Here is a 48,912-nt window from a genome sequence, read left to right on the forward strand (position 1 = left end):
ACAAGTGCGGCGCTGTCGAGATCGAGCTGATCGAGGAGCTGGACCCAGCGGCCCGAGACAGGGTTTTAGGAGGCGCCCAGGCCAAGATCGATCACCTCGCACTGACAGTCGACAGCCTGGCCGACACGATGGCCGTCCTCCAGGCGCGAGGTGTCAGCTTCAGCCGCGGGCCGGTTGAGATCGGCGGCCGCCAGAACGCCTGGACCGGGGAAGGCACCTCCGGCGGCGTGACCTACCAGCTCGTACAGAAGCCTTGAGCGGCAAGACGCGCAAGATAGCCGTGATGCCGGGCGACCTTGCCGGCCAGGAGGTGACTCCTGAGGCTGTCAAGGTACTCCTGGCAGCGGGGCTGCCGTACGAGTTCCAAGAGTTCGAAGTCGGCGCCGGTCCCCTTCTCCGCGGCGAGCCCGCGATGTCGGAACAGACATTCCGGGAGGCTGCCAGTGCCGACGCCATCCTCTTCGGGGCCATCGGCGACCCGCGCGTTCCCGACGTCGGCTATCCGGCTCAGGTGCTGCTGCGCATTCGCTTCGAGCTGGACCTCTACGTCAACCTGCGCCCGGCCCGCCTCTTCCACGATCGGTTGAGCCCCATCCGGGATGAGTCGAAGCGGGCGGTTGATCTGATGGTCGTGCGCGAGAACACCGAGGGGCTCTATGTGGGCGCCGGCGGCCGGATCCGGCGCGGGAGCCAGGACGAGGTGGCGATCCAGGAGGACGTCAACACCTACCGCGGGGTTACGCGCATCCTGGAGCATGCCTTCACCCTCGGCCGGCAGAAGGTCTGCATGGTGGACAAGTCGAACGCTATGAACCACGCCGGCGGACTCTGGCAGGACTGCTGGGCATCGCTGCAGGCCCGGCATCCGGACGTGGAGACGCGCCACCTGTACGTGGACGCCGCGGCGATGGAGCTGGTCAGGGATCCCAGCCAGTTCCAGGTCATCGTCACGAACAACCTCTTCGGTGACATCCTGAGCGACCTCACAGCCGCCCTGATCGGCGGCATGGGCGTGGCGCCGAGCGCGAACATCAACCCGGAGACCGGCAGCGGGCTGTTCGAACCCATCCACGGCAGCGCTCCCACCATCGCTGGCAAGGGCCTGGTCAATCCGGTGGGGGCCATCATGACCGCGTCTATGATGGTTGCTCACCTGGGTGAGGTTGAACAGGCGCAGAGGATCGCAGACGCGGTGGAGGCCGCGGTGATAGCGGGTGACTGCACGCGCGATCTCGGCGGGTCTCTCAGCACCAGCGAAGCCGGCGACGCCATCGTGAAGCGGCTCTAGAAAAGAGCCGGGAGGTGCTTAGCTGATGCCGATGACCATGACCGAGAAGATCCTGGCCCGAGCCAGCGCTCGGGAGGAGGTGAGGCCGGGCGATCTCGTTCTGGCCAAGGTCGACTTCGCCATGGGTCACGACCTCACCATCCCGCATGCCGGCCGCATCATGCGCGAGCAGATGGGCGCCACCCGGATCTGGGATCAGGAACGGGTGGCGGTGGTTCAGGACCACTTTCAGCCTGCCAAGGACATCGCCAGCGCGGGGCTGGGCCGGCTCACCCGGGAGTTCGCCCGCGAGATGGGCGTCAAGTGGTACTTCGAGGTTGGCCAGGGCGGCATCTGCCACACAGTCCTGCCCGAGCGCGGCCTGGTCCTGCCCGGCGAGCTTGTCGTCGGCGCCGACTCCCACTCCTGCACCTACGGCGCCTTGAACAACTTCGCTGCCGGCGTCGGCAGCACGGATCTGGCCTGCGTGCTCTCCCTGGGTGAGCTCTGGTTCCGTGTGCCGGAGACGCTCCGCTTCGTCTACCACAACCAGCTTTCCGAGTGGGTCGAGGCCAAGGATCTCATCCTCCACGTCATCGGCCAGATCACGGTCGACGGGGCGCGCTCCAAGGCGATGGAGCACTCAGGTGAGGCGATCTCTCAAATCGACATGGAGGGCCGGCTGACGATGACCAACATGGCCATCGAGGCCGGTGCCAAGAACGGCATCATCGGTTACGACGAGGTGACCGAGGCGTATCTGCGCGGCCGGGCCAAGCGGTCCTTTGCGCCGGTTGCGGCCGACCCCGACGCGGTCTACGAGCGGACCTTCGAGTTCGATGCGGAACAGGTTCCGATCACGCTGGCTAAGCCGATGTCCCCCGACCACGCCGCCTCGATCGATGAGGTCGCCGGCACCAAGCTGGACCAGGTCTTCATAGGTTCCTGCACCAATTCCCGCATCGGTGACCTGCGCCGGGCGGCCGCGGTGCTTCGCGGTCGCAAGGTGGCGCCCTGGACGCGGCTCATCGTCACTCCCTCCTCGCACCAGGTCGCGCAGGCGGCCGAGCGCGAGGGGCTGATCGGCGTCTTTCTTGAGGCGGGCGCGGCCTGGACGGCGTCCACCTGCGGCGCCTGTCTGGGCGGCCACCAAGGTGTGCTCGGCGCAGGTGAGGTCTGCCTCTCCACCAGCAACCGCAACTTCCCCGGCCGGATGGGCGACCCGAAGGCGCTCGTCTACCTTTCCAATCCGGTGGTGGCCGCAGCCAGCGCGGTCACGGGAGAGATCACCCACCCCAAAGAGGTGGTTGGCAAGGAGCTGGTCCTGGCATGACGAGCGTGCAGCCGGTGATGCGAGGCAGGTCATGGAAGTTCGGCGACAACGTGGACACCGATCAGATCATCCCTGCCAAGTACGCCATCTATTCGCTGGACGAAAAGAAGCTGGGGGAGCACGCGATGGAGGGTGTGCCCGGCAATGAGGATGGCTGGGCCCAGCAGGTCAGCCCGGGTGACATCGTAGTCGCCGGTTCCAACTTCGGCTGCGGCTCCTCCCGCGAGATAGCGCCCGTTGCGATCCGCGGCGCCGGCATCTCCTGCGTGATCGCCGACTCCTTTGCGCGCATCTTCTTCCGCAACGCGATCAACATGGGCTATCCGATCCTGCAGTCGCCTCAGGCTGCGGAGGCGATTCATCCGGGCGATGAGCTCGAGGTCGACCTGGAAGCGGGAATCATTCGCAATTTCACCCAGGGCGACGAGTACCAGGCCGATCGCTTTCCTCCCTTCATGACCGAGCTTCTCTTTCACGGCGGCCTGGTTCCCTGGGTCCGGAAGCGGCTGCAAGAGCGCACCCTCGCCTGACCATGCACATCGGGGAGTTGAAACCTGTCCAATTGCAGGAGTCCCTCGCAGAACTGGTCAGGCCGCCCTCACTCTTCGAGCATGACCTCCAGTTCGCCGACGCCTCTCACATCCGCATCTACGACGACACGCTGCGGGATGGCGAGCAGATGCCAGGCGTCGCCTTTTCGCCGGCTGTCAAGTATGAACTGGCCTGCGCACTGTCGGATATCGGCGTGCACATCATGGATGTGGGCTTTCCGGCAGTGTCCCCAAGTGAGCGCGAGACACTGAGCAGGATCTTGCAAGGGCGCCGCGCGGGAGAGCTGCGGTCAGACCTCGAGGTGCTCTGCATGATGCGCAGCAACCGCAGCGACATCGATGCCACCATGAATGTGATCGACCACCTCGGCTTCCGGCGCGACGACGTCAGCTACTTCATCTTCACCTCAGCTTCTGATCTGCACCTCAAGTACAAACTTGGGCGCACGCTGCTGAGCCGTGAGGGCATCCCGGCCAGTGAATGGCTGGAGCTTCCCCTCTCTTTCTATCGGGACGCGAACCTGCGTCTTTTGACCGACGCCATCACCTATGCGCGAGAACGAGGAGCAGAGCTGGTCGAGTTCGGTGGAGAGGACGGCTCGCGGGCCGACCCTGAGTACATAAAGCGCCTCCACCATGTGGGTTTCCAAGCCGGAGGCGCCCGCGCGGCGACGCCGGACACTGTGGGTTGCTACTCGCCCTACGCGGTCCGCACCTATATATCCCAGTTGAAGGCGGCGGAGCCCAACCATCCTCTCGTGGTGCATTTTCACAACGACCTGGGTCTGGGCGCCTGGAACACAGTGGTCGCTCTGGGCAGCGGTGCCGACATCTTCACCACCAGCGTGAACGGCATCGGCGAGCGGGCGGGCAACGCGCCCATGCACCAGGTGGTGCTGCAGCTCCGCTACCTCTTCGACCTGGAGCTGCCGGGCTTCAAGTACCACAAGCTCCGCGAACTGGCGCTGACCATGGAGCGGTTGAGCGGAATTCCCGTGCAGCCCACCGAGCCGGGCATCGGCCAGAACGTCTTCAGCCACGAGTCAGGCATCCACACCGCCGGCATGCTCATCCATCCCGCCATCTACCAATTCATGCCGCCGGAGGAACTGGGCGCGGAGATCGACTATGTGTACGGCAAGCATTCAGGCAATCTCGTCATCGAGCATGCCCTCCGCCAGGCGCAGATCCAGCCCGAACCCGAGCTCGTGACCGCTGTCATGGCGGAGGTGAAACGCATTCGCGAGGAGCGGGCGGAAGAGCAGCAGTTCGAGCGCTTCCAGCGGATGTATCACGATCATCTGGCTCGAATGGGAGTCAGCCAGGCCGAGGTGGCCGACATCGCTCGCGGTCTTCTCGCCGCTAGTGGCGCGGGACACTAGATGAGCGAAGCGCAGGCCGGCGTCCCCCCGGCCCTGCCGCCGCCTGCGCCCGAGGAGTATCTGCGCATCCATCGTTGGATGTGCCTGACTAAGGCGCTGGACGACCGAATGCACATGCTGGTGAAGCAGGGTCGCGCTCCTTTCGTCGGCTCCTGCCGCGGTCACGAGGGGATCCAAGTGGCTGCCGCGGCGGCGCTATCGGAACGGGATTGGCTCGTACCCCATTACCGCGGTCTGGGCAGCGCCGTGACGCGCGGCCTGACAGCTCGGGAATGGATGCTGGCGGTCTTCGCCAAAGCCGCTGATCCGCTCTCGGCAGGACGTAATATCCCCGGCGGTTGCTTCGCGCACGCCCGCCTCAACATCGCGCCCGTCTCCCAGGTAGTAGCGACCTGGATCCCCAAAGCTGTAGGTCTCGCGTACGCGACGAAGCTGCGGGGTAAGGACGCCGTGACTCTCTGCACTTTCGGGGACGGTGCAACGTCCCAGGGCGATTTCCACGAGGGCCTTAACTTCGCTGGCGTGCACCGAGTTCCAGCGGTGTTCGTCTGCGAGAACAACGCCTACGCCATCTCAGTGCCGCTGTCGCTCCAGGCCGGCAATTCGCAACTCTGGCGCCGCGCGGCCGGTTACGGCCTGGCCGGTTTACAGGTTGACGGCGGAGACGTGCCGGCCTGTTTTGAGGCGGCCCGCCAAGCGATCGCACTAGCACGAAGTGGAGGCGGGGCAACCCTCATCGAGGCGCTCGTGAAGCGCATCAACCCGCATACTTCGGAGGACAATCAGGCGAAGTACCGGCCAGCCGACGAAGTCGGCGAGGCTGGTCAGGCCGATCCTCTGCTCCGGTTCGAGAGCTGGCTGGAGGACCGGCGCTGGCTCACGTCGGCTCACGCCGAGCATGTTCACCAAGAGGCTGCGCTAGAGGCCGCGCAGGCGGCCGACTGGGCCGAGGCCCAGCCCGATCCCGATCCCGCCCAAGTCTTGAGCCACGTTTTTCTCGGCTAACGAGCAGCCAGCCCTCGGTCGATGGAGGAATTTGTCTGCTTGGCTTTGTCAGTGGGGCGATCGGCGGATCGCCTGAATTAGGAAAATACAGCGCGAACTCCTTCGGAACTCCCCAGGTAAAGGATCGGAACCCCCAACGAAGCTGGTGGTCTGACGATTGCTCGCAGCCATCGATTTGGCCGGGCCCGTGTGGAAACCCCCTGATTATCGCGCATAATTTGATTAGCGGCGCAATCCCGTGCCGCAGTACAGCAGAGGAAAGGAGAAATTCATGACGACGAACATCACGGACGGCGATTGGGTCAACGGACGCACCGATTGGGTCAACGCCGGCCAGGATTGGGTCAACGGACGCACCGATTGGGTCAACGGTCACGGCGATTGGGTGAACGGTGTCTTCTAGAATCGTCTGAGTGCGGCTTCACCTCCGGCCCAGCGGCTGGGGTGAAGCCGCCGCCCCGATTCCTACGGCACAATGAACAACGTGGTGTCTCGGTGCCGTGCTAGCAGCGGAAGCGCCTAGCGGGGACGCGCCTTCGGAGCGCGTCCTACAAGAGGCCCAGAGTGGTCTCTCGAAAGCGTTGCGCACTTGTGCGACGGAGGCGGACCTGGTGCAGGTGCTGAATGCCCACCTTCGCCCGCTTCTCGGTTACGACGTGTTCAACCTGCAGGTCCTGGAGCGAGAGGGCTGGTACCACAACGTTGTCATGGACTCCGGAGTCCTCCAGGACGTAGGGAGATATCGCCTCGTCGACTCGTACTTCCTGTCCCATTATCGATCCGGCAGGCCCTCTGCTGGGCATTTCGCGGATGCGCACTTCGAGCACGGGCGGGGCGCCGGGGCGCCGAGGCGGCCCCAGACATACATCTGGATGCCCATCCTCCACCACCAAGACCTGGTCGGCGCTGTCATCTATCAGCTGTTCGCGCGCCGGAGCGTTCCTCCCGAGGAGATGCGCTTCCTAGGCGAGGTGCACGCCCAGCTCGGCGTGCTTGTCAGCAACGCCTATCTAAACGAGTTGACGCGCAATCAGGCCCTAAGCCTGAGCGCTCTCAACGAGATCGGCCGCGCTTTGGCTGTCACGCGCGACGAACTGGGGATCGTGGGCGCTTTGCGCGAAACGTTGGGCCCTCGGGTCCCCCTGGATCAGCTCGAACTTGTCTTACCCGAAGGATCTCGAGCCCGGGTGCTGACGGTCTCGCCGCAGACTCGCGCGGCAGAGAGGGTGATGTCCTTGCGGTCGTCCGGCCTGGCCACGGCTAGGGCGGTCCTGAGCAGTGGACAGTCGCTGTTGGAGCCGGAGGCAACAACTGGCAATGGCTATCCTTCGGCCGCGCTCGTGCCGGTGAAGGGTTCGACGGAGATCGAGGCTGTGCTGACCGTAAAAAGCCGTGAGCCTGATGTCTATGAGCACTCCACCCTCGCCTTCCTGGGCCAGGTCGCGGACCAAGTGGCCCTGGCTCTGAACAATGCCCGGTCCTATGCCGCTCTGGAAGCCAACCGCCATCACCTGGAGGTGGTCGAGGCGGTGGGTCGCGAGCTTGCCACCCGGCTTGATCCCTGGATGATAGTGCGAACGCTGCAGGCCGAGCTGAGCCGCCACGTCGCGTTCGACTCGGTCGTGCTGGCGGTGCTCGAGGCCGGTCAGGAAGGCCCGGTGGCGCTCGAGGCCGGTCTCGAAGTCCCTGTGGCGCATTCTTACGCAATCGATCTGGGCCGACCGCAGGCGCCGGCCACGATCCCACTCGCCGGCGCTGGGCCTGCCCGCGAAGCTTTCCGTTCCGGCCGGCCCGTGCTGGCGGACTACCCGCCCTGGAAGAGCGGCGCCAATAAGGCAGGCAAGGCACTGGACGGTGCCCCTCAGGTGGCCCTCCAGGAAACGACTGGGAGCCGCCGAGCCCGGCCCGCCCGGTCAGTCCTCTGGGTACCCGTCAGGCAGGAGGGCCGAATCCGCGCTCTACTCTCTATCCAGTCTTACCGTCAGGGCGCTTTCGGCAGCTGGCACACACATGTGCTGCAGGATGTGGCGACCCACGTGGGCCTTGCGCTCAGCAATGCGCAACTGGTGGAAGCCTTGGACCGCCAGGCGACCACCCTGGGAACCATACTGGCCAATACGCCGATCGGGGTCATGCTGGAAGGCGCCGATGGCCGCATCACCTTTGCCAACCCGGCCCTGGAGCGACTCTACGGAGTCGAGGCCAAGAGCTTGGAGGGAGCGAGGTCCGAGCGGCTGTTGGACCTGGCAGGCGGGGCCGGCGGCAGCGACGTCGACCCCGAGACGGGCGCCACGAGCCTCGTCCTGAAACGCAACGGGCTCAACCTCCGGATTCAGCGCCTGATGGTTCCCGCGTCGCGCGACCATCCGGCCGGCGTCCTCACCCTGCACGAGGACGTGACCAGGCAGCGCGCCGCCGAGGAGGAGAGAGACCTCATGCTGCGCGCCATCGGCCATGAGCTGCGCAGTCCGGCGGCGGCCATCCGAGGCCTCATGGCGTCCCTGTTGCAGTGGGATGAGCGCTTGCCCGCCGATGAGCGGCGCGCGGCTCTGATCGCGGCCAACGATCAGTCAGAGCGGCTGCTTCGCGTGGTGGAGGCGCAGCTCCTCATCGCAAGGCTGGAGAGGGACGGTCCCGCCGACGCGGCCGATGAGGACGTCGACTTCTGCCCGGCTGTTCGAAGGGTAGTGCAGCTGCTGTCGCACGCCTACGAGAAGGCAGCCAGCGTCGTCGTTTGCGACGAGAAGTCAGGCTCGATGGTCCTGCGCTGTGAGCCGGCGCATCTGCAGCAGGTGCTGACGAATCTGATCGGCAATGCGCTCGAGCACGCCGCCTGCAGCCGAGTTGAAGTGCGAGCCAACCGGGCCGCCGGCTGGCCTGACTGGTGTGAGGTCACAGTCAGCGACGACGGCACCGGGTTGCCGGAGGACTTGCTGGCCGCCACCTTCAACCAGAGCCGGGCGGGCCGGCATCGGGCAATGGGCGGTCTGGGCATTGGTCTGCACCTGAGCCGACTGGTGGTTGAGCGCTCGTTCGGCGGGCAGATCTGGCTGGCCGAGCACGGTCCTCGGGGAACCGCTATCAGCTTCACCGTGCCCTGCAAGAGCCCAAGCAAGGCTGAGAAGCGAGCGGTCCGGCACCGGGCGGAAAGCCGGTCCTAGCCGCTGGCGGCGGTCAGCTCGGCAGCCTCGGGCAGCGAGCGGCGCAGCACCCGGAGGTAGGTGATCCCTAGCAGCCCCATGCCAGCGGCAGTCGCGGCGAAGGTCCAGCGTGGGCCGGCCAGGGTGACAGCAACTGCGCCCACAGCCACGCCCACCAAGAGCGCCGCTTGAGCGATGACAAAGCGGGCCGTCAGCAGCGTGCCGCGGTTGAGGGGGTCTGCGGCACGCATGACCGAGCTTGCGTTGGCGACGGCATAGACGGCGTTGGCCACGCCGGTCACGCCCACTGCCAGCAGGGCCGGCACCAAACCGGGTAAGCGCAGAGAGCCAAGACCGGCCAGCCCCAGGCAGCCGATGGCGAAGAACAGGAAGGAGACCGCCATTGCCGGCCGCAGCCGGGCTGGAGAAAGGCGGCCAGCACTCAGACTACCCACCACGATGCCGGCGACCAGCGCGATCTGGAGCAGCGCATAAGTCGACGGACCATTGCCGGCGAACTCATATGCCAGCGGCAGCAGCGCAGGCGTGGCCGAGCCGATGAGAACGCTGGCGGTTGCCGCCACGATCAGCAAGGCTCGAGCAGGGCGGACCGCGAGCGCTACGCGCAATCCGCTCCCCAGTCCCGCAAGGTTGATGCCCCCACCCAGGCCGGGGATGGTGGCGACCAGCAGGCCGCTGAGTGCGAAAGTGGCGGCGTCGAGCCAGAAGAGCCAGAGTGCCTGTGGCCAGCGCGCGAGCAGGGCCCCGGCGAGGCCGAAGCCGAGGGCCTGCGCGGTGGAGAACGCCAGCAGGAGGACCGAGTTGGCGGTCTCGATCTGGTTGTCCTTGACCAGCTCGGGCACGGCCGCCTGGCGGGCCGACTGCACGATGGCTTCGGCGGCGCCCAAGACCACCAGACACGGAAAGATGGTGAGCGTCGAGAGCGGCACGGCGAAGGGCAGCAACAGTAGGGCCAGGCAGCGCAGCGCTTCCAGGCTGACCACCAGGCGGCGGCGATCCCAGCGGTCGGCGGCACGACCCAGCAACCCTCCTACCGCCAGCGTGGCTCCCACCCGGCAGACGTAGGCCAGGCCGATCCCAATGGCGCCGAGCGATCGCCAGGCGATGACTAGCGTCAGCGTCAGCGTCATCGGGTCTCCGACCGAAGAGACCAGAATTGCGGCGGTGAGACGGCTGAAGCGGGGCGTCTGCAACAGCAAGCGGTGAGCGCCCACGCGCTGGTCGGCGGTTCCTGCCTGACCCAGCTCTCCGGGAACCCTCAACTACTGCTCACCCTTGCCACTCCCAGCTTAATTGCGGACGGTCCGATCGCTCTCGGCACAAAGTCCGACAGCGGCTCAGCAGGCACGATACTCCGCTGGCGTTTCGTGGGGGGTGTTTTCAGGCCTTCCAGGAGGCTGATCGTGCCGAAGGCGGCAGCAGCCGTTCCTGCGGCCGGGGCGAGGCTGCCAACCGGCTGGCTCCGGCTGAGACGACCGCCGAGGCCAGTTGCACAGTTGCGACGGCCACCAACGACCCTTCGATCGCATACCCTCGTGAGCGCACAGCCAGCGCCGCACCGCCCCCGAGCAGCCCGACCAGCAACTGCGGCAGCTGGTTTCGGGGCAGGTTCAGCCGATCGCCCAGAAGCAACGCTAGGCCAAACCAGAGCGGTCCGCTGGCCAGCTGATAGCTAGGCGCCCAGTGGAAAAGGAGTGTCACAGCCGTAGCTGCAATCACGCAGCCCAAGACCGTGAGCAAGCTCAGCCGGCGCGCATACCAGAGCCAGGCCGCGCCCACGACCTGGGCCAGTAGCGAAGTGACGAAGACGGGGCCCGCGACGTTGCCCAGATAGAGTCGAGTGATATCGATGGGCATCCTGCTGCCACCGTAGAAATCGAGCCAGAGGCGGATCGGCTCAGGCGTTGGCGTGGCGGCGTTCGGCCTTAGATAGGCGGCCGGGGCGCCCTGCGTGGCGATCACCACAGCGGCGTAAGCAGCCAGGCCCACCTGGAACCTGACCGAGGGCAGAAAGCGCGCTCGTAAGAGTTCAGCGGCAGCCGCCGCGCCGGCCAGGCCGATCACCACCAGCAGCGGAGTGTTGGGCCCCACGAGAGCGATCGCCACGACCGCGGAAAGCAGGGGCGCGCCCCCCGCAAAGCGTTTTAGAAAAAGGGCCGGAAGCTGAGCTACGCAGCCGATCACCACTGCCAGCACCAACAGCGTGGCTGCGGATTCTCTGAAAAGCAGGAGACCCGCAACGAGGGACGGCAGCATGGCCAACGCGAAAACGTAGGTTGACGAAGCGCTGTGCGGGCTGAGGATCAGCTCGCCAAGGCGGTGCCGCAGGCTATCCAGCACAAGCGGATTCTAGTTGCACCGAATTACCGCGACAGAGGATGGCGAACGTCTTGGTGCATAATCGAATCCGCGTGTCGCCGTCTTCTCTACGTCTTGGAGCGACAATCGTTCTGGCGCTGCTGGCCCTGTTTGGGGGCGCTGCACCGGCTGCTGGCGCGCCGCCAGCCAACGACACCTGGCAGCGCCTGGCCCAGCTGCCTGAGGCAGTTACTGAACCACTGCTAGCCTTTGCGGTCAGCCCGTCGGAGCCGGCGACACTCTTGGCCGGGACTCCTGCCGGGAACCTCTACCGCTCATCCGACGGAGGCCAGAGTTGGAAGCTGGTGAAGCGGCAGCTGGGCGGCCCCGTGACCAGCGTTGTCTTCGATCCATACCAGTCCGGCAGCGTTGTCGTGGGGACGCATAGCGCAGGCGCCTGGCGCAGCAGTGACGGCGGCCAGACCTGGGATCGGGAAGCGGGCAGCGAGGGCCGCAGTGTGCGGGCCATCGCGTTCGGCCCCGGCTTGACCCTGGTCGGCAGCGACCAGGGGGCGCTGCTCAGCCATGGCGGCGCGCCTCTAACGCCATCCGGGCCGCAGACCGTTGGTGTCAGCGCCGTGGCGGTGGTGCAAGGGGGACAGCCCACCCGGCTGGTCATCGGGGCCGACACCAGCAGGGCCGAGGAGGCGCTGCCGCTCTTTGCCAGCGGGGACGGGGGCCAGAGCTGGGCAGTCGCTGCCAAGGACGTGGGTGCCAGCAGCATGGTGTCCGCGCTGGCGGCGGGACCGGCTCCTGACGGATCGCCCCGGCCGCTTCTCCTCGGCACGAACGCCGGCCTGTACAGCTCTCACGACGGAGCTGATAGCTGGCAGCAGCTGACGGGCGACCCTGCCCTGCCGGCAGTCGATTTCTCAGCTCTCGCCTGGTCGGACAGGACCGATCAGTTCTATGTGGCCAGCGATGGCGGTGGTTCCGATGCGGGCGGCATCTGGCAGACGGCCGACGGTGGCAGCCACTTTCGCTCGCTGGAACCGCCGGTCCACGCGGTGACTGCCCTGGCGGTATCTCGCGGATTGGAGCCTGTGCTCTACGCCGCCAGCTTCCGACCGGTCGACCACGCCGTGTTTCTCTGGTCGTATCGCGATGCGGGTGGCAGTCCCCAAACGGCCATCGGAGCCGTGCCGGCGCCGAAGCCGATAGCTCAGGCAGGTGCCTCGGCACCCGGTCCGGCCCTGAATCCAGCAGTGGAGGCGCGGCAGCTGCTGCACGGTCCGGAAACGCCTTTCCTAGCTCTCGGCCTGGTGTCACTGCTGGTGCTCCTGCTGGCCTTGGGCGCCTACGCCGGCCGAGCTCGCAAACTCTAGCCACGGCCACCGCCGTGAGCTGACGAAGGCTGCCGGCTGACCCCGTTTGGGCCGAAGCTGCTAGCTGTCGGCGCCCGGCGGCAGTCCGGGCGGCTCCAGGCGGCGGGCGGTTGCTTCAGGGATGGGCGGCCGCTCAGGCCGGCGATGGCGGTCGCCCCGCAGCCCTGTGCTCCGCAGCATCTCGTCGGCGAGCGCCTCGTAGCGGTGCTCCAGCAGGTCCGAGACCGGATCGCGGCTCACGCGCAGGAGACGGGTGAAGGAGAGCGTGCTGACGGCGCGGAAGGCGAGGAGCGCGCTGGCCTGTTCGGAGAGACCGCCGGCCGCCGCGCGTTCCAGGTAGGCGAGAGCGGCGCCACGCTCGCGGGCGTCCCGCCAGCGCCAGACTGCGTACGGGCCCGTGATGAGGAAAATCGGGATGGCCGCCACCAAGACTCCCACCACGAGCGCCGTCTGATCCACAACCGTGTTCAGCTGGCCTGCTGCGGCGATCAGCTGATCTCCTCTGCGAGCCAACGTGGGCAGGGCAGATGGGTTGTGGAGGTTCAGGAGCTGGCTGAGCGGGCTGGCCTTGATGGCCTTCAGCACCTCGTTGAGCTGGCCAAATCCGGTGTTCAGCTGGCCGATGCCCGAGTTGATCTCATCCCCCGTGCCGCGCAGCGCGTCCCCCACCTGGCGCAGGCGCTCGATCTGGTCGTGGAGCCACCGGCCGAGAAGCAGGCAGAGCACCGTCCAGGCGCCCGCGGCCACGTCCCCGATGACTCTGAAGGCAGCCGGCCGGGGACGTTCGGGATAGAACTTGAGCACCAGTCTCCTCCGCCTGGAAACGATATACGCACAATCGTCCGCCGGCGCACTTCCCTAGACTCCCAGGCGATGAGCTCGGCCGCAGATCGCCTCCGGGAGTTGGGCCTCCAGCTGCCGGCGGCCCCCGCCGCCATGGCCTCCTACGTGCCCACCGTGCAGGTCCCCATCGCCGACGGCCGCTCCCTGCTGTACATCTCCGGTCAGGTTGCCAGTCAGGACGGCAGACTGCTCACCGGGCGCGTGCCGGATGAGGTCGATTTGGCGCATGCCCAGGAGGCGGCGCGCTGCTGTGCCCTGACCATCCTGGCCCAGCTCGACAGTACTGTCGGACTGGACAAGGTGGAAAGGCTTGTCAACTTGACTGTGTGGGTGAACTGCACGTCTGACTTCACAGAGCAACCGACTGTCGCCAACGGAGCCTCCGACCTCCTGGTCCAGGTGCTCGGCGAATCGGGTAAGCACACCCGGGCCGCCGTCGGCGCGTGCGGTCTGCCCAAGGACGTCACTGTCGAGATTGGCGCCATCGCGCTGGTTCGCAGGTAAATGCTGCCCTGCATCGCTGTCAACAGATTTGCCCAATCCACACTCAGCTCCCACAGCTGACCGGTTCGATGCCTCGTCGCTGAGGCGCCACCCGCGGCTGCTGCTCGGCGGCAGCGTCGTCTACTTGGGGCTCATCTTCGGTGTGATGCTCTGGCGGGGCATCGACATCGAGCCGCAGTGGGTGGTGCTGGCGCTGCTCGTCATCGCAGCCGCGATGGGCCGGGGCAAGCAGTTCATCTTCGACTTCGTCCCTTTCCTGCTGCTCTTCCTGCTCTACGAGGTGATGCGTGGCTTCGCCGCCAAGACAGGCTTCGCACCGCACGATCTTTCAGGGCCTGAGCGCCTGCTCTTCGGCGGGGCCCTCCCGAGCGAGTGGCTGCAGCAGGTGCTCTACAGACCCAAGAGCGTGGGCTGGGTGGATCTGGTCAGCATGGGCCTCTACTTCCTGCATTTCCCGCTGCCGGTGGCTGTCGGCTTCATCTTCTGGCTTCGAGATCGCCATCATTACTGGCACTTCGTGGGGGCGCTGCTGCTGATGTCTGCCCTGGCCTTCGTGACTTACTTGTTCTTCCCCAGCACACCGCCCTGGCTGCAGTACCCAGGCGAGGTGCACAAGGTGGCCAACGAGACTGTCACGAAGCTGGACATTGACTACTTCATCTCTCCCCTCTATGACCACATAAATCCCAACCAGTACGCCGCCTTTCCTTCGCTGCACGCCTCCTATCCTGTCCTGGCGGCCGTCTACGCGTGGTCGCGGTACCGGCTGCTGGCCGTGGCACTAGTGTTCTGGAGCGTGGGAGTGTGGTTCGCCATCGTGTACCTGGGCGAGCACTACGTGGTGGATGCGCTGTTCGGCCTGCTCTACGTCGCGGTGGCCACCGCAGCGGTGGAGCTGGGTTCGCGCCAGCTGCGTCGGCGGGAGGAGGACAAGGCTGCCCGAGGGGAGGCGGCGGCCTAGCATCGGCCTGCTAGACGCTAGCTCTCCCAGACGCGCTTCATGATCAGCCTGGCCAGTTTGTCGGGGTCATGGTGAGAGGGGATGGCGACGTTGACAACGTCTCCACCGATGAACTTGGAGCCCTCCGCCAGTCGAACGGCCTGCTCGTGGTCGAAGACGACCAGGTTCTGGCCTCCGGTCGGCATGTGGTTTGAATTCGAATTCACCACCACGAAATCAAAGAGGTTCTCGCCCACGTGATCGTGCAGCGTTTTCAGGTAGTGGCTTACGTGGTAGCCGTCGGTCTCGCCAGGCTGGGAGGCCAGGTTGCAAACGAAGACCTTGAGCGCCGGTGACTCGCGGATGCAGCGGATCATCCCCGGCACCATCAGGTTGGGCAGGATCGACGTGTACAGAGAGCCTGGGCCGACCACGATGAGCTCGGCTTGGGCGATGGCTAGCGCCGCCTCCGGGTTGAGCAGGATGTCATCGGGCTTGAGAAAGACGCGGCTGATGGGCGCGTTCTGTCTCGGGATCTGCGACTCACCTTCCACGAAGGCCCCGTTGACGCTGGCGACCAGCGTCACGTCATGCAGCGTGGAGGGAATGATGGTGCCGCGGACGGCGAGCACGCGGCCGGACTCGCGAAGGGCTGTCTCGAAGTTGCCGGTGACTTCCGCCATGGCCATGATGAACAGGTTTCCGAAGGAGTGGCCGTCGAGCGAGCCCTCCTTGAAGCGAAGGTTGAACAGCTCTTTCACCAACGGCTCGGCATCCGCCAAGGCGACGAGGCACTGCCTGAAGTCGCCGGGGGGCAGGATGCGATACTCGTCTCGGAGCCGGCCGCTGGAGCCGCCGTCGTCGGCCACAGTGACCACTGCGGCAAGGTTGCTGGTGTACTGCTTCAGGCCCCGGAGCAGGGTCGACATGCCAGTGCCCCCGCCGACGGCGACGAGCCGCGGGCCCCGGCGGCGGGTGCGGAACGTGTAGATCATCTCCATCGTGCTGGGTCCGTTCTCCGCTCCGGGCAGGAAGGGGCCCAGAACCGAGCGCTGCAGCATGTAGATGGAAAAGATGAGGACGCTGAGCCCGCCAACAGTGAAGATGGCCGCCCTGACCGGCTTGGGCCAGAACTGGAGGGTCAGCGTCGCCACCCAGCCGGGGAAGGTGACCTCGCTGTAGACAGCCTTCAGGGCGTAGCTGGCGCCGAGGTCGATCACCAGAATGGCAGCCATCAGGAGCAGAAGCCAGCGCTTGACCTCGAGGCCGGGGAGCAGCCAGCGCAGCCAGCGCCGATAGGCGTTGTTTCGATTCATAGCGGGGTAAAGGGTTTCCTTGGTCTTGTGAAGAACGCGATCTCAGCGGCGGCCGTTACGCCTCACCTGCCGGTCCCGGCGCACCGCTGTGAGCCCCGGGGCGGATAATCAGTGCATGAGAACTGCTCGGCGCCTGCGGCGCCTCACAACTGTCGCCGGCTTTGGCCTCATGGTAGCCGCCATCTCACAAGAGATGGCCAAGCCGGAGGCTCAGCGCACCTGGACCGGCAAGGTCTTCGGCCTCGTGCCCTACGACTTCCGGCCGCCGACGTGGGACCGTATCCGGGCCGCCTACTGGAACCCGAACTCGAGCAGCCTGCTCTCCACACGAGTGCTGGGCGTCGGCTGGTCGGTCAACTTCCATCGGGCCAGCATCCTGCTTGAGAACGGCTTCCGCATGCTGATGGGCACAGGTGTAGCGACGCCTGTCCTGCGCCAGGCCCAGAAAGCGGCGACCCAGGCCACGAGTAAGGCGCAAGATGTCGCCTCCAGCGCGAGCGGTGGTCGGGTCGGCAACCGGGCGGCACCTGGTTCCCCGTCGCGGTCGGATGCTGAACCTTTGGTAGAAACACTCAACCAGCAGCGCTGAATCACCCTGGCGTGCCTGTGCGCCGCGGCTACAATTGGTGCCCGGCACTGGGGAGTGGCCAAGCTGGTAAGGCGCCTGACTCTGGATCAGGAGATCGAGGGTTCGAATCCTTCCTCCCCAGCCAATCTGACAGCACTTGCCTGACGGGCTCATGCCGCTGACGCCTGACGCCGCGAACGCCGCCGGTCGCGCGGCGACGCCGGCCCAGCCTTCCCCCTTGGAGCAGCCTTACGACGTTCTGCTCCAGACCATCCGCCGGCGGCGGAGCGTGCGCAAGTTCCAGCCCGGCCGACCGGTTTCGCGGGAGACCCTGCTCCGCATCATGGAAGCCGGCCGCTGGGCGCCCAGCGGGGCCAACGCCCAGCCCTGGGACTTCATCTGCGTTGACGAGCCGGACGTGCGGGAGCAGGTGCTGCACGTCTTCCTCCGTCAGGGCCAGCGCCTGCTCGAGCACGTGACGCGCTTTCCGGCCGTGAACAAGAGCTTTCTCGCGCACACGAGTGCGATCATCCTGGTCCTCGGCGATCACCGCTGGAAGGCTGCCTTCCCCCAGGGCAACCAAGCCGCCTGGCAGGACGAGTACGCCGCCAACAATGACAACATCTTCTACTGCTCACTCGGCGCGGCCATCCAGAACCTGCAGCTGGCGACCACCGCCTGCGGGCTGACGTCAGCCTGGCTCTCGGGCGGCGGCGAAACGCGGACTGCGGCAGAGCTGCGAGAGATCCTGGGCTACCCGGCGAGCGCCCGGCCCTACGGCACGATCCCGATCGGCTATCCGGCCAAGGAGGTGGGCGCCAAGTGGCGCCGCCCGCTGGAGCAGATGGTCCACTGGAACCGCTTTGAGCCTGAGCAGTACAGGCCGCAGCCGCTGATCGACTTCTACGTAAGTCAGCTTCGCCCTTTCGCTATGTACAGGCCGTTCGAGACGATCCAGGAGTGGGAGGACGCCGCCGACCGCGTCGGCGGCTGGGGGCTCGCGTTCTCCAGCCGGGTCTCCAACCCGGGCGGCAAGCTGCCGTAGTAGCCGCCCCGAGTGTCTGAACAGCAGGCCCGCCCCCGGCGCCAGCCATCGTGAGCGGCGGCAAGGTGCTCTTGGCCGGCTGCCGGCCGGAGATCGCGGCGGGGGCGGACGGCCGCATCCTGGCCACGGGAGCTCGCGCCCGCGCGGTCGCCGGCCGGGACGCTCTGGTGCTTCAGCTCCGAGGCCAGGCCTGGCCGGGGCTGGGGGACTCCCATCTGCATCTGGAGGCGCTGGCACTGAGCCGCCTCGGCGTGGATCTGAGCGGAGCGCGCTCCCGCGAAGAAGCGCTTGAACGCGTCCACCGGCGCGCCCGACGCCTGCTGCCGGACGGCTGGCTGCTGGGCCGAGGTTGGTACAACGACGAGTGGCGCGACCCCCGCTTCCCTGACAGACACGGCTTGGACCGCGCGGCGGCCGGGCGGCCGGTGCTCCTGCACCGCGCGGACGGCCACTCAGCCTGGCTGAGCACCGCCGCCCTCGGCGCTGCGGGCATCACCGCCGGGACGCCGGACCCGGAGGGCGGGGTGATCGATCGCGGGCCTGACGGCGGGCCGACTGGCATCCTCCGGGAGTCCGCCATCGCCCTCGCCGTGGGGTCGGTGCCTGAGATCCCGGCAGCCGTGTACGACAAGGCTTTGATTGCCGCCCTACGGGACCTTGCTCGGCTCGGTCTCACCTCCGTGCAGTCGTTCGACGGCAGCCGCAGCTTCACCGCGCTGCAGCGCCTGCACGCTGCCCGCCGGCTGCCTCTTCGAGTGACATATCACCTGCCCGTGGCGCAGCTGGGCGAGGCCGAGCGGATGGGCGTCCGCTCGGGGCTGGGCGACGACATGCTGCGTGTCTGGGGCGTCAAGGGCTTCCTGGACGGGTCGGTGGGCTCGCGCACAGCCCAGATGCTGGACGGGAGCGGGGTGGAGGTGATGCCGCAGGACGAGTTGGAAGACGCCGTCCGGCGCTGCGCTGGAGCCGGCCTCAACATCTGCCTGCACGCGATCGGCGATCGGGCAGTCCGCCGAGCGCTCGACGCCCTCCTGCCGCACGCGAGGGCGCGTCCCGACTGGCGACCACGCTTGGAGCACGCCCAGTTCGTCCATGCTGACGACGTGCCCCGCTTCCGCGCCGGCGGCGTCATCGCGTCCATGCAGCCGATCCATGCCGTTACCGACCGGCCACTGACCGACAGCGAGTGGCCCCACCAGGCCGCTCACGCCCACGCTTGGGGAGCGCTTCAGCGGGCGGGGGCGGTCCTTGCTTTCGGCACTGATGCGCCGGTCGAAACTGCTGATCCGCTGGCGTGCCTGCACGCCGCCACGAGCTGGCGCCGAGAGGTTGGCTGGCATCCCGAGCAGGCCCTGAGCGAGAGGCAGGCGCTGGCGGCCTACACGATCGGAGCCGCCTTCGCGGCCGGCCTGGAGAGGAAGGTCGGCCGCCTCGCCGCTGGCTATCTGTGCGACGTGACTGTGGTCGACTCGGGCCGCGTGACCGCGACTATAGTCGGTGGTCGGCTGGTCTGCGGCGGCTAGCGTGGCGAAACGCCGCTGCTTCGGCCCCCGAGAGTTGTCAAGCAGCTGGAGAAGCTGGAGAGGGGTCGTGCGGCCGGACGGGACGCCAGTAGCGGTAGGAGGATCGCTCGAAACCGAGCGCCTCGTAGAAGGCGTGGGCGGCTTCTCGTTCGGGGCGGAGGCCACTGGTCAGCTCCAGCCCCTCACAGCCGCGTCGCTCGGCGAGCTCCAAGACAGTAGTGACAAGCAAGCGAGCGACGCCCTGGCGGCGGTGGGCAGCGCTGACGACGAGCGCGGTGAGGCGGCCAATCGGCCCAGCGTGGGTCAGCGTGCGCGAGATCGCCAGCGCGGCGAGTCCGATCACTCGACCTTCGTCCACCGCGACGAGCACAAGTTCTTCCGAGCCGCGTAGACGCTGCACGGTCGTCGACTCGTCGGTCGGGTAGCCAAGCTCGAAGAGCAGCTCGGCGATGTGTCCGGCGTCGCGCTCACACGCGGAGCGAACCCGCATGTTGCTGGAACGCACTTCACACGGCGTTGGTAACACCGGAGAGATTGACTCAATGATTGACGGCCTCCTGTCCGCCCTTCGACCGCCGCCGGCATGGCGGACAGAGTCCGGACGTGACACAATACGAACATGGGTTCGATGGCAGCGAGCACCTGGTCCTCTCCTGTCGATGATGTGACCCGGTCGATCGCTGCTCTCGTGGGTGAGGACACGCGGCACGTGCCAGGAGTCGTGCAGGCGGAGAGGATGAAGCAGATCCGACAGGGCATCAACCGTTTGGAGGCGCAGTTCAATGCCGAGCTCCGCGTCTTCGATAAGCAGCAGGGCTGGGTGGTGAGCGGTCATCAGGGCCGGCATGGCTGGCTCCGCCGGAACTGCCAGTTCAGCTCCGGCGCCGGGGCTGACCGCATCCGCCTGGGCCGGCAGCTGGAAGAGCTGCCCCAGACAGCTGCAGCTTTCCACGAGCTCGGCTCAGCGTCCAGCATCTCCCCAGCCGAAGAACGGCTGGCGAGGGCCGTGACCTCAACGGCCAGAGCTCGGCTGGGACCGAGGCTCTCTATTCCGGCTCGTAGCCCAGGTTCGGTCGCAGCCAGCGTTCCACCTCGCTGACCTCCATGCTCTTGCGGCGGGCGTAGTCCAGGACCTGGTCGCGGCCGATCTTCCCCACAGTGATGTAGCGCGCCTTCGGGTGTGCGAAGTAAAGACCTGAGACCGAGGCGGGCGGCAGCATGGCATAGGACTCGGTCAGCGTCATGCCCACGCGGTCGGCCTCGAGAAGTTGGAAGAGCGTTCGCTTCTCGGTGTGGTCGGGGCAGGCGGGATAACCGAACGCGGGTCGGATGCCGCGATACTTCTCAGCCGTCAGCTCCTCGGCCGAGAGCTGCGGCCCGCTCTCGTACCACTCCCGCCGGGCCTGCTCGTGCAGGTACTCGGCAAACGCCTCCGCCAGCCTGTCCGCGAGTGCCTTGACCATGATGGCGCGGTAGTCGTCGCCCTCCGCTTGAAACCGCGCCGAGAGCTCCTCGGCGCCGAGCCCCGCCGTGCAGGCGAAGGCGCCCAGGTGGTCGCCGGCCGGCGCGACGTAATCGGCCAGCGATGGATTTGGGCGGTCGTCGCCATGGTCCAGCTGCTGGCGAAGCATGGGAAACCGCACCTCGCTGCCATCAGCCTGCAGGACCAGGTCGTCGCCTTCCGCTCGGGCCGGCCAGAAGCCGTAGACGCCGCACGCGCGCAGGCTGCGCTCGCGTTCGATCTGATCGAGCAGCTCCTGGGCCTGCTCATAGAGCTCGTGAGCGGCGGCCCCCATCTCGGGATGGGAGAGGATGCCCGGGAAGCGGCCGCGCAGCTCCCAAGCGTGAAAGAAGAAAGTCCAGTCGATGTAGCGGCGCAGCGTTCCTAGCTCCGGCTCGACCAGCCGCCTGCCCAAGCGGACCGGCACCGGCAGATCGTCGAAATCGACCAGTTCGCGGTTGGCGCGCGCCTGCTGATAGGTCAAGAGCGGTCGCATCTGCTTGGCGCTGTGCTGCTCCCGCAGAGCGACCTGCAGGTCCCGGTTCTCCTCGTCAAACGCATTCAGCTGGTTGGGATCGAGCAGCTTCGAGACGACGCCTGCCACGCGAGACGCGTCCAGCACATGCACAGTCGGCCGGCTGTATTCAGGCGCTATGCGGACGGCTGTGTGCTGCTTGGAGGTGGTGGCGCCCCCGATGAGCAGCGGCACCTTGAATTCCCGCCGCTCCATCTCCTTCGCCACATTGACCATCTCGTCCAGCGAGGGTGTGATCAGCCCGGACACCCCCACCACGTCGGCGCCCTCGGCGACAGCCGTATCCAGGATGCGGTCGGCCGGCACCATCACGCCGAGGTCAATGACGTCGTAGTTGTTGCAGCCCAGCACCACGCCCACTATGTTCTTGCCGATGTCGTGCACGTCGCCCTTGACTGTGGCCAGGACCAGCTTGCCGCGCGCCTGGCTCTCCGTCGAGTCGGCCTTCTCAGCCTCCATGTAGGGCTGCAGATAGGCGACCGCTCGCTTCATAGCCCTGGCGCTCTTGACCACCTGGGGCAGGAACATCTTGCCGGCGCCGAAGAGATCGCCCACCACCTGCATCCCCGCCATCAGGGGACCCTGGATGACCTCGAGCGGGCGGGCATATTGCTGCCGCGCTTCCTCCGTGTCCTCCTCGATGAAGTCGACGATGCCGTGCACCAGCGCGTGCTCCAGCCGCTTTTGGACCGGCGTCTCCCGCCAGAGGAGGTCACGCTCGCGCTGGGTGCCTCCGCCGGAGACCGTGCGTGCGAACTCGATCAGCCTGTCGGTGGCGTCAGGCCGGCGGTCGAAGATGACGTCCTCGACCAGCTCGAGCAGATCCGGCGGGATGTCCTCGTACACCGCGAGCTGACCGGCGTTGACAATGCCCATGTCGAGCCCCGCCTGAATCGCGTAGTAGAGGAAGGCCGAGTGGATGGCCTCCCGAACCCGATCGTTGCCCCGGAAGGCGAAGGAGAGGTTGGAGATGCCGCCGGAGATCTTGACACCCGGGCAGCGCCGCTTGATCTCGCCGGCCGCCTCGATGAACGCCTTCGCGTACTGGCTGTGCTCCTCCATGCCCGTCGCTATGGCCAGTACGTTGGGATCGAAGATGATGTCCTCCGCCGGGAAGCCGACCTGCTCGGTGAGCAGCCGGTAGGCCCGCTGGCAAATCTCCACCTTGCGGGCCGCCGTATCGGCCTGACCCTTCTCGTCGAAGGCCATGACCACTACTGCGGCGCCCAGGCGCCGGACAGAGCGGGCCTGGGCCAGAAACGGTTCCTCACCCTCCTTGAGGCTGATCGAATTGGCCACACCCTTCCCCTGTAGACACTTGAGCCCGGCCTCTATCACCGACCAGCGGGAGGAGTCGACCATGATCGGCAGCCGGGCCACCTCCGGCTCGGTGGCTATCAGGTTGAGAAAGCCGACCATGGCCTCCTTCGAATCGAGCAGATCGGCGTCCATGTTGATATCGATCAGGTTGGCGCCGCCGCGAACCTGCTCCAGCGCCACCTCCAGCGCGCCGCCCAAATCTCCCGCCTCGATCAGGCGCCGGAAGCGGCTGGAGCCGGTGACGTTCGTGCGCTCGCCGATCATCACGAACCTCGAGTCAGGCCCGATCTCGAACGTCTCCAGGCCAGCGAAGCGAGTCCGCTGAGGGATCGCCGGCAGAGCTCGCGGCTTCACCCCGCTGACTGCCGCCGCGATGGCCCGGATGTGTTCAGGTGTGGTGCCGCAACAGCCGCCGGCGGCGTTGACTAGCCCATCCCGGGCGAACTCCCCCAGCAGCCGGCTCGTCTCGGGCGGCTGCTCGTCGTAACCGCCGAAGGCGTTGGGCAGCCCCGCGTTGGGGTAGCAGCTGACGTAGGCGCTGGCCACCTGCGCCAGCGCCGCCAGATGGGGCCGTATCTCATGCGCCCCCAGCGAACAGTTGATGCCTGTCAAGAGCGGGCGGGCGTACTCGATCGACGTCCAGAAGGCCTCGACGGTCTGGCCCGCCAGCGTGCGCCCGCTGCGATCGACGATGGTAACCGAGATCATCAGTGGCAGCTCCGGCGCCACCGCCTGAGCGGCCGCGATGGCCGCCTTGCCGTTGAGGGTGTCGAAGATCGTCTCGATCAGGAGCAGGTCCGCGCCACCGTCGCGGAGGCCGCGAGCCGCTTCGGCGTAAGCGGAGTAGAGCTGATCGAAGCTCACTGGCCGGTAGCTGGGGTCGTCTACCCGGGGCGACATTGAGAGCGTGACGTTGGTGGGTCCCAGCGAGCCGGCCACAAAACGGTTCTCGTACTCGGCCGCCGCCTGCTTCGCCAGCTGGGCGCCCGCCCGGTTCATCTCGTAGACGACCGACTCCAGACCGTAGTCGCGCTGAGAGATGGAGGTCGCTGTGAAGGTGTTGGTCGAGGTGATGTCGGCGCCGGCCTGCAGATACTCACGGTGGACGTCGACCACGACGTCCGGGCGGGTCAGGCAGAGCAGGTCGTTGTCCCCCTGCAGGGGCTGAGGATGGTCCCGGAAGCGCTCGCCCCGAAAGGCAGTCTCATCCAGCTGCCGGCGCTGCAGCATGGTGCCCCAGGCGCCGTCCAACAGCACAATTCGCTGATCCAGGAGTCCCTTCAGTCGCGCCGCAGTACTCAATGCGGCTTCACCGGGTGCCGAAGCGGATGAGAAGGTCTTCAGTCTCCCGCGTGCTGGGCGGCCACGTGCCGCAGCGAAGGCTGACCGGCAGTTTCCGCGCAGATATTCTCGACCACTTCCTTCAGGCTACCGGTCTCCCGGTAGATGCGAAGTTGGCGGTCCGCGCTGGTGCCCTCCCTAAGGATCGTCTCCACGTACCTGACCGCCTCGCGTGACTCCAGCTCGTCCACCACCTCGTCGATGAACTCCAGCAGTTCCTCGGCCAGCTGAGCTGTGGGGATCTCACTCTGACGGCCGAAGTCGATCAGCTTGCCGGCGGTGCCGTGGCGCATCGCGCGCCACTTGTTCTCGGCGATCAGGGCAGGCATGTACTTGCGGAAGCCCAGGTTCCGCTCACGCAGGCGCAGCAGTTTGGCGCAGATCGCCTGGCACAGGCCGGCAATGGCCACTGTCTCTTCAATCCGGGTTGTCTGGTCGCAGCAGCGCCACTCCAGCGTGGGGTGGTGGGGATGCGAGCGAAGGTCCCACCAGATCCGCTTGCCGTCGTCTATGCAGCCCGTCCTGACCAGCATGTCGATGTAGTTCTCGTACTCGTCGTAGGAGCTGAAGTCCGGCGGGATGCCGGTGCGCGGAAAGCGCGACCAGATGACGCTGCGATAGGACTTGAGACCAGTCTCGCGCCCGTCCCAGAAAGGTGAGGAGGTGGAGAGAGCCAGCAGGTGCGGGAGGAAGTAACGGGCCTCGTTCATGATCTCCATCCGCCGGTCGGGGTCAGGGAGCGCGACATGGACATGAAGGCCGAAGATGAGGATCTCGCGGACCACGTCCTGCATCTCGTCTTCCAGCATCTTGTAGCGCTCTTTCTCAGTGATCTGCTGGTCCTGCCAGCGGGAGAAGGGGTGCGTGCCGGCACAGGCGATCCGCATCCCGGCAGGCTCCAGGACGCGATTCAGCATCGCGCGGAATCGGCTGAGCTGCTCTTTCGCCTCGCCCACCGTCTGGCAGATGGTGGTGCCGACTTCGACCACCGATTGGATCATCTCCGGCCGCACCTGGTCGGCGCCGACCTCCTGGGCGATGGATGTCATGAGTGCGTCGATAAAGGGCTGGAGGTGACCATCGCTGTCGAGGATCTGGTATTCCTCCTCGACTCCGATGGTCAGCCAGTCGGTACTCATCGCCTCTCCTCCACCAAAAAAGTGGGAACGATGCTACCGGTGCCCGCAGTCACATTCAGCAGTTCGGAGGAGGAGAGCCTGGTCAGCATGCCGCCCGGCCGGCCGTGGAAGAGGTAGGGGTCCATGTCGACTGCCAGAGAAAGCAACTGCACCGAGTCGTCGAGCACCACGGGAAAGGGCTCCCGCGGCACAGGCACCGCCTCCTGCACCACCGAGGGCTGTTCCAGCCCTTCTTTGACAGCGCTTTCCCACTGCCCGTCAGTGACTGTCCAGCCGAGCACCACACCCTTGCCGCCGTATTCGTCGTTGGGCTTCAAGACGAGTTTGTGGCGGTTCTTGAGGACGTGCTGGACCAGGTCCTTGACGGGTTTTTGGGCAACACTTGAGCTGCCTTCGCGAAGCCGGCGCGTCCATGGGATGTGCCGTGCCACTGCCTTCCTCTGCGCGCTGCTGTACAGCTGCTGGTAGCGCTCGTCCGAAAGCAGCGCCAGCGAGACCTTTTTGTGCAGCAGCTTGCCCCGGAAGGTGTTGACCACACAGACAGCTCCGGCGAGATGCGCTTCGACCAGGCCCCGGGCGGCCTCCGGCTGGGCCAGCAACTCCGAGGTGAGCACGCGCTTGTAGACGAGGTTCACCGGTATGGAACCGGCGTGGAGGCGGCCGCGCCTGAACTCCAAGTCCGCGGGCTCGCAGATGATAGTTTGCAGGCCCCGGCGCTCGAAGTATTCCTTGAACAGCGTGAACTCGTTGGCGGTCGGGAGCCCCGGCCAGTCAACGATTGCCAGCACCGGCCGCTGCCCCTGGCCCCATTCCCTGAAGCAGCGCAGCAGGCAGCTCTGCATCTGCGTCCGCACTGGCAGTGAGCGGGCATGGTAGCGGCGGCGGAAAGCTCGCATCACCGGCAGTTCCCGGAAAACCGCCGCCAGCATGTCCTCGTAAGCCATGCCGGCCGGCGACTCGGCGTTGCATTCGACGTAGCGAACCTCAGCGCCGAAGAAGCTGTCCAGGCGCATCGACGGGGACGAGTGGGAGTGCCCTGTCTCCGCCAGCGCCAGCCGCTCCTCCTCCGGCTCAAGCTCAAGCTCCCGGCGCAGCTCGGCATCGCTGAGAAGCGTTCGCTCCAGCGTGATCAGGGCCGAGTGCACGCCCCGAGCGGCCTGGATCGCGCGCTGATAGCGTTCCGCAGTCAGCAGGTTGGGCCGCAGGGTGCGGCAGATCCGGCGCTCGCCAAAGGTCAGGCTTCGCTGGGGCTGAAGCTCGTGCAGACGACCTGCGCTCTCTGCCTGGAGCGCAGCGTCGCCCAGCAGGTCGTGCCAGGCGCGAACGGGATCGGAGCCTGCCTCCCGGTCAGCCAGAGCTCTGCGCGCCACGGTCCACGTACTTCCACCAGCGATGGTCGCGCCGCCAGGGCGGCTCCATCTGGCGCAGCGCGTATCTGAGCGCCAGGTCGCTCATCCGATCCAGCACCCATTGGAACGCCTCCTGCTTGATTGAGAAGTCGTCAAAGTCGGGCGCCGGATTGAGGAAATCGATGGCGTACAGCGTGCTGTCCCGAACGGCGAACTCGACTGTATTCATGTCGTAGCCGAGCGCCTGGGTCAGCGTCAGCGCATCGGCGATGGCCCGCTGGCGCAGCTGGCCTTGGGGCGGGTTGTCCACCACATAGCGCCGCTCAAAGGGCGCCGCCGGATCGTACCGGAGAGGCCAGACATGCTCCCGGCCTATGCAGATGCAGCGCAGATAGTCATCCCATTTGATGTACTCCTGCAGGATCATCGTCTTCTGACCAGTGCCGTTGTAGGTGGCCCACAGGTCCTCCAGCGAGTGCACCACCGAGACGTGCTTCCAGCCGCCGCCTGTGTTGGGCTTCAGCACCGCCGGCAGGCCCACGTAGCTGATGATGCGCTCCCAGTCCAGAGGAAACTGCAGATTCCGCAGCGACAGCTCGTGGTCGATGTCGGCTATGTACTCCTTGTTCGGCAGCACCACCGAGCGGGGCACTGCCACGCCCAACTTGCGGGCCAGCGTGCATTCGAAGAACTTTTCGTCAGCCTCCCACCAGAAGGGATCGTTGATGACAGCGGCCCCCATCAGCACAGCGCTCTTCAGGTGGGCTCGGTAGTAGGGCACCTCGTGCGAGATGCGATCAATGATGACCGCATAGTCAGGCTCGTCCTGCTCGCCGGGACCGCCGAGCCGGGCCAGCTCGGCCGTGACACCGTTGTCGGCACCCTTGTGGTTGAGCAGGCGGAGGAACGGGTCAGGAAAGGTCTGTTCGCGGCCGACCAGCAGGCCCACCCGGCGGGAGGTCTCCTGTCTCGTCTCAGGCATAGATTCGCAGCATCTCCTTCCAGTACTGCCAATCGTGTGCCCAGCCGGGCCAGAGATCAAGCTTGACACCGACTCCGCGCTGACGCAGCGCGTCCGCCAGCGCCAGCGAGTCCCGCACGTTCGGATCGGTCTCTCCGGTGACGATGACCTTGCAGGGCAGGTCGCGCAGCGGAGTCAGGTAGCGCTCGTCGGTCAGATTGGGAACGAAGGCGAGCGGATTGGTCAGATAGGTCGACTCGTCGCTGTAGCCGTCGAGCCAGCGGCTGGGATCGTACACGCCGGAGAGAGAGATGAATCCCAGCACCCGATCAGGGTGACGGAGGGCGAGCAGCGCTGCATGGAAGGCCCCGAACGACGGTCCTGCGCACACAGGACGCTGGCCGATCTCTTTGAACAGCTCTTGGACCAGGTAGCGCTCATATTCCAGGTGCCGGGCGACGCGCTCCGCCGGCGGTCGCGTCGGCGCGTACCAGGACTCGGAGTCAACCGTGTCGACGCACCAGAGGTTGAGCTCGCCGCTGTCGATCCTGGCCGCCACTGACTCGACCAGGCCGAAGTCCTCCCACTGATAGAAGCGCCCCTGGGAGGTGGGAAAGGCCACGAGAGGGCGGCCCTTGGTGCCAAAGCGAAGGATCTCCATGTCCCTGCCGAGCGCTGAGCTCCAGGTCCGCCGGTAATCCCTCTCCACGACGTCGGAAGTCTAGCGAGAGGCCAAACGACCGGCGTGTCGGCCCGCGCGAGGTCCGAAACGGGCTCCGGCTGAGGCGAACGTCCCGCAGCCGGGGCTTATCCCAGGGCTGAGTGATCAGGGGATCTGGGCAGTGAGCAGCGTGCGCACAATTCCCTGCGTGTAGGCGTCGATGTCTACGTCCAGGCCCGGAGGCCGCTCCTGGTGGGCTGTGCCGATCAGCAGGCTGGCGAAGGCGCGATGCTGGCAGGCACCGAGGAGCACGGCGGCAAGGAACGGGGGCTGGGCATCGGGGGCCAGCCGCCCGGCTAGCTGCTCGGCCTCCAGATAGCGGACGAGCGCCGCCTGCCCCTGGCTGAGGCCTTCAGCGCGGCCGGAGTGCTGCAGCCAGCCCAGCACCTCGGGGTCAGCGAGCACCGAACCCATCATGGGCAGCAGCTCGCCATAGAAGCGGATGGCCGCGGAGGCGAAGCGGGTCAGATTGGCTTCGACCGTGGCCTGGCCGACGGCCGCGAAGAGGTCCTGCATCGCGGCCCGGATCCCGCTCGCCACCAAGCCGAAGGCGGCGCCGAAGAGGGCCGTCTTGTTCTCGAAGTGGTTGTAGAGGCTGCCTTCGGAGACCCCTGCCTCGCGGGCGATCTCCTTGGTCGTCGCGTTGGTCACTCCGCGATCCCGGATCACGCTGACCGCGGCAGCGGCGATCCGCTCCTTGGTCGACTGCGACATTGGCCACCTCCGATAGAACAGGGTCTTGACAACTGAGTGTGCGCTCACTCATCATGGGTGAGTACTCACTCAGGATACCTAAGGAGGTGGTCGTGGAACCGACGATCGTGAACCCGAGCCCCAGGTGGCCTCCAGCCAGGCTTCGTGATCCGCTGCCGTTCGGATACATCCACATCGCGGCGGCGGTGCAGCCTCCCGCCCAGCCGGGACCTCCGTTCCCCCGCCCAAGCGCACGCAGGAAAGCGCTTCTCGGTCGCTTGAAAGGGCTGGCCGCGGACTTGATGCGGCTCGACGAGGTGGAGAGAGCCTCCATCTATCGGGCGGCCCTTGTCCCACCCACCGGCGGCGGGGAGCCGGCGAGCCACCCGGCCCGCTTCGACGTCGCCGCACTGATCGAGACCAGCTCACCCTCTGAGATCGCCAAGGTCCAGGCCGCCGAGCCGTACCAGCAGCTCCTCGAGGCTGTTCAGGAGGTCGCCCAGGACGTGCACCTCATGGCGGCTCGCTGCGCGCGCCTGCTGGGCGACGTGGACAAGTCGCGGCCCGGCCTCTTCCTGTTCAACCACTTCACCACTGAGGAACCCCAGGTGGCGCTGGAGCTCTGGGAACGTTTGGCCGGCTGGTATGCGGTCGAGACCGGGCTTGACAACTCGACGCTGCTGCAGCCGATCGGCGAGGCCGACTACGTCTTCGTGAACCACGCCCGCTGGGATCACAGCCTGCCTCGACTGATGCTGGAGCAGTTCGCCAGGCCCAGCTTCCGGTCCTATGTGCTGGCGAACCTCCGCGCCAATCGGACCGTGTCCATGCCAGTCCTGTACCGGCTGGCCTGAGGCGGTGTCGCCATGTCATTCCAAGCAAAGGAGGCCAGACCCATGACCGAGGCAACCCTCATCAGCTTTGCCGAACTGGGCCGGGAGGGTTCGTTCACCTTCGGAGGCGCTGATCACGGAGACGTGCCGACATCCTTCATCCTGGATCGCTCCAAGCCCGGTGCTGGTCCCGCCCTGCACCGGCCTCCCTATGACGAGGTCTGGATCCTCGAAGAGGGCGAGGCCACGTTCACGGCCGGAGACCGGACGCTGACCGCCGGCCCCGGTTCCATCCTCATCGTTGGGGCGGGCACCCCCCACAAGTTCATCAACACGGGCACGACGCCGCTCCGCATGGTCTGCATCCACCCCCGCGCCCGGATGGAGACGGAGTGGCTCGAGCCGGGCCGCCGACCGGAACCTGGAGAGGCATCTGGATGAGCGCCGCGATCGAGGTCCCTCTTGGGACGGCGATCCTGGCCACCGCGGCGGTGCTCGCGGCAGTCCTGATCAACACGAGCCGGCCGCTCCGGCCGGCTCTGCAAGTAGAACCAGCATGAACTGGGAACGTTCGGGAATGGAGATCTCAGGCGGCTTGGCCGGACGGGTTGCCATGGTCACCGGCGGCTCCAGGGGTATCGGTGCCGCCACCGCCGCCCGACTTGCCGCACACGGCGCCGTGGTCGGCATCGGCGGCCGCGACCTGGCCGCGATCGACCAGGTGGTGGCGCGCATCAGAGCCGACGGCGGGCGGGCGCTTCCGGTCCCGGCCGATGCCACCGATTCCGACTCCTTAGAGCAGGCCTTCAGGAAGCTCGCCGAGCAGTCCGGCCCGGTTGAGCTGCTGGCCGCTTTCGCCGGGGGCAACGGAGCTCCTCGAGCCACCAAGCAGGTCGAGCCCAACGAATGGCGCCGGGTCATCGACTCCAACCTCACGGCCACGTTCCTGACCATCCGGGCCGCTCTGCCGGCCATGCTCGAGCGCGGCCGTGGGGCGATCGTAACCATGTCCTCGTCCGCCGGCCGCCAGCCCGGCCAGGCAGCCGCTGCTTACGCGGTCGCCAAGGCCGGCGTCGCCATGCTCTCCAAGCATCTGGCCGCCGAGATGGGGCCGCGGGGCATCCGCGTCAACTGCCTGGCACCGGCCAGTGTCTTCAACGAAAGGATGGCTACCGCGATGACGCCGGAGCAGCTTGACGCCTTGGCACGAGCCTTCCCGCTGGGCCGCCTCGGTCAGCCTGATGACATCGCCGCTGCGGCCGTGTTCCTGCTCTCCAACCAGGCCTCTTGGATCACCGGTGTAACTCTCGACATCAGTGGTGGCCGGATCATCAGTTGACCCGGCCACCTTCGTGACCCGGCAGGTGCGAGCGGAACGTGATGCCGCCCGCATTCACGTCCGAACCTAACTCCCGATAAGTCCTACCCTCCCTCCGAGATGATGCCGCTGCCCGAGTTGACGGTCCGACCGGGCGTGGTGGGAGATGCCGAGGCCCTCGGACGCCTGGAACATGAACGCCAAGGCACCCCTGTCCGCGAGCTTGTCGAACGCTTCTCTACTGGGCTGCCGGCCGCACGCAACGACCGCTTGCTGCTCGTGGCGATAGTCAAGGACGAGGTCGTCGGCTGGGGCCAAGTCGTGCACTTCCAGCCGCCGCCGGAGGCGCCGGCCAACCATGCGCCGGAGGGCTGGTACCTATCGAGCCTGCTGATTGCCCAGAATCGGCGCCGCCTTGGGATTGGCGCCACGCTAATACAAGAGCGTCTGGCCTGGGTCTCAACCAGGGCCAGCGAGGCTTACTACTTCGCCAACAGCCGCAATTGGGCCAGCATCGCCCTCCACAAGAGGTTCGCCTTCGAGGAGCTAAGCCGAGACTTCTGGTTCCCTGACGTCACTTTTCCAGGGGGCGGCCAAGGCGTTCTGTTTAGGACGGCCCTCCCCTAGCTATCTGAGGCGTTGAAGCAGATCGTCAGAAACCATGGTGCAAACTTCGGCCGCGATCTCGCGGCGGGTGCGGTAGCCTCTCCGCGATGCCGCTCACCGCCACCCGCACGCTGGTTCTGATGCCTGTCGCCATAGCCCTGAACGTCGCTTTGGGCTCCACAGTCCAGCAGGCGCTGAAGCTGCCCCTCTACCTCGACTCACTCGGCACGGTCATCGCCGGAGTGCTGGGCGGCCCGTTGGTGGGCGCGGTCACCGGGTTGCTCAGCGACCTGATCTGGGCCTACGTCCTGCCCCCGCCGCTGGCCGCGCCCACCGCAGGCCCCTTCGCAGTTACCGCGGCGATCGTCGGCCTGCTGGCGGGGATCTTCGGTCGGGCCGGCCTCTTCCGCACGCGCCCGGTGGCTGATCGCCGCTCGCTGCTGTTAGCGCTTGGCGCGGCGCTCGTGGTGCTCATGCTTGCGCTCTACACCTTCAGCCGCGCCTACGGCTCACCGCAGACCTTCAGCGCGGTGACCGGCAACCCGGCTGCCAGCTTCGCCGCGTCTCGGCTGGCCTTCGGCTTCATCAGTCTCGTGTTTGGAGTGTTGGTCCTGTGGACGCTCTTCTGGCGCCGCGACGCAGGGGCTCTGCTCGCCCTCACCTGTGGCCTGCTGACGGGGCTGGCGGCGGCACTGGTCTCCGCGCCCATAGCGGCCTACGCCTTCGGTGGCGTGACAGGCTTCGGCGGCGATGCGCTGGTGGCCGCCTTCCGAGCCGCCGGAGCGAGTCTCTTCCAGGCCACGCTGCAGCAGGGCCTGCTCTCGGACCCGCTGGACAAGATGGTGACCTTCCTGATCGCCTTCTTGGTGCTGGCGGGACTGCCGCGCCGAGTCGTGAGTCGCTTTCCCAACGGCGAGCGCCTGACCGAAGCCGCGTAGCCGCCTGTACCCCGTATGGCCCTGCCCAAGGCATTGGCGCCGCTGACGGCGCTGGCGCTCGCGCTGACCGCCGCCCTGGTCGCCGCCCTCTGGGGCGGCTGGGCAGCTCTAGCGATCTCGCTGGCCGTCGTCGCTGGCGCCATCGTCCTCGGCCGCTTGAAACCGATGGGCCTGGTTCTGCTCAGCCTGCTGCCCCTTGCGCTCTCCAGCCTGCTGATCAATGCGCTCCTGCCGGCAGGTGGTGGGGGGGCCATTACCGCCGGCCTGGCACTGGTCCGGCTGGCCGGCGCAACGCTCCCCCTGAGCCTGCTCTTTCTTGCAGTGCCCGCCGACAGGCTTCTCGCTGACCTGGAGCTGCACGGGTTGGGCCGCCGGCCCGCCTTCGTGCTCGCAGCCTCTCTGGGCTCGGTTCCGCGGGCACGCGCGCGGGGGGTCCATGTCATCGAGGCCCAGCGCTCGCGCGGCCTGGACACCGAGGGCTCGTGGTGGCGGCGGGCGCGGGGCGTGCTGCCGCTCGTCAGCCCGCTCGTGCTGGGCAGCCTGGCGGAGGTGGAGGAGAGGGCGCTGGCGCTGGAGGTCAGGGCGTTCAACCGCTCAGGCTCCCGGACCGTCCTGGAGCCGCCGGTCGCTGCCGCCTGGGAGCGGGTCCTCCGCTGGCTTCTTCTCGCCGCGGCTGCGGCGGCAGTAGTGCTTCGACTTGCCTGGCGATGATCCAGCTGATCGACGTGGCCTACAGGTATCCGGGCGAGAGGGAGTGGGCCTTTCCCCCAACCAGCCTCGCGGTGAAGGCGGGCGAGCTGGTGGGGATCCGGGGAGCCAACGAGTCGGGCAAGACAACTCTCTGCCTGGTGGCGGCCGGGCTGGCGCCGCGGGTGCTGGGTGGCGAGCTGCGGGGCAAGGCAGAGCTGACGGGACTGAGCGCCGTGCTCTTCGACAACCCGCAGACGCAGCTGTCGGGTCTCTGCCGGACCGTATATGAGGAGGTCGCCTTCGGACCCTGCAACCTTGGGCTGCCGCGGCAGGAGGTTCATCGCCGCACGGCGGCGGCACTGGAGCGAATGGGCATCCGGCCTCTGGCCGGGAAGTCGCCCGAGCTGCTTTCGGCAGGTCAGACCCAGCTGACTGTGCTGGCAGGCTTGCTGGCGCTGGAGCCCGACAGCCTGATCCTCGATGAGCCGGTCTCCCGGCTTGATCCCGAAGGGGCAGACGTCATCGCGGGCGTGCTGCTGAGCCTGGCCGATTCCGGCAAGGCTGTGCTGCTGGCCGAACATGACGAGAGGCTGCTCTCGCTCTGCGTGCGGGTCGTGGAGCTGTGATCGACGTCAGAGGCCTGAGCCACACCTACGCCGATGGCACGCAGGCCCTGATCGGCGTCAGCTTCAGGGTCGCGGCCGGTGAGGTGGTTTCTCTGACCGGGCCTATGGGCTCGGGCAAGTCCACGCTGCTCCGGCACCTGAACGGACTGCTCCGGCCGAGTGAGGGCCAGGTTTGGATCGAGGGGCGTGACTCCAGCGGTCTGCGGGTGGCTCAGCTGTCCCGGCGCGTGGGAGTCGCCTTCCAGGAGCCTGACCACCAGCTGTTCAAGACCAGCGTGCGGGACGAGATCGCCTTCGCGGCCGCTGGGCGGGACCGACTGGAGCTGGTGCTGGACTGGCTGGGGCTCCGGGCCGTCGCCAGGCGCCATCCCTTGGATCTCGGTTACTCGCGCCGCAAGCTGGTGGCGATCGCCGCGGTGGTGGCAATGGGGACGCCAATAGTCGCCCTCGACGAACCCGCCGCCGGCCAGGACCGGGCGGGGCTGGAGACGCTGTTCAGCCTCTTGGCCAGCCTTCGTAAAGAGGGCCGAACCGTCGTGTTCGCTGGCCACACGCGGGAACTCTCAGAGGTGGCCGACCGGCGGCTGCGCCTCGACTCAGGCCGCTTGACGTGTGGCTGAAGCGCTGGGGAGCGCCAGCGCGGTCGGGCAGACCGCCGGCGGCGGATCTACGGGGGCAGCCGGCCGAGCGGTGACCCCGCCACCGAAGGTAGCTCGCGCCCCTGCGCCGCCCGCGTGATGTCCAGCGCCAGCTGGGAAACGCCGGATTCGTGCCGGCCGACCGGGTGCGATGGTCAGGCCCGGGGCAAAGACTCGGCTGACCAGGACGTGGGCGACTCTTCTTCTCTGCATGGTCTTCATGCTTCTCAGGTTCTTCATGCTTTTCTCAATAAAGACCTTACCCAGGCGCCCAATCGGCAAAGCGTCGGCCTGGCGGTTTGGCGTGCGTGCTCCACAGGCCGACGGGTAGCGCTATCATTCTTCTTAGCCGCTGGTAGTCAGCGGTGCTGGCGTAGGTCGTTTCCAGGTTCTTCGACCGCCCGTCGTCAGATCGTCAGTTCGAGGAACCAGGAGTAACGAGATGCCTGAGGGCACCATCAAGAAGATCGTCTCGGATCGCGGCTTTGGATTCATTGCGGCCGACGACGGCAAGGAGTACTTCTTCCACCGCAGCTCAGTTGCCGAGTTCGACAACCTGCGAGGCGGCGAGAGGGTGACGTTTGAGACCGAGCCGAGCCCCAAGGGCCCGCGCGCGGCTCAGGTTCGGGTCGCCTAAGCAAGAAGCGCTTTGCGCTAGCCCCGTGCGCCATGTGCGCACGGGGCTGTCTATTTAAGGTCTGTGGAGCCTTCAGCTCAGCGCGCCTTTCGGCTGCCTCGAGCCCTCGATCTGGCGGCCACGCTGCGGCCCCTGCAGAGGGGGCCTCTGGATCCGACGCTCCGCTTCGAGGCAGGCGCGGTCTGGCGGGCCAGTCGGACCCCGGCGGGGCCGGCTCGGGAGCGGCTGTGGCAGCCGCCTGACGGCCGCGTCCACGTGGAGGCCTGGGGCCAGGGCGCGGAATGGCTGCTGGAGCATGCTTCAGAGCTCTGTGGGAGCCTGGACGACGACTCCGACTTCAGACCAGGCGACGGTCTGGTCAGGGCGCTTCACCGCCGCGCCCCGGGCCTCCGCCTGGCTCGCACCCAGGCTGTCTGGGAGGCGACGGCGGCCACCATCCTGGAACAGAGGGTGACAGGTCTCGACGCCTGGCGCAGCTGGCGACTGCTGGTCCGACGCCAGAGCGAGCCAGCCCCCGGGCCCGGGCCCCAGCTCTGGCTGCCACCGGTTCCGGAGCGGGTGGCCCGGCTGCCCCTTCATGAGCTGGCAGGAATCGGGGTCGAGGCCAAGCGGGCCGCCGCCCTCCGCCGGGCAGCCGCTCTGGCCAAGCGCCTCGAGGACGTCTGTGAGCTCGATCCTCCGGCCGCCCGCAGACGGCTGGTCAGCGTCCCCGGCCTGGGCCTGTGGTCGGCCGCGGAGATCGCGCGCGTGGCGCTGGGCGATGCCGATGCGGTGCCGGTGGGCGACTACCACCTGCCCCACCAGGTGGCCTGGGCGCTGGCGGGTGAGCCACGCGGCAGCGACGAGCGGATGCTGGAGCTGCTGGAGCCCTACCGCGGCCACCGGGGCCGAGTCCTGGCGCTTCTGAACCACGCGGGCATCCGAGCTCCTGCCTATGGTCCCCGCCAGCCACTGCGGGACATCTCGAAGCTCTGAGCCGGCGAGGCCGAGGGCTTCCCTGCCAACACCGGCGTGCTAGCCGGTTCGAATTCGGAGCAGGAACGCCGGCAGCGGCAGCGCCTGAACTAGGCAGCACCAGCCAAGCGCCAGCAGGATGCCGCCCACCACGTCGGTCGGCCAGTGCGCCCCGGCCCAAACCCGCCCCATCGCCGCCAGCAGCAATACGGCGACTGCCGCGCTCCAGATCAGCGCCCGCGCCGACCGCCCCCGGCCGACGACCAGCATCACGGCCAGCCACGTGAAGAACACCGCATGACCGCTCGGAAAGCTGAAACCCGCGCTGGTCTGACTGACGTGAACGAGGTTGGCGGAGGGTCGAGGGCGCTGCACGGCAATCTTGAGCAGGGTGTCCCAGAGGCTGGCCAAGGCGGCCAGAGCCAGCCGCAAGCCGGCGCTCCAGCGCCAGACGAGCAGGCACAGCGTCACCGCTATCCCGAGGAGTGCTTGGGGCCAGCCGCCCGACCGATTGGTGAGATCCATCGCCAGGGCCAGCGGTCCCCAACCGGTGGCCTGCACAAGCCGTTCCAGCGGCAGATCGAGAACGCTCAGTCTGAGCGCCCGGCCGGCCCACAGGTCCAGCGCCAAGAGGGCCAGCAAGACGGCGGCGGCCAGCAGCCAAACGGCTGGCGGCCCGCGCCGCGCGGCAGGTTCGGGTTCGCGGGCACGCGCCGCAGCCATCTGCGCACGCAGGCTACGAGTCTGCAGCCCAGGTTGAAGCGGACGGAGATCGCCCGCCCGGGTTAGGCTTCCCCAGGATGGCTGCCAGCGCCCGGGTCCCGGTCCATCACGCGGCCCGCAGCCGCTTCACTCGCGAGCGGCTGGCGCAGATCTACCGCACGGCGTTTGCCAAGCCGGGCTCCGAACGCCTCTTTCTGTCCTCCCTCGCGTTCTTCCTCGCCTTCTTGGTGGTGCGAGGCATCACCATCTCAATCCACGCCAACCTGGGTCCGTTCCGCAACGTGACAGTCGGTGGCACTCACATCCACCACCTGGTTTGGGGCATCTTCCTACTCCTTTTCTGCGGCCTGGGCCTGCTGGCACTGGGCGGACCGGGCGCGCGTTGGTTCCACTCTTGCAGCCGGCTGCTGGCGGTCGGCTTTGGGGTGGGCGCCGCGCTGACGCTTGACGAGTTCGAGCTCTGGCTGCACCTGGCAGACCTCTACTGGGCGCCGCAGGGCAGCGGCAGCATTCGGGCGGTTCTGCTCTTCGGCTCACTGCTGTCGGTGGCCGGTTGGGGCTGGCCGCTGACGCGGCTACTGCTGAAGGAGGTGGCTCACAGCTTCCGCGGCGAGCCGGCGCCCAGCGCCCGGCACCTCTCCCCGCCCTAGCGCGCCACTGACGATGGGCCTTTTCAGAGCGTAGGACCGCTGCTACACTCGCCTCCATGTACCCGGCCAAGTTCGAGTACTTCCCGCCCCGGACGCTCGAGGAGGCGCTCTCGCTCCTGGCAAAGTACGGCGACGAGGGAAAAGTCCTGGCCGGGGGCCAGAGCCTGATCCCCCTCATGAAGCTGCGCTTTGCGGCGCCCCGGGCGCTCATCGACTTGAACCGCATTGAGGGCCTTGACCAGCTGGTCGAAGAGGACGGCGGGCTTCGGATCGGCGCGCTCGTGCGAACCAAGGCCTGCGAGCGCTCCCAGCTGCTCCGCGATCGCTACCGCGCTCTCGCCGACGCCGCCCCCCAGATCTCCGACCCGATAGTTCGCAACCGGGGCACCGTCGTGGGCTCCCTCGCCCACGCCGATCCGCAGGGCGACTGGGGCTCGGTCATGCTCGCCGTGGGGGCCAGGGTCGAGGCCCGGGGATCCGGCGGAACGCGGACAATCCCCATCGAACAGTTCTTCCAGGGCCCCTTCGCCTCGGCGCTCGAGCCAGATGAGATAGTCACCTCGGTGGTTGTGCCCGACCCCGGACCGCGGGCGAGCGGGACCTACCTGAAGCTGGAGCGAAAGGTGGGTGACTTCGCGACAGTCGGTGTCGCCGTCCACCTCTCGCTCGACAATGGGAGGGTCCGCCGAGCCGGGATCGGCCTCACAGCCGTGGCGCCGACGAACGTGAGAGCGACCAAGGCGGAGGAGGCGCTGGCCGGAGCTGAGCTCAACGACGCCTCGATCCGCAACGCGGCCGAGCTCGCAGCACAGGCGGCGGAGCCGCGCAGCGACCTGCGAGGGAGCGCCGACTACAAGCGTCACATAGTCCAGGTGTTCACAGAGCGCGGGTTGCGCACGGCGGCCGAGGCCGCCGGCGCCGCGTAGGAGGGGAAAAGAGATGGCCGAGGAGATCTGTCCGAGCTGTGGAGCAGTGGTGCCCCGCGAGGCAGGACAGCATGCAATGAGCCCCAGCGCCGGCGTTGTCGAGTGTCCCAGCTGCGGCGCCAAGGTCACCCTCGCCAAGCCCGGCAGCCGAAGCGAGGACGAAGCGGCAGAGCCAAGTCCGGATGCTGCCACCACCCTCGGGTCGCGCGGAGGTGAGACGGGAGCCGACGATTACTTCAGCGGCGAGGAGTCGCTCGGAGGCGTCATGAAGGAAGTGGAGGAGAAGGAAGGCGGATGAACGAGCAGGCAGCGCCGGTAGGTGGCGAGCCACAGATGCGGCGCCGGGTCGAGCTGGTAGTCAACGGCCAGCGGCGCTCCGCCGAGATCGAGAACCGGCTCCTGCTCGTCCACTTCCTGCGTGAGACACTCGGCCTGACAGGGACCCATGTCGGCTGCGACACCACCAGCTGCGGGGCCTGCACAGTCCGCCTCCAAGGCACGCCTGTGAAGTCCTGCACCATGTTCGCCGTCCAGGCGGACGGTCTGGCGGTGACGACTGTCGAGGGCCTGGCGCAAGGTGGAAAGCTGAATCCCGTGCAGGAGGGGTTCAAGGAAGAACACGGCCTGCAGTGCGGCTTCTGCACGCCGGGCATGATGCTGGTCTCCGCCGCCCTGCTCGAGGAGAACCCGAACCCGACCGAGGAGGAGATCCGCTTCGCCATCTCCGGCAACATCTGCCGCTGCACCGGCTACCAGAACATCGTGAAGGCAGTCCAGTGGGCGGCCCAGAAGACCCAATCCGAGCAAGCAGCCACCACAGTGGCCTGAGGAGGACTCGATGGCTGTTGTCGAAGAGAAGGTGACGACCTGGCTGGGGCGCAGCGTCAAGCGAAAGGAGGATGACCGCTTCCTCCAGGGCCGGGGCAACTACATCGAGGACATCAAGCTGCCCGGCATGCTCTACATGGCCATCCTGCGCAGCCCGTACGCCCACGCCCGCATCCTCTCGATCGACACAGCGGCGGCGATGCAGGTGCCCGGCGTGGTCGCAGTCGTCACCGGCGCCGACCTGGTGGCCCACAAGCTCGCCTGGATGCCCACCCTGTCAGGCGACACCCAAGCCGTGCTCGCCACCGACAAGGTGCGCATGCAGGGCCAGGAGGTCGCCTGCGTCATCGCCGAAGACGTCTACACAGCGCATGACGCCCTGGGCCTGATCGACGTCGATTACGAGCCCCTTCCCGTGGTCACCAATCCCCAGCAGGCCTTGGCGGAGGGCGCGCCGGTGATCCGCGACGATAAGGAGGGCAAGACCGATAACCGCATCTACCACTGGGAGGCCGGGGACCAGGGAGCCACCGAGCGCGCGTTCGCTCAGGCCGACCGGGTGGTCAGCATTGGCATGCACTACCCGCGCTGTCACCCGTCGCCGCTCGAATGCTGCGGCTGTGTTGCCGACGTGAATCCCGCTTCCGGCAAGGTCACCATCTACATGACCTCGCAGGCGCCTCACGCCCACCGGACGGTGTTCGCGCTCGTCACCGGTCTGCCCGAACAGAACATCCAGATCATCTCGCCGGATTTGGGCGGCGGCTTCGGCAACAAGGTCCCGATCTACCCTGGCTATGTGGTGGCGACAGCCGCTTCGCTCCTGATCGGGCGCCCTGTGAAATGGATCGAGGACAGGACCGGCAACCTGATCTCCACCGGCTTCGCGCGCGACTTCTACATGGACGGCGAGCTGGCGCTGAGACAGGACGGCAAGATGCTCGGGCTGCGCGTCAACATGCTCTCGGACCAGGGCTACGCGTACGCCGACGCCCAGCCGAGCAAGTTCAAGGCAGGCTTGTTCCACGTGGTCACCGGCTCCTATGACATCCCCGCCGCGCACGTCGTCACCGATGGCGCGTACACGAACAAGGCGCCGGGCGGAGTCGCCTACCGCTGCTCCTTCCGGGTCACTGAGGCATCCTTCTTCATCGAGCGCCTGGTCCAGAAGGCGGCGTACGAGCTCGGTCTCGACCCGGCCGAGCTGCGGCGCTTGAACTTCATCCAACCCGAGCAGTTCCCCTACACGTCGGCGACGGGCTTCGTCTACGACTCGGGCGACTACGAGCGGGCGCTTGACCTGGCGCTGGAGAAGGTCGGCTACCGCGAGCTGCGCCAGGAGCAGGCGAAGCTTCGCCAGGAGGGGAAGGGCAAGCTCCTCGGGATCGGGCTTGCCAGTTTCACCGAAGTCGTTGGGGCGGGACCGGGCAGACAGTTCGACATCCTCGGCATCAGAATGTTCGACTCGGCCGAGCTGCGGGTCCATCCGACCGGCAAGGCGATCCTGAAGCTGGGGGTGAAGTCACAGGGGCAGGGGCACGAGACCACGTTTGCGCAGATCGTCTCGAACGAGCTCGGCATCCCGCCGCAGGACGTCATGGTCCAGGAGGGCGACACCGACAACACTCCCTACGGCCTTGGCACCTACGCCTCCCGCAGCACCCCCACCGGCGGCGCGGCGACTGCAGTCGTGGCGCGCGAGCTGCGCGAGAAGGCGAAGCGGATAGCCGCCCATCTGCTCGAGGCGGCAGCCGAGGACCTGGAATGGGAGCTGGGGCGCTTCTTCGTCCGCGGCACGCCGGATCGGGGCGTCACCATCCAGGACGTCGCCTTCGCCGCTTACACGAACCTGCCCGAGGGGATGCAGGCGGGGCTCGAGGGAGTCCACTACTACGATCCACCCAACATGACCTATCCCTTCGGCAGCTATGTGGTGGTTGTCGACATCGATGCGGGCACCGGCCAGTGGAAGGTGCGTCGGGTGGTCGCGGTCGACGACTGCGGCGTTCGGATCAACCCCATGATCGTCGAGGGACAGATCATGGGCGGTCTCACCGAGGGGCTGGGTATGGCGGCTATGGAGCTGATCACCTTCGACGAGGAGGGCAACTGCATAGGCTCGAACTTCATGGACTACCTGCTCCCGACCTCCATGGAGACGCCCCACTTTGACCTCTTCGAGACAGTCACCCCTTCACCGCACCATCCCATCGGCTGCAAGGGAGTCGGTGAGTCAGCGACGGTTGGCTCTCCCGCGGCCTACGTCAACGCGGTCATCGACGCGCTGGCGCCGTATGAGATCACGAACATCGACATGCCTGTGACCTCTGACAAGGTCTGGGAGGCGCTGCGCTCGAAGGGGGTGGGCGCGTAAAAGACGAGACTCTGAGCCTCCTGGCGGAGTATGTGGCCGCGGGCACGCCATGCGCGCTGGCCACCGTAGTCAGCTGCCGACCGCCGACCTCCGCCCACCCTGGCGACAAGGCGGTCATCACCGCCGACGGGCGGTTGCGCGGTTGGATCGGGGGTAGCTGCGTGGATTCGCTGGTGCGCCGGGAGGCGCTGCGAGTGCTGGCTGAGGGCCACTCGAGGCTGGTGCGCACCGTGGCCGGCGAGGAGGTGGGGGAAAGCCGCCGGCCCGGGGAGCTGACTCTGGCCACGACGTGCCCGAGCGGTGGCTCGGTGGAGGTCTTCATAGAGCCGCAGCTGCCGCGTCCACTGCTGCTGGTCTTCGGCGCCAGCCCCGCCGCTCGAACGCTCCTTCGGCTGGGCGGCGCCACAGGCTTTCGAACCTGCCTCATCCATCCCGGGGCTCGGCCCGAGGATTTCTCGGAAGCCGACCTGGTGCTGGCCGGCCTCGACTTGGCGGCCGCCGCCCCAGGGCCTGACAGCTGGGCGGTGGTGGCGACGATGGGCCACTACGACGAGGACGCGGTCGAAGCCGCCCTGGCCCACCCGGAGGTGGACGTGGCGCTGGTGGCTAGCGACCGCCGCGCCGGCGCTGTGCGCGCCGCCCTCCGGCAACGCGGGCTGCCCGAGGCGACCCTGGCGCGGGTGCGGGCGCCGGCGGGCAGGCTCCGCGCCGGCAGCCAGGAGGAGATCGCCCTCCTGGCCCTGGCCGAGTTGGTGACCCGGCGCCACCAGGTGTCTCGCCCCAGGCTGCTGCCCGAGGCTCCGGTCTTCGCCACCGATCCGGTCTGCGGCATGACGGTGGAGGTCGGGGTCGGAGAGCAGACAGACCATGCCGGCGCCACCTACCACTTCTGCTCCGCTGCCTGCCGAGACCAGTTCCAGCTGCAGCCAGAGCGGCACCTTAGGGCAGCTGAAGCCTAGAGGTGACTGTGCCGGGAGGAAGGTCGGCGGGGCTGGTGCTCGCCGCCGGCGCGTCGAGCCGCATGGGCAGTCCCAAACAGCTGCTGCCGCTGAACGGCCGCCCCCTGCTGGAGGTGGTGGTCGCCGAGGTGTCAGCTTCCCGACTGGACCAGGTGCTGGTGGTCTTGGGCGCCGGTGCGGATGAGCTGCTGCGGCGCGTGCAGCTCGGCCGCGCCCAACCGCTGGTCAACGCTGATCACGCCTCAGGCATGAGCTCATCCTTGCAGGCCGGCCTGCGTGCCCTGCCGGCGGAAGTGGAGCGGGCGGTGGTCATCCTCGGCGATCAGCCGGCCATCTCAGCTGCGCTGCTGGATGAGCTGCTGGACTTGGAGGAGAGCTCCGGCCTGCCGGCGGCCGCCTTCAGCTTTGACGGCCTCCTGCACCCCCCCGTCCTGCTGCGCCGTGAGCTCTGGCCCGATCTGATGTCATTGGAGGGCGACGTGGGCTGCCGGCGCCTGATTCGCGCCCGCCCCGAGCTGGTGGCGGCGCTGCCGGTGGCGGGAAGCTCCCGGCATCCCATCGACGTGGACACGCCGGCCGACTATGAGCGGCTGCTGACCTCAGAAGCCTGGACGGCCCGCCGCTAGGTTCATCCGCTCGGTTGGTCATCGCTCACTAGCGTTGCCCGCAGCCTTTGTAGGGCAGTGACCAAACCTGAACTGGGTGAGGCTGTAGCATCCTAAATCGACATGCGCCGCCGAGCAGACAACGCCCTCCAACTCGGAGTACTCATTCGCCTTCTCCAGGTGGGGGCAGTCGCGTCCTGAGCGTTTCTTAGACACCGACTCTGAGCCCCCCACCGCAAGGGAGGGGGCTTTTTTGTTGCAGCCGACAAGCAGATAAAGCGAGAGAAGAGTGAAGCAATGACCGGAGCCGACATCCTGCTGGAAGCCCTTGAACGGGAAGGTGTGGACACCATCTTTGGCTACCCGGGCGGTGCGAACCTCCCGATCTACCAGCGGCTGCACGCGCATCCTAGGCTGCGCCACATCCTGGTGGGTCACGAGCAGGGTGCCGCCCACATGGCCGACGGCTACGCGCGCGCCTCCGGCCGGCCAGGAGTCGTCTTCGCCACCAGTGGCCCGGGTGCGCTCAACACGATCACGGGCCTGGCGACAGCCTTCATGGACTCGGTTCCACTCGTGGCGGTCACGGGTCAGGTCGCCAGCGGCATGGTTGGTCGAGACGCGTTCCAGGAATCGGACGTGATCGGCTGCAGCCAGCCGGTCACCAAGCACAACTACCTGGTCACTCGGGTGGAGGACATCGCACCTGTGCTGAAGGAGGCGTTCTACATAGCCACGAGCGGCCGGCCCGGCCCAGTACTGATCGACATCTGCAAGGACGCCCAGCAGGCGGAATGTGAGCCGGCCTGGGAGGAGCGCATCCAGCGGCCCGGCTATCGACCTGCCTTTGAGCCCGATCTAACCCAGGTCGAGCTTGCCGCCGCCGCGCTGGCGCGAGCTGAGCGGCCGGTCATCCTGGCTGGACACGGAGTGCTGCTGAGCAGCGCCGAGCAGGAGCTCATCGCCGTCGCCGAGAAGGCGGTAGTTCCGACCGGCACCACCCTGCTGGGAGTGGGCGCGTTTCCGGTCAGGCATCCGCTATCCCTGCACATGACAGGGTTCATGGGCACCGGTTGGAACCTGAAGGCTGTGCAGAACGCCGACCTCCTGATGTGTGTCGGCATGCGGGTGGACGACCGCGTCACCGCCAAGCTCAACGATTGGGCGCCCCGGGCGGAGACGTTCATCCACGTCGACATCGACCGCTCCGAGATGGGCAAGAACGTGCGGCCGCACCTGGAGGTGGTGGCGGACGCCGGGACCGCGCTGAGGGCGATGCTGCCGCACCTCGAGGCGCCGCCCGCAAGTCGCGGCGCCTGGCTGACTCAGATTGATCGCTGGCGCGAGGAGCATCCGCTCCGATACGCGAGGTCCAACGGCCATCTGCAGCCGCAGGACGTGATGATCGCCATGTATGAGCGCTGCGCCGATGAGGCCATCGTCGTCGCGGATGTGGGCCAGAACCAGATCTGGGCGGCGCTCTGGTGGAACTACCTGAAGCCTGGTCTGTTCATCAATTCAGGGGGCGCCGGCACCATGGGCTTTGCGCTGCCGGCCGCCATCGGGGCCAAGTTCGCGCGACCGGAAAAGGCTGTCTGGTGCGTAGCCGGGGAGGGCGGTTTCGTGATGACCGCTCAGGAGCTGTCGGTGGCTGTCAAGCATCAGCTCGACGTGAAGATAGTGCTGCTCAACAACTTCTGCCTGGGCATGGTGCGTCAGTTCCAGGACGACTTCTACGGTGGGGTCCGCTCAGAGGTCGACCTGCGTCACCTGCCTGATTTCGTGAAGCTGGCCGACGCCTACGGGCTGGCCGGAATCAAGGTCGAGCGGGCGGAACAACTCCCGGAGGCTTTCGACTTCGCGCAGAGAACACCCGGTCCTGTGCTCATCGACTTTCGCATCGACCCGGCCGCCAACGTCTATCCAATAGTGCCGCTGGGGGCGGGTTTGAACGACTTTTGGGAGCAGCCCGATGATTACGCCTGAGGTGGTCGACACCCGGCGGCTCCGGGTCGTGACTGCCATAGTCCAGGACCACCCGGGAGTCCTCTCCCGGGTCAGCGGCATGGTTCGCCGGCGGGGATTCAACATCCAGGGGCTGACGGTCGGTCCCACCGGGGTGCCCGGTCGCTCACGCATGACTCTCACTGTTGATGCCGGCCACGCCGAGACCGACCAGGTGGAGAAGCAGCTGGACCGGCTGATCGAGGTGATCGAGATCCGCGACGTCACGGATTCACCCAAGCTTCTCCGCGAGCTGGCCATTGTCAAGGTGTCGGTAACCGGGGAGCAGCGGGAGCAGACGACAAGGGAGGTCCAGAGCTTCGGCGGTCGGCTGCTGGCCGCCAATGAAGCACTGGTCATCTACGAGCTGAGCGGTGAGTTCGACGCAGTCGAAAAGTTTCTGGGGGTCATGCGCCCGCTGGGCATGGTGGACATTGCCCGCTCAGGGCCTGTCGCCATGACCAGCCTGGGTGGACTGGAGGAGGGACAATAGCGTGAAGTCGGATCGAGTGTTCATATTCGACACCACGCTCCGCGACGGGGAGCAGTCGCCCGGCTTCGGCTTGGACCACGACGCCAAGCTGCGGTTGGCGCGCCAGCTGGAGCTCCTCGGTGTGGACGTCATCGAAGCCGGCTTCCCCATCTCCTCGCCGGGCGATTTCGAAGCCTGCCGCGAGATCGCCAGGGAAATCCGAGAGCCTGTCATCACAGCCCTGGCCCGGGCTGTGCGCAAGGACATCGACGCGGTCTGGGGTGCGATCCGAGACGCTGAGCGGGCTCAGATCCACATCGTGCTGTCGGTCTCCGACATCCACATCGAGCGCAAGCTGGGACTCAGCCGCGAGCAGGTGCTGCAGCGCGGGGTGGAGGCAGTCGAGTACGCCCGCTCCCTCTGCGATGAGGTGGAGTATTCACCGGAGGACGCCGGCAGGTCAGACCCGGACTACCTCGTGGAGACCGTGGAGCGTGTCATCGACGCCGGTGCCACGACCATCAACATCCCGGACACGACAGGCTACTGCCTGCCGGGAGAGTTTGGCGGTCTCATCCGCTACGTCGTGGAGAACGTGCGCAACGCGGATCAGGCCATCTTCTCGGTGCACTGCCACAACGATCTCGGGCTGGCCACGGCCAACTCGATGGCAGGCCTGGAGAACGGGGCCCGGCGGGTGGAGTGCACTGTCAACGGTATCGGGGAACGAGCCGGCAACACGGCACTGGAGGAGATCGCGATGCTGCTGGCGGTGCGCCAGCCGCTGCTCGGCCTGGAGACAGGCATCGACACCTCGCAGATAGTGCCCACCTCGCAGCTGTTGACAGCGCTGACCGGCGTCGAGGTCCAGCCCAACAAGGCGGTGGTGGGAGCCAACGCCTTCGCCCATGCCTCGGGCATCCATCAGGATGGCGTGCTGAAGGACCGGCTCAATTACGAGATCATGCGGCCGGAAGACGTCGGCTGGGACGACAATCGGATAGTGCTCACCGCCCGCTCGGGCCGGCATGCGTTCCGCCATCGCCTCGGCCGCCTCGGCCTGGAGCTGCCTCCAGACCGCCTGGATTGCGCCTGGGAGGAGTTCCTTCGGTTCGCCGATCACCGGAAGGTCGTGACCGACGCGGACCTTCAAGGACTGTTCAGCGCAGCTGTCTGAAAGCCGCCAGCGGAGCCCTGTACACTCGCCGGGCGGCTGGCACGCGAAGGTCATTAGGGAGTCGGAGGAGTCTGCGCATGCGTCGTCTCATCAATGGCTGGGTGGTCGCCGTGGCCAGTCTTGGGCTCGTGCTGGCATCCGGCTGTGGCCTGCTGCCTGGCGGGCTGCCTGGTGGTGGGGGTTCCTCGGCCAGCTGCGTGGTGGATTTCAAGTACTTTAACGTTGAGGCGTCCGGCGACAAGGCAGCGGTGGATGCGTTCTGCAAGTCGTCGACCGAGGCGAAGATCGACAAGCCGCAGGGGGACAAGGTGTGTACCCACGACATCAGTCAGGGCGGTAGGAAGTTCACGGTGAGCGTGTACGTGCGGCCTGACGCAGACCAGATCAGCCATGATGCGGCGAACCGCCTCTGCCAGACCTACGCCGCCATGCACTGAGCAGCGGCGGCGTCGGGAATAGGTCGGCGCCGTGACTCGTTGCGCCAGCGCAGCGCCGTCGAAGCAGCCAGAGGAGAGAGGACATGCCTGAAGCCGTGATAGTCGCCGCCGGCCGCTCACCCATCGGCCGCGCCTTCAAGGGCCACCTGGTCGGGATGCGGCCGGACGACCTGGCGGCTCAGGTGACGCTCAAGGTGCTGGAGCAGGTGCCGCAGGTGCAGGCGCCGATGATCGACGACCTGATCTGTGGCTGCGGCCTGCCGGCCGGGGAGCAGGGGTTCAACCTGGGCCGGGCGGTGAGCATCCTGGCGCGGCTCAACACACCCGGCACGACTGTGAATCGCTACTGCTCGAGCTCGCTGCAGACGACTCGCATGGCTGCCCACGCCATCCGCGCCGGCGAGGGCGACATCTTTCTCTCGGTCGGCGTGGAATCGGTTTCGCGCTTCGGCAGCGGGTTCGCCGACAGTCCTGACGCGCGGAATCCGCTGCTCATGCCTGGGAACGAGGGGGGCTATCCGGATCTCTACATCGAGATGGGCCAGACTGCCGAGAACGTCGCCGAGCGCGAGGACGTGAGCCGCGAGGAGATGGACCAGTACGCCGCCAAGAGTCAGAACGCGGCTGTGAAGGCCCGCGATGACGGATTCTTCGCCCGTGAGATCGTCCAGGTCCAGCTCCCGGACGACGACATCTTCAGCGCCGATGACGGTCCCCGGCCCGGCACCACTGTGGAGGTGCTGGCGATGCTGAAACCTGCGTTCCGCGAGAACGGTCGGGTGACTGCGGGCAACTCCTGCCCGCTGAATGACGGCGCGGCTGCTGTGGTTGTCATGTCAGATGCCAAGGCGAAGGAGCTGGACATCACGCCGCTGGCCCGCATCGTGAGCACGGGTGTAAGTCAGCTGGAGCCCGAGTTGATGGGCCTGGGGCCCATCGGAGCTTCCCGCCAGGCGCTGAGGCGGGCCCGCATGTCGATCGAGGACATCGATGTGGTGGAGCTCAACGAGGCCTTTGCGGCCCAGGTCATCCCAGCGGCCCGCGCGCTTGACGTTGACCCCTTCAGTGCCAAGCTGAACCCGCACGGAGGAGCCATCGCCCTGGGCCATCCCTTCGGCATGACCGGCGCCCGCATCCTGTGCACCCTGCTGAACGATCTGCGCAGCCTTGACAAGACTTACGGTCTGGAGACCATGTGCGTGGGCGGCGGTCAGGGCATGGCGATGATAGTGGAGCGCCTGAGCTAGGCGTCAAGCTGTGCCCCTGCCAAAGCGTCTCGCCCGCTTCAACCGCCGGGTGACCAATCGTGTGTTGGGACCGCTGGCGGGCCGGGCACCCTGGTTTGGGTTGGTCGGCCATCGCGGGCGGCTCTCGGGGCAGTTTTTATGGACACCTGTCAACGTCTTCTGCATTCCGGAGGGCTACGTAATAGCGCTCATGTACGGTCAGGACAGTCAGTGGGCACGGAATGTACTTGCCGCGCAGCGGTGTGTCCTGAAGACGCGGCGAGGAGAGGTGCACCTTCGTGAACCTCGCGTGGTGCGGGATCCTGGCCGCCGCCTGGTGCCTGCCGCGATCCGGCCGATCTTACGTGCGCTTGACGTCGAACACTTTCTGGTCGCTTGGCCCGCTACTCCGGAGTAGGCTGGCCGGGCAGGCAGTCCGAGCAGACGCGAAGGAGAACGCAAACAGGTGGAAAGAACCCAGGCGGTTAGTGTCCAGGCACGTGGTGTACGAGGGGCGCTGAGCACCCCCCGATAAGAAGACGACCATCGGTCATCCTTTCAGGAACTACCACACCCCTGAGGAGGACAAGCCGATGGCCAACCCCAGTAT

51 protein-coding genes and 1 tRNA gene (1 of these 52 cut by a window edge) are annotated in these 48,912 nt (G+C 67.0%); 40 read left to right on the forward strand and 12 right to left on the reverse strand.

Features of this window, described 5'->3' with window-relative positions:
- From ACR2MZ_RS00685 to ACR2MZ_RS00720, 8 genes are all read left to right on the forward strand, one after another.
- A protein-coding gene (locus tag ACR2MZ_RS00685; RefSeq protein WP_434003150.1) for a VOC family protein crosses the window boundary here: on the forward strand, positions 1-257 show its 3' portion. The gene continues 139 nt to the left of window position 1, outside the view; 257 of the gene's 396 nt are visible here — the last part of the coding sequence; its start codon lies beyond the left edge, outside the window; it ends in the stop codon at positions 255-257.
- Positions 254-1,288, forward strand: a complete 1,035-nt coding sequence (locus ACR2MZ_RS00690; RefSeq protein WP_434003151.1) for an isocitrate/isopropylmalate dehydrogenase family protein — start codon at positions 254-256, stop codon at positions 1,286-1,288. The genes ACR2MZ_RS00685 and ACR2MZ_RS00690 overlap by 4 nt, the downstream gene beginning before the upstream one ends.
- A 25-nt stretch (positions 1,289-1,313) precedes the next feature.
- Complete coding sequence (locus ACR2MZ_RS00695) at positions 1,314-2,600, forward strand: 3-isopropylmalate dehydratase large subunit (RefSeq protein ID WP_434003152.1); 1,287 nt, start codon at positions 1,314-1,316, stop codon at positions 2,598-2,600.
- The gene (locus tag ACR2MZ_RS00700; RefSeq protein WP_434003153.1) at positions 2,597-3,130 is read left to right on the forward strand and encodes a 3-isopropylmalate dehydratase small subunit; all 534 of its coding nucleotides are present in this window, start codon (positions 2,597-2,599) and stop codon (positions 3,128-3,130) included. The genes ACR2MZ_RS00695 and ACR2MZ_RS00700 overlap by 4 nt, the downstream gene beginning before the upstream one ends.
- Positions 3,131-3,132: 2 nt before the next feature.
- Complete coding sequence (locus ACR2MZ_RS00705) at positions 3,133-4,533, forward strand: LeuA family protein (protein ID WP_434003154.1); 1,401 nt, start codon at positions 3,133-3,135, stop codon at positions 4,531-4,533.
- A complete protein-coding gene (locus ACR2MZ_RS00710; protein WP_434003155.1) occupies positions 4,534-5,538 on the forward strand; it encodes a thiamine pyrophosphate-dependent dehydrogenase E1 component subunit alpha in 1,005 nt (334 codons plus the stop codon).
- A 271-nt stretch (positions 5,539-5,809) separates the two neighbouring features.
- Positions 5,810-5,941 carry a hypothetical protein gene (locus tag ACR2MZ_RS00715; protein ID WP_338180189.1) on the forward strand — a complete coding sequence of 44 codons (132 nt, stop codon included), beginning with the start codon at positions 5,810-5,812 and terminating at the stop codon, positions 5,939-5,941.
- 208 nt (positions 5,942-6,149) lie between these two features.
- Entirely contained in the window at positions 6,150-8,699 is a 2,550-nt protein-coding gene (locus tag ACR2MZ_RS00720; protein ID WP_434003156.1) for a sensor histidine kinase, read from the forward strand.
- Here ACR2MZ_RS00720 and ACR2MZ_RS00725 read toward each other — a convergent pair.
- Both ACR2MZ_RS00725 and ACR2MZ_RS00730 read right to left on the reverse strand, forming a co-directional pair.
- Positions 8,696-9,961 (reverse strand): MFS transporter, encoded by a 1,266-nt coding sequence (locus ACR2MZ_RS00725; RefSeq protein WP_434003157.1) that lies wholly within the window; start codon positions 9,959-9,961, stop codon positions 8,696-8,698. The two genes, ACR2MZ_RS00720 and ACR2MZ_RS00725, sit on opposite strands and share 4 nt — an antisense overlap.
- 118 nt (positions 9,962-10,079) lie before the next feature.
- On the reverse strand, positions 10,080-11,039 hold the full coding sequence (locus tag ACR2MZ_RS00730) for an RnfABCDGE type electron transport complex subunit D (protein WP_434003158.1): 960 nt from the start codon (positions 11,037-11,039) through the stop codon (positions 10,080-10,082).
- Positions 11,040-11,077: 38 nt separating this feature from the next.
- On the opposite strand from ACR2MZ_RS00730, the gene ACR2MZ_RS00735 reads away from it, so the two are divergent.
- Positions 11,078-12,382, forward strand: coding sequence for a beta propeller repeat protein (locus ACR2MZ_RS00735; RefSeq protein WP_434003159.1), 1,305 nt, complete (start codon positions 11,078-11,080; stop codon positions 12,380-12,382).
- Between the two features lie 60 nt (positions 12,383-12,442).
- Here the strand turns inward: ACR2MZ_RS00735 and ACR2MZ_RS00740 are convergent, their stop codons facing one another.
- Entirely contained in the window at positions 12,443-13,186 is a 744-nt protein-coding gene (locus ACR2MZ_RS00740; protein ID WP_434003160.1) for an Mce/MlaD family protein, read from the reverse strand.
- Between the two features lie 69 nt (positions 13,187-13,255).
- Here ACR2MZ_RS00740 and ACR2MZ_RS00745 point away from each other — a divergent pair, with 69 nt between their 5' ends.
- Entirely contained in the window at positions 13,256-13,729 is a 474-nt protein-coding gene (locus tag ACR2MZ_RS00745) for a RidA family protein (RefSeq protein ID WP_434003161.1), read from the forward strand.
- Positions 13,730-13,757: 28 nt separating this feature from the next.
- Positions 13,758-14,690: a phosphatase PAP2 family protein gene (locus ACR2MZ_RS00750; RefSeq protein ID WP_434003162.1), complete on the forward strand. Its 933-nt coding sequence runs from the start codon at positions 13,758-13,760 to the stop codon at positions 14,688-14,690.
- 17 nt (positions 14,691-14,707) lie between these two features.
- Here ACR2MZ_RS00750 and ACR2MZ_RS00755 read toward each other — a convergent pair whose 3' ends face one another.
- Positions 14,708-15,985, reverse strand: a complete 1,278-nt coding sequence (locus tag ACR2MZ_RS00755; protein ID WP_434003163.1) for a gluconeogenesis factor YvcK family protein — start codon at positions 15,983-15,985, stop codon at positions 14,708-14,710.
- A 115-nt stretch (positions 15,986-16,100) separates the two neighbouring features.
- Here ACR2MZ_RS00755 and ACR2MZ_RS00760 point away from each other — a divergent pair, with 115 nt between their 5' ends.
- The 4 genes from ACR2MZ_RS00760 (at position 16,101) to ACR2MZ_RS00775 (ending at position 19,121) form a co-directional block, all read left to right on the forward strand.
- Positions 16,101-16,574 carry a hypothetical protein gene (locus tag ACR2MZ_RS00760; protein ID WP_434003164.1) on the forward strand — a complete coding sequence of 158 codons (474 nt, stop codon included), beginning with the start codon at positions 16,101-16,103 and terminating at the stop codon, positions 16,572-16,574.
- Positions 16,575-16,622: 48 nt separating this feature from the next.
- A tRNA-Gln gene (locus ACR2MZ_RS00765) sits at positions 16,623-16,698 on the forward strand.
- A gap of 12 nt (positions 16,699-16,710) precedes the next feature.
- Positions 16,711-17,598 (forward strand): nitroreductase family protein, encoded by an 888-nt coding sequence (locus tag ACR2MZ_RS00770; RefSeq protein WP_434003165.1) that lies wholly within the window; start codon positions 16,711-16,713, stop codon positions 17,596-17,598.
- 50 nt (positions 17,599-17,648) lie between these two features.
- Positions 17,649-19,121 (forward strand): amidohydrolase, encoded by a 1,473-nt coding sequence (locus ACR2MZ_RS00775; protein ID WP_434003166.1) that lies wholly within the window; start codon positions 17,649-17,651, stop codon positions 19,119-19,121.
- 37 nt (positions 19,122-19,158) lie between these two features.
- On the opposite strand, the gene ACR2MZ_RS00780 is transcribed toward ACR2MZ_RS00775, so the two are convergent.
- Entirely contained in the window at positions 19,159-19,611 is a 453-nt protein-coding gene (locus ACR2MZ_RS00780; RefSeq protein ID WP_434003167.1) for a GNAT family N-acetyltransferase, read from the reverse strand.
- A 138-nt stretch (positions 19,612-19,749) separates the two neighbouring features.
- Between ACR2MZ_RS00780 and ACR2MZ_RS00785 the strand changes: the two genes are divergently transcribed.
- Positions 19,750-20,220 carry a hypothetical protein gene (locus ACR2MZ_RS00785; RefSeq protein WP_434003168.1) on the forward strand — a complete coding sequence of 157 codons (471 nt, stop codon included), beginning with the start codon at positions 19,750-19,752 and terminating at the stop codon, positions 20,218-20,220.
- Here the strand turns inward: ACR2MZ_RS00785 and metH are convergent.
- The 6 genes from metH to ACR2MZ_RS00815 form a co-directional block, all read right to left on the reverse strand.
- On the reverse strand, positions 20,168-23,779 hold the full coding sequence (gene metH / locus ACR2MZ_RS00790) for a methionine synthase (protein ID WP_434003169.1): 3,612 nt from the start codon (positions 23,777-23,779) through the stop codon (positions 20,168-20,170). The two genes, ACR2MZ_RS00785 and metH, sit on opposite strands and share 53 nt — an antisense overlap.
- Positions 23,780-23,817: 38 nt before the next feature.
- A complete protein-coding gene (locus ACR2MZ_RS00795; RefSeq protein ID WP_434003170.1) occupies positions 23,818-24,957 on the reverse strand; it encodes a carboxylate-amine ligase in 1,140 nt (379 codons plus the stop codon).
- Positions 24,954-26,327, reverse strand: a complete 1,374-nt coding sequence (locus ACR2MZ_RS00800; RefSeq protein WP_434003171.1) for a hypothetical protein — start codon at positions 26,325-26,327, stop codon at positions 24,954-24,956. The genes ACR2MZ_RS00795 and ACR2MZ_RS00800 overlap by 4 nt, the downstream gene beginning before the upstream one ends.
- Positions 26,305-27,288 (reverse strand): ATP-grasp domain-containing protein, encoded by a 984-nt coding sequence (locus tag ACR2MZ_RS00805; protein ID WP_434003172.1) that lies wholly within the window; start codon positions 27,286-27,288, stop codon positions 26,305-26,307. The genes ACR2MZ_RS00800 and ACR2MZ_RS00805 overlap by 23 nt, the downstream gene beginning before the upstream one ends.
- Positions 27,281-27,976 (reverse strand): esterase family protein, encoded by a 696-nt coding sequence (locus ACR2MZ_RS00810; protein ID WP_434003173.1) that lies wholly within the window; start codon positions 27,974-27,976, stop codon positions 27,281-27,283. Before ACR2MZ_RS00810 ends, ACR2MZ_RS00805 begins: the two co-directional genes overlap by 8 nt.
- Before the next feature lie 117 nt (positions 27,977-28,093).
- Complete coding sequence (locus ACR2MZ_RS00815) at positions 28,094-28,702, reverse strand: TetR/AcrR family transcriptional regulator (protein WP_434003174.1); 609 nt, start codon at positions 28,700-28,702, stop codon at positions 28,094-28,096.
- A 53-nt stretch (positions 28,703-28,755) separates the two neighbouring features.
- Between ACR2MZ_RS00815 and ACR2MZ_RS00820 the strand changes: the two genes are divergently transcribed.
- From ACR2MZ_RS00820 to ACR2MZ_RS00870, 11 genes are all read left to right on the forward strand, one after another.
- Positions 28,756-29,535 carry a hypothetical protein gene (locus tag ACR2MZ_RS00820; RefSeq protein WP_434003175.1) on the forward strand — a complete coding sequence of 260 codons (780 nt, stop codon included), beginning with the start codon at positions 28,756-28,758 and terminating at the stop codon, positions 29,533-29,535.
- A 42-nt stretch (positions 29,536-29,577) separates the two neighbouring features.
- Positions 29,578-29,955 (forward strand): cupin domain-containing protein, encoded by a 378-nt coding sequence (locus ACR2MZ_RS00825; RefSeq protein ID WP_434003176.1) that lies wholly within the window; start codon positions 29,578-29,580, stop codon positions 29,953-29,955.
- Complete coding sequence (locus tag ACR2MZ_RS00830) at positions 29,952-30,074, forward strand: hypothetical protein (RefSeq protein ID WP_434003177.1); 123 nt, start codon at positions 29,952-29,954, stop codon at positions 30,072-30,074. Before ACR2MZ_RS00825 ends, ACR2MZ_RS00830 begins: the two co-directional genes overlap by 4 nt.
- The gene (locus ACR2MZ_RS00835) at positions 30,071-30,853 is read left to right on the forward strand and encodes an SDR family NAD(P)-dependent oxidoreductase (protein ID WP_434003178.1); all 783 of its coding nucleotides are present in this window, start codon (positions 30,071-30,073) and stop codon (positions 30,851-30,853) included. Before ACR2MZ_RS00830 ends, ACR2MZ_RS00835 begins: the two co-directional genes overlap by 4 nt.
- Positions 30,854-30,952: 99 nt before the next feature.
- Complete coding sequence (locus ACR2MZ_RS00840; RefSeq protein WP_434003179.1) at positions 30,953-31,459, forward strand: GNAT family N-acetyltransferase; 507 nt, start codon at positions 30,953-30,955, stop codon at positions 31,457-31,459.
- A gap of 86 nt (positions 31,460-31,545) precedes the next feature.
- Positions 31,546-32,376: a hypothetical protein gene (locus ACR2MZ_RS00845; RefSeq protein WP_434003180.1), complete on the forward strand. Its 831-nt coding sequence runs from the start codon at positions 31,546-31,548 to the stop codon at positions 32,374-32,376.
- 15 nt (positions 32,377-32,391) lie between these two features.
- Positions 32,392-33,087: an energy-coupling factor transporter transmembrane component T gene (locus ACR2MZ_RS00850; RefSeq protein ID WP_434003181.1), complete on the forward strand. Its 696-nt coding sequence runs from the start codon at positions 32,392-32,394 to the stop codon at positions 33,085-33,087.
- A complete protein-coding gene (locus tag ACR2MZ_RS00855) occupies positions 33,084-33,692 on the forward strand; it encodes an energy-coupling factor ABC transporter ATP-binding protein (RefSeq protein WP_434003182.1) in 609 nt (202 codons plus the stop codon). Before ACR2MZ_RS00850 ends, ACR2MZ_RS00855 begins: the two co-directional genes overlap by 4 nt.
- Positions 33,689-34,312: an energy-coupling factor ABC transporter ATP-binding protein gene (locus tag ACR2MZ_RS00860; RefSeq protein ID WP_434003183.1), complete on the forward strand. Its 624-nt coding sequence runs from the start codon at positions 33,689-33,691 to the stop codon at positions 34,310-34,312. The genes ACR2MZ_RS00855 and ACR2MZ_RS00860 overlap by 4 nt, the downstream gene beginning before the upstream one ends.
- A gap of 460 nt (positions 34,313-34,772) precedes the next feature.
- Positions 34,773-34,967: a cold-shock protein gene (locus ACR2MZ_RS00865; protein ID WP_338180265.1), complete on the forward strand. Its 195-nt coding sequence runs from the start codon at positions 34,773-34,775 to the stop codon at positions 34,965-34,967.
- A gap of 63 nt (positions 34,968-35,030) precedes the next feature.
- Positions 35,031-35,942 carry a DNA-3-methyladenine glycosylase family protein gene (locus ACR2MZ_RS00870; RefSeq protein WP_434003184.1) on the forward strand — a complete coding sequence of 304 codons (912 nt, stop codon included), beginning with the start codon at positions 35,031-35,033 and terminating at the stop codon, positions 35,940-35,942.
- Between the two features lie 39 nt (positions 35,943-35,981).
- Here ACR2MZ_RS00870 and ACR2MZ_RS00875 read toward each other — a convergent pair whose 3' ends face one another.
- The gene (locus tag ACR2MZ_RS00875; RefSeq protein WP_434003185.1) at positions 35,982-36,644 is read right to left on the reverse strand and encodes a phosphatase PAP2 family protein; all 663 of its coding nucleotides are present in this window, start codon (positions 36,642-36,644) and stop codon (positions 35,982-35,984) included.
- 77 nt (positions 36,645-36,721) lie between these two features.
- Here ACR2MZ_RS00875 and ACR2MZ_RS00880 point away from each other — a divergent pair, with 77 nt between their 5' ends.
- The 13 genes from ACR2MZ_RS00880 (at position 36,722) to ACR2MZ_RS00940 (ending at position 48,720) form a co-directional block, all read left to right on the forward strand.
- Positions 36,722-37,294 (forward strand): hypothetical protein, encoded by a 573-nt coding sequence (locus ACR2MZ_RS00880; RefSeq protein WP_434003186.1) that lies wholly within the window; start codon positions 36,722-36,724, stop codon positions 37,292-37,294.
- Between the two features lie 56 nt (positions 37,295-37,350).
- Positions 37,351-38,220 (forward strand): FAD binding domain-containing protein, encoded by an 870-nt coding sequence (locus tag ACR2MZ_RS00885; RefSeq protein WP_434003187.1) that lies wholly within the window; start codon positions 37,351-37,353, stop codon positions 38,218-38,220.
- 13 nt (positions 38,221-38,233) lie between these two features.
- Positions 38,234-38,518, forward strand: a complete 285-nt coding sequence (locus ACR2MZ_RS00890) for a hypothetical protein (RefSeq protein ID WP_434003188.1) — start codon at positions 38,234-38,236, stop codon at positions 38,516-38,518.
- Positions 38,515-39,048 carry a (2Fe-2S)-binding protein gene (locus tag ACR2MZ_RS00895; RefSeq protein ID WP_434003189.1) on the forward strand — a complete coding sequence of 178 codons (534 nt, stop codon included), beginning with the start codon at positions 38,515-38,517 and terminating at the stop codon, positions 39,046-39,048. Before ACR2MZ_RS00890 ends, ACR2MZ_RS00895 begins: the two co-directional genes overlap by 4 nt.
- 10 nt (positions 39,049-39,058) lie before the next feature.
- Positions 39,059-41,422: an aerobic carbon-monoxide dehydrogenase large subunit gene (locus ACR2MZ_RS00900; RefSeq protein WP_434003190.1), complete on the forward strand. Its 2,364-nt coding sequence runs from the start codon at positions 39,059-39,061 to the stop codon at positions 41,420-41,422.
- Between the two features lie 32 nt (positions 41,423-41,454).
- Positions 41,455-42,381, forward strand: a complete 927-nt coding sequence (locus tag ACR2MZ_RS00905) for an XdhC family protein (RefSeq protein ID WP_434003191.1) — start codon at positions 41,455-41,457, stop codon at positions 42,379-42,381.
- A 2-nt stretch (positions 42,382-42,383) separates the two neighbouring features.
- Positions 42,384-43,007, forward strand: a complete 624-nt coding sequence (locus tag ACR2MZ_RS00910; RefSeq protein WP_434003192.1) for a nucleotidyltransferase family protein — start codon at positions 42,384-42,386, stop codon at positions 43,005-43,007.
- Positions 43,008-43,283: 276 nt separating this feature from the next.
- A complete protein-coding gene (gene ilvB, locus ACR2MZ_RS00915) occupies positions 43,284-44,972 on the forward strand; it encodes a biosynthetic-type acetolactate synthase large subunit (protein WP_434003193.1) in 1,689 nt (562 codons plus the stop codon).
- The gene (ilvN, locus tag ACR2MZ_RS00920) at positions 44,959-45,483 is read left to right on the forward strand and encodes an acetolactate synthase small subunit (RefSeq protein WP_434003194.1); all 525 of its coding nucleotides are present in this window, start codon (positions 44,959-44,961) and stop codon (positions 45,481-45,483) included. Before ilvB ends, ilvN begins: the two co-directional genes overlap by 14 nt.
- A gap of 1 nt (position 45,484) precedes the next feature.
- On the forward strand, positions 45,485-46,639 hold the full coding sequence (locus ACR2MZ_RS00925) for a 2-isopropylmalate synthase (RefSeq protein WP_434003195.1): 1,155 nt from the start codon (positions 45,485-45,487) through the stop codon (positions 46,637-46,639).
- Between the two features lie 77 nt (positions 46,640-46,716).
- Positions 46,717-47,076 carry a hypothetical protein gene (locus tag ACR2MZ_RS00930; protein ID WP_434003196.1) on the forward strand — a complete coding sequence of 120 codons (360 nt, stop codon included), beginning with the start codon at positions 46,717-46,719 and terminating at the stop codon, positions 47,074-47,076.
- 83 nt (positions 47,077-47,159) lie between these two features.
- Positions 47,160-48,323: an acetyl-CoA C-acyltransferase gene (locus ACR2MZ_RS00935; protein WP_434003197.1), complete on the forward strand. Its 1,164-nt coding sequence runs from the start codon at positions 47,160-47,162 to the stop codon at positions 48,321-48,323.
- 10 nt (positions 48,324-48,333) lie between these two features.
- A complete protein-coding gene (locus ACR2MZ_RS00940) occupies positions 48,334-48,720 on the forward strand; it encodes a PNPOx family protein (protein ID WP_434003198.1) in 387 nt (128 codons plus the stop codon).
- Positions 48,721-48,912 lie beyond the last annotated feature (192 nt).

It is taken from the genome of Candidatus Dormiibacter sp. (assembly GCF_050999135.1).
Classification (GTDB): domain Bacteria; phylum Chloroflexota; class Dormibacteria; order Dormibacterales; family Dormibacteraceae; genus Dormiibacter; species Dormiibacter spiritus.

What these genes read in the sequence shown, in the direction of transcription:
- ACR2MZ_RS00695 (WP_434003152.1), top strand. Translation starts at nt 1,314, where the DNA reads ATGCCGATGACCATGACCGAGAAGATCCTGGCCCGAGCCAGCGCTCGG.
- ACR2MZ_RS00700 (WP_434003153.1), top strand. Translation starts at nt 2,597, where the DNA reads ATGACGAGCGTGCAGCCGGTGATGCGAGGCAGGTCATGGAAGTTCGGC.
- ACR2MZ_RS00705 (WP_434003154.1), top strand. Translation starts at nt 3,133, where the DNA reads ATGCACATCGGGGAGTTGAAACCTGTCCAATTGCAGGAGTCCCTCGCA.
- ACR2MZ_RS00710 (WP_434003155.1), top strand. Translation starts at nt 4,534, where the DNA reads ATGAGCGAAGCGCAGGCCGGCGTCCCCCCGGCCCTGCCGCCGCCTGCG.
- ACR2MZ_RS00715 (WP_338180189.1), top strand. Translation starts at nt 5,810, where the DNA reads ATGACGACGAACATCACGGACGGCGATTGGGTCAACGGACGCACCGAT.
- ACR2MZ_RS00735 (WP_434003159.1), top strand. Translation starts at nt 11,078, where the DNA reads ATGGCGAACGTCTTGGTGCATAATCGAATCCGCGTGTCGCCGTCTTCT.
- ACR2MZ_RS00745 (WP_434003161.1), top strand. Translation starts at nt 13,256, where the DNA reads ATGAGCTCGGCCGCAGATCGCCTCCGGGAGTTGGGCCTCCAGCTGCCG.
- ACR2MZ_RS00755 (WP_434003163.1), bottom strand. Translation starts at nt 15,985, where the DNA reads ATGAATCGAAACAACGCCTATCGGCGCTGGCTGCGCTGGCTGCTCCCC.
- ACR2MZ_RS00760 (WP_434003164.1), top strand. Translation starts at nt 16,101, where the DNA reads ATGAGAACTGCTCGGCGCCTGCGGCGCCTCACAACTGTCGCCGGCTTT.
- ACR2MZ_RS00780 (WP_434003167.1), bottom strand. Translation starts at nt 19,611, where the DNA reads ATGCGGGTTCGCTCCGCGTGTGAGCGCGACGCCGGACACATCGCCGAG.
- ACR2MZ_RS00785 (WP_434003168.1), top strand. Translation starts at nt 19,750, where the DNA reads ATGGCAGCGAGCACCTGGTCCTCTCCTGTCGATGATGTGACCCGGTCG.
- ACR2MZ_RS00795 (WP_434003170.1), bottom strand. Translation starts at nt 24,957, where the DNA reads ATGAGTACCGACTGGCTGACCATCGGAGTCGAGGAGGAATACCAGATC.
- ACR2MZ_RS00805 (WP_434003172.1), bottom strand. Translation starts at nt 27,288, where the DNA reads ATGCCTGAGACGAGACAGGAGACCTCCCGCCGGGTGGGCCTGCTGGTC.
- ACR2MZ_RS00815 (WP_434003174.1), bottom strand. Translation starts at nt 28,702, where the DNA reads ATGTCGCAGTCGACCAAGGAGCGGATCGCCGCTGCCGCGGTCAGCGTG.
- ACR2MZ_RS00820 (WP_434003175.1), top strand. Translation starts at nt 28,756, where the DNA reads ATGGGTGAGTACTCACTCAGGATACCTAAGGAGGTGGTCGTGGAACCG.
- ACR2MZ_RS00825 (WP_434003176.1), top strand. Translation starts at nt 29,578, where the DNA reads ATGACCGAGGCAACCCTCATCAGCTTTGCCGAACTGGGCCGGGAGGGT.
- ACR2MZ_RS00830 (WP_434003177.1), top strand. Translation starts at nt 29,952, where the DNA reads ATGAGCGCCGCGATCGAGGTCCCTCTTGGGACGGCGATCCTGGCCACC.
- ACR2MZ_RS00835 (WP_434003178.1), top strand. Translation starts at nt 30,071, where the DNA reads ATGAACTGGGAACGTTCGGGAATGGAGATCTCAGGCGGCTTGGCCGGA.
- ACR2MZ_RS00840 (WP_434003179.1), top strand. Translation starts at nt 30,953, where the DNA reads ATGATGCCGCTGCCCGAGTTGACGGTCCGACCGGGCGTGGTGGGAGAT.
- ACR2MZ_RS00845 (WP_434003180.1), top strand. Translation starts at nt 31,546, where the DNA reads ATGCCGCTCACCGCCACCCGCACGCTGGTTCTGATGCCTGTCGCCATA.
- ACR2MZ_RS00850 (WP_434003181.1), top strand. Translation starts at nt 32,392, where the DNA reads ATGGCCCTGCCCAAGGCATTGGCGCCGCTGACGGCGCTGGCGCTCGCG.
- ACR2MZ_RS00855 (WP_434003182.1), top strand. Translation starts at nt 33,084, where the DNA reads ATGATCCAGCTGATCGACGTGGCCTACAGGTATCCGGGCGAGAGGGAG.
- ACR2MZ_RS00865 (WP_338180265.1), top strand. Translation starts at nt 34,773, where the DNA reads ATGCCTGAGGGCACCATCAAGAAGATCGTCTCGGATCGCGGCTTTGGA.
- ACR2MZ_RS00875 (WP_434003185.1), bottom strand. Translation starts at nt 36,644, where the DNA reads ATGGCTGCGGCGCGTGCCCGCGAACCCGAACCTGCCGCGCGGCGCGGG.
- ACR2MZ_RS00880 (WP_434003186.1), top strand. Translation starts at nt 36,722, where the DNA reads ATGGCTGCCAGCGCCCGGGTCCCGGTCCATCACGCGGCCCGCAGCCGC.
- ACR2MZ_RS00885 (WP_434003187.1), top strand. Translation starts at nt 37,351, where the DNA reads ATGTACCCGGCCAAGTTCGAGTACTTCCCGCCCCGGACGCTCGAGGAG.
- ACR2MZ_RS00890 (WP_434003188.1), top strand. Translation starts at nt 38,234, where the DNA reads ATGGCCGAGGAGATCTGTCCGAGCTGTGGAGCAGTGGTGCCCCGCGAG.
- ACR2MZ_RS00895 (WP_434003189.1), top strand. Translation starts at nt 38,515, where the DNA reads ATGAACGAGCAGGCAGCGCCGGTAGGTGGCGAGCCACAGATGCGGCGC.
- ACR2MZ_RS00900 (WP_434003190.1), top strand. Translation starts at nt 39,059, where the DNA reads ATGGCTGTTGTCGAAGAGAAGGTGACGACCTGGCTGGGGCGCAGCGTC.
- ilvB (WP_434003193.1), top strand. Translation starts at nt 43,284, where the DNA reads ATGACCGGAGCCGACATCCTGCTGGAAGCCCTTGAACGGGAAGGTGTG.
- ilvN (WP_434003194.1), top strand. Translation starts at nt 44,959, where the DNA reads ATGATTACGCCTGAGGTGGTCGACACCCGGCGGCTCCGGGTCGTGACT.
- ACR2MZ_RS00930 (WP_434003196.1), top strand. Translation starts at nt 46,717, where the DNA reads ATGCGTCGTCTCATCAATGGCTGGGTGGTCGCCGTGGCCAGTCTTGGG.
- ACR2MZ_RS00935 (WP_434003197.1), top strand. Translation starts at nt 47,160, where the DNA reads ATGCCTGAAGCCGTGATAGTCGCCGCCGGCCGCTCACCCATCGGCCGC.